The sequence below is a fragment of the Roseobacter sp. MH60115 genome (assembly GCF_015644665.1).
Classification (GTDB): Bacteria; Pseudomonadota; Alphaproteobacteria; order Rhodobacterales; family Rhodobacteraceae; genus Roseobacter.
The window spans coordinates 57,672-114,842 of record NZ_JADOBQ010000001.1 but is presented as its reverse complement, the minus strand read 5'-3'; the positions used below and the strand labels follow the sequence as shown (position 1 = coordinate 114,842).

General features: G+C 60.3%; 49 protein-coding genes and 1 pseudogene (2 of these 50 running past the window's edge). 21 read left to right on the top strand and 29 right to left on the bottom strand.

From position 1 onward, the window contains the following. Positions 1-970, bottom strand: the 5' portion of a protein-coding gene (locus tag ISX84_RS00460; RefSeq protein WP_195818358.1) for a mechanosensitive ion channel family protein. The gene continues 422 nt to the left of window position 1, outside the view; the window shows 970 of its 1,392 coding nt (coding positions 1-970); its start codon is at positions 968-970; its stop codon lies beyond the left edge, outside the window. A gap of 191 nt (positions 971-1,161) precedes the next feature. On the opposite strand from ISX84_RS00460, the gene ISX84_RS00455 reads away from it, so the two are divergent. Continuing rightward, a complete protein-coding gene (locus ISX84_RS00455) occupies positions 1,162-2,397 on the top strand; it encodes a putative DNA modification/repair radical SAM protein (protein ID WP_195818357.1) in 1,236 nt (411 codons plus the stop codon). Then, positions 2,397-3,212 (top strand): annotated as a pseudogene (locus ISX84_RS00450) (TIGR03915 family putative DNA repair protein); the annotation flags it as partial. The gene ISX84_RS00455 and the pseudogene ISX84_RS00450, both read left to right, overlap by 1 nt. A 147-nt stretch (positions 3,213-3,359) precedes the next feature. Here ISX84_RS00450 and ISX84_RS00445 read toward each other — a convergent pair. Beyond that, the gene (locus ISX84_RS00445; protein WP_195818355.1) at positions 3,360-4,151 is read right to left on the bottom strand and encodes a GNAT family N-acetyltransferase; all 792 of its coding nucleotides are present in this window, start codon (positions 4,149-4,151) and stop codon (positions 3,360-3,362) included. A 395-nt stretch (positions 4,152-4,546) separates the two neighbouring features. Between ISX84_RS00445 and ISX84_RS00440 the strand changes: the two genes are divergently transcribed. Next, a complete protein-coding gene (locus ISX84_RS00440; protein ID WP_195818354.1) occupies positions 4,547-4,945 on the top strand; it encodes a RidA family protein in 399 nt (132 codons plus the stop codon). A gap of 120 nt (positions 4,946-5,065) precedes the next feature. Here ISX84_RS00440 and ISX84_RS00435 read toward each other — a convergent pair whose 3' ends face one another. The 3 genes from ISX84_RS00435 to ISX84_RS00425 form a co-directional block, all read right to left on the bottom strand. Beyond that, a complete protein-coding gene (locus ISX84_RS00435) occupies positions 5,066-5,842 on the bottom strand; it encodes an ATP-binding cassette domain-containing protein (protein ID WP_195818353.1) in 777 nt (258 codons plus the stop codon). Next, complete coding sequence (locus tag ISX84_RS00430) at positions 5,842-6,867, bottom strand: ABC transporter permease (protein ID WP_229884085.1); 1,026 nt, start codon at positions 6,865-6,867, stop codon at positions 5,842-5,844. The genes ISX84_RS00435 and ISX84_RS00430 overlap by 1 nt, the downstream gene beginning before the upstream one ends. Before the next feature lie 92 nt (positions 6,868-6,959). Further along, complete coding sequence (locus ISX84_RS00425) at positions 6,960-7,979, bottom strand: sugar ABC transporter substrate-binding protein (protein WP_195818351.1); 1,020 nt, start codon at positions 7,977-7,979, stop codon at positions 6,960-6,962. Between the two features lie 150 nt (positions 7,980-8,129). Here ISX84_RS00425 and ISX84_RS00420 point away from each other — a divergent pair, with 150 nt between their 5' ends. The 4 genes from ISX84_RS00420 to ISX84_RS00405 all read left to right on the top strand — a co-directional run bounded on the left by ISX84_RS00420 (position 8,130) and on the right by ISX84_RS00405 (position 12,965). Then, the gene (locus tag ISX84_RS00420) at positions 8,130-9,320 is read left to right on the top strand and encodes an ROK family transcriptional regulator (RefSeq protein ID WP_195818350.1); all 1,191 of its coding nucleotides are present in this window, start codon (positions 8,130-8,132) and stop codon (positions 9,318-9,320) included. 471 nt (positions 9,321-9,791) lie between these two features. After that, on the top strand, positions 9,792-10,364 hold the full coding sequence (locus tag ISX84_RS00415) for an aspartyl/asparaginyl beta-hydroxylase domain-containing protein (protein ID WP_195818349.1): 573 nt from the start codon (positions 9,792-9,794) through the stop codon (positions 10,362-10,364). A 118-nt stretch (positions 10,365-10,482) separates the two neighbouring features. Continuing rightward, on the top strand, positions 10,483-11,319 hold the full coding sequence (locus ISX84_RS00410; protein ID WP_195818348.1) for an alpha/beta fold hydrolase: 837 nt from the start codon (positions 10,483-10,485) through the stop codon (positions 11,317-11,319). Beyond that, positions 11,316-12,965 (top strand): ATP-binding cassette domain-containing protein, encoded by a 1,650-nt coding sequence (locus ISX84_RS00405; protein ID WP_195818347.1) that lies wholly within the window; start codon positions 11,316-11,318, stop codon positions 12,963-12,965. The genes ISX84_RS00410 and ISX84_RS00405 overlap by 4 nt, the downstream gene beginning before the upstream one ends. A gap of 172 nt (positions 12,966-13,137) precedes the next feature. On the opposite strand, the gene ISX84_RS00400 is transcribed toward ISX84_RS00405, so the two are convergent. The 5 genes from ISX84_RS00400 to ISX84_RS00380 all read right to left on the bottom strand — a co-directional run bounded on the left by ISX84_RS00400 (position 13,138) and on the right by ISX84_RS00380 (position 18,278). Continuing rightward, the gene (locus tag ISX84_RS00400; RefSeq protein ID WP_195818346.1) at positions 13,138-13,809 is read right to left on the bottom strand and encodes a response regulator transcription factor; all 672 of its coding nucleotides are present in this window, start codon (positions 13,807-13,809) and stop codon (positions 13,138-13,140) included. Between the two features lie 120 nt (positions 13,810-13,929). Continuing rightward, on the bottom strand, positions 13,930-15,495 hold the full coding sequence (locus ISX84_RS00395) for a sensor histidine kinase (RefSeq protein ID WP_195818345.1): 1,566 nt from the start codon (positions 15,493-15,495) through the stop codon (positions 13,930-13,932). A 178-nt stretch (positions 15,496-15,673) separates the two neighbouring features. Then, positions 15,674-16,777 carry a DUF1611 domain-containing protein gene (locus ISX84_RS00390; protein WP_195818344.1) on the bottom strand — a complete coding sequence of 368 codons (1,104 nt, stop codon included), beginning with the start codon at positions 16,775-16,777 and terminating at the stop codon, positions 15,674-15,676. Positions 16,778-16,972: 195 nt separating this feature from the next. Continuing rightward, positions 16,973-17,743: an anti-sigma factor family protein gene (locus tag ISX84_RS00385; RefSeq protein WP_195818343.1), complete on the bottom strand. Its 771-nt coding sequence runs from the start codon at positions 17,741-17,743 to the stop codon at positions 16,973-16,975. A 1-nt stretch (position 17,744) separates the two neighbouring features. Further along, a complete protein-coding gene (locus ISX84_RS00380) occupies positions 17,745-18,278 on the bottom strand; it encodes an RNA polymerase sigma factor (RefSeq protein ID WP_195818342.1) in 534 nt (177 codons plus the stop codon). Positions 18,279-18,418: 140 nt separating this feature from the next. Here ISX84_RS00380 and ISX84_RS00375 point away from each other — a divergent pair, with 140 nt between their 5' ends. From ISX84_RS00375 to ISX84_RS00365, 3 genes are all read left to right on the top strand, one after another. After that, positions 18,419-19,873, top strand: a complete 1,455-nt coding sequence (locus ISX84_RS00375) for a S8 family serine peptidase (RefSeq protein ID WP_195818341.1) — start codon at positions 18,419-18,421, stop codon at positions 19,871-19,873. A 409-nt stretch (positions 19,874-20,282) separates the two neighbouring features. Continuing rightward, positions 20,283-21,974, top strand: a complete 1,692-nt coding sequence (locus ISX84_RS00370; RefSeq protein ID WP_195818340.1) for an SLC13 family permease — start codon at positions 20,283-20,285, stop codon at positions 21,972-21,974. A gap of 102 nt (positions 21,975-22,076) precedes the next feature. Continuing rightward, positions 22,077-23,279, top strand: a complete 1,203-nt coding sequence (locus ISX84_RS00365) for a glycerate kinase family protein (RefSeq protein ID WP_195818339.1) — start codon at positions 22,077-22,079, stop codon at positions 23,277-23,279. Between the two features lie 178 nt (positions 23,280-23,457). On the opposite strand, the gene ISX84_RS00360 is transcribed toward ISX84_RS00365, so the two are convergent. The 7 genes from ISX84_RS00360 to ISX84_RS00330 form a co-directional block, all read right to left on the bottom strand. After that, positions 23,458-23,877: a response regulator gene (locus tag ISX84_RS00360; protein WP_195818338.1), complete on the bottom strand. Its 420-nt coding sequence runs from the start codon at positions 23,875-23,877 to the stop codon at positions 23,458-23,460. Positions 23,878-23,976: 99 nt separating this feature from the next. Beyond that, complete coding sequence (locus tag ISX84_RS00355) at positions 23,977-26,211, bottom strand: PAS domain-containing hybrid sensor histidine kinase/response regulator (RefSeq protein ID WP_195818337.1); 2,235 nt, start codon at positions 26,209-26,211, stop codon at positions 23,977-23,979. A 75-nt stretch (positions 26,212-26,286) separates the two neighbouring features. After that, entirely contained in the window at positions 26,287-27,036 is a 750-nt protein-coding gene (locus ISX84_RS00350) for a substrate-binding periplasmic protein (protein ID WP_195818336.1), read from the bottom strand. Between the two features lie 205 nt (positions 27,037-27,241). Continuing rightward, positions 27,242-27,853: an endonuclease III domain-containing protein gene (locus ISX84_RS00345; RefSeq protein WP_195818335.1), complete on the bottom strand. Its 612-nt coding sequence runs from the start codon at positions 27,851-27,853 to the stop codon at positions 27,242-27,244. Positions 27,854-28,088: 235 nt separating this feature from the next. Beyond that, positions 28,089-29,327, bottom strand: a complete 1,239-nt coding sequence (locus tag ISX84_RS00340) for an NAD(P)/FAD-dependent oxidoreductase (RefSeq protein ID WP_195818334.1) — start codon at positions 29,325-29,327, stop codon at positions 28,089-28,091. After that, on the bottom strand, positions 29,328-31,541 hold the full coding sequence (locus tag ISX84_RS00335; RefSeq protein WP_195818333.1) for a TRAP transporter permease: 2,214 nt from the start codon (positions 31,539-31,541) through the stop codon (positions 29,328-29,330). It abuts the gene before it with no gap. Positions 31,542-31,638: 97 nt separating this feature from the next. After that, a complete protein-coding gene (locus ISX84_RS00330; RefSeq protein ID WP_195818332.1) occupies positions 31,639-32,649 on the bottom strand; it encodes a TAXI family TRAP transporter solute-binding subunit in 1,011 nt (336 codons plus the stop codon). 107 nt (positions 32,650-32,756) lie between these two features. Between ISX84_RS00330 and ISX84_RS00325 the strand changes: the two genes are divergently transcribed. Continuing rightward, entirely contained in the window at positions 32,757-33,710 is a 954-nt protein-coding gene (locus ISX84_RS00325) for a LysR substrate-binding domain-containing protein (RefSeq protein WP_326838679.1), read from the top strand. Positions 33,711-33,754: 44 nt separating this feature from the next. Here ISX84_RS00325 and ISX84_RS00320 read toward each other — a convergent pair whose 3' ends face one another. From ISX84_RS00320 to ISX84_RS00305, 4 genes are all read right to left on the bottom strand, one after another. Continuing rightward, positions 33,755-35,035 carry a TRAP transporter large permease gene (locus ISX84_RS00320; protein WP_195818330.1) on the bottom strand — a complete coding sequence of 427 codons (1,281 nt, stop codon included), beginning with the start codon at positions 35,033-35,035 and terminating at the stop codon, positions 33,755-33,757. An 8-nt stretch (positions 35,036-35,043) separates the two neighbouring features. Further along, the gene (locus ISX84_RS00315; RefSeq protein WP_195818329.1) at positions 35,044-35,556 is read right to left on the bottom strand and encodes a TRAP transporter small permease; all 513 of its coding nucleotides are present in this window, start codon (positions 35,554-35,556) and stop codon (positions 35,044-35,046) included. Between the two features lie 66 nt (positions 35,557-35,622). After that, positions 35,623-36,600, bottom strand: coding sequence for a TRAP transporter substrate-binding protein (locus tag ISX84_RS00310; protein WP_195818328.1), 978 nt, complete (start codon positions 36,598-36,600; stop codon positions 35,623-35,625). 87 nt (positions 36,601-36,687) lie between these two features. Continuing rightward, positions 36,688-37,470: an SDR family NAD(P)-dependent oxidoreductase gene (locus tag ISX84_RS00305; RefSeq protein ID WP_229884024.1), complete on the bottom strand. Its 783-nt coding sequence runs from the start codon at positions 37,468-37,470 to the stop codon at positions 36,688-36,690. 200 nt (positions 37,471-37,670) lie between these two features. On the opposite strand from ISX84_RS00305, the gene ISX84_RS00300 reads away from it, so the two are divergent. The 3 genes from ISX84_RS00300 (at position 37,671) to ISX84_RS00290 (ending at position 40,381) form a co-directional block, all read left to right on the top strand. Continuing rightward, positions 37,671-38,351 (top strand): GntR family transcriptional regulator, encoded by a 681-nt coding sequence (locus ISX84_RS00300; RefSeq protein WP_195818327.1) that lies wholly within the window; start codon positions 37,671-37,673, stop codon positions 38,349-38,351. 264 nt (positions 38,352-38,615) lie between these two features. Continuing rightward, positions 38,616-39,518 carry an NAD(P)-dependent oxidoreductase gene (locus tag ISX84_RS00295; protein ID WP_195818326.1) on the top strand — a complete coding sequence of 301 codons (903 nt, stop codon included), beginning with the start codon at positions 38,616-38,618 and terminating at the stop codon, positions 39,516-39,518. Next, complete coding sequence (locus tag ISX84_RS00290) at positions 39,515-40,381, top strand: sugar phosphate isomerase/epimerase family protein (protein WP_195818325.1); 867 nt, start codon at positions 39,515-39,517, stop codon at positions 40,379-40,381. The genes ISX84_RS00295 and ISX84_RS00290 overlap by 4 nt, the downstream gene beginning before the upstream one ends. Before the next feature lie 129 nt (positions 40,382-40,510). Here the strand turns inward: ISX84_RS00290 and katG are convergent, their stop codons facing one another. Then, on the bottom strand, positions 40,511-42,691 hold the full coding sequence (gene katG, locus ISX84_RS00285) for a catalase/peroxidase HPI (protein ID WP_195818324.1): 2,181 nt from the start codon (positions 42,689-42,691) through the stop codon (positions 40,511-40,513). Positions 42,692-42,819: 128 nt separating this feature from the next. Between katG and ISX84_RS00280 the strand changes: the two genes are divergently transcribed. Further along, positions 42,820-43,710 carry a hydrogen peroxide-inducible genes activator gene (locus ISX84_RS00280; RefSeq protein ID WP_195818323.1) on the top strand — a complete coding sequence of 297 codons (891 nt, stop codon included), beginning with the start codon at positions 42,820-42,822 and terminating at the stop codon, positions 43,708-43,710. On the opposite strand, the gene iolG is transcribed toward ISX84_RS00280, so the two are convergent. From iolG to iolD, 5 genes are all read right to left on the bottom strand, one after another. Beyond that, on the bottom strand, positions 43,707-44,693 hold the full coding sequence (gene iolG, locus ISX84_RS00275; RefSeq protein WP_195818322.1) for an inositol 2-dehydrogenase: 987 nt from the start codon (positions 44,691-44,693) through the stop codon (positions 43,707-43,709). The two genes, ISX84_RS00280 and iolG, sit on opposite strands and share 4 nt — an antisense overlap. Continuing rightward, the gene (locus ISX84_RS00270; RefSeq protein WP_195818321.1) at positions 44,687-45,526 is read right to left on the bottom strand and encodes a class II fructose-bisphosphate aldolase; all 840 of its coding nucleotides are present in this window, start codon (positions 45,524-45,526) and stop codon (positions 44,687-44,689) included. The genes iolG and ISX84_RS00270 overlap by 7 nt, the downstream gene beginning before the upstream one ends. 151 nt (positions 45,527-45,677) lie before the next feature. Next, a complete protein-coding gene (locus ISX84_RS00265) occupies positions 45,678-46,520 on the bottom strand; it encodes a 5-deoxy-glucuronate isomerase (protein WP_195818320.1) in 843 nt (280 codons plus the stop codon). A gap of 12 nt (positions 46,521-46,532) precedes the next feature. Next, positions 46,533-47,510 (bottom strand): 5-dehydro-2-deoxygluconokinase, encoded by a 978-nt coding sequence (iolC, locus tag ISX84_RS00260; protein WP_195818319.1) that lies wholly within the window; start codon positions 47,508-47,510, stop codon positions 46,533-46,535. Next, positions 47,510-49,372: a 3D-(3,5/4)-trihydroxycyclohexane-1,2-dione acylhydrolase (decyclizing) gene (gene iolD / locus ISX84_RS00255; RefSeq protein WP_195818318.1), complete on the bottom strand. Its 1,863-nt coding sequence runs from the start codon at positions 49,370-49,372 to the stop codon at positions 47,510-47,512. The genes iolC and iolD overlap by 1 nt, the downstream gene beginning before the upstream one ends. A 121-nt stretch (positions 49,373-49,493) precedes the next feature. Between iolD and ISX84_RS00250 the strand changes: the two genes are divergently transcribed. From ISX84_RS00250 to ISX84_RS00240, 3 genes are read left to right on the top strand one after another with little or no spacing between them, the layout of a single operon-like run. Then, complete coding sequence (locus ISX84_RS00250) at positions 49,494-50,597, top strand: Gfo/Idh/MocA family protein (protein ID WP_195818317.1); 1,104 nt, start codon at positions 49,494-49,496, stop codon at positions 50,595-50,597. Between the two features lie 18 nt (positions 50,598-50,615). After that, on the top strand, positions 50,616-51,509 hold the full coding sequence (locus ISX84_RS00245; RefSeq protein WP_195818316.1) for a sugar phosphate isomerase/epimerase family protein: 894 nt from the start codon (positions 50,616-50,618) through the stop codon (positions 51,507-51,509). Between the two features lie 12 nt (positions 51,510-51,521). Continuing rightward, entirely contained in the window at positions 51,522-52,655 is a 1,134-nt protein-coding gene (locus ISX84_RS00240) for a Gfo/Idh/MocA family protein (protein ID WP_195818315.1), read from the top strand. Between the two features lie 53 nt (positions 52,656-52,708). On the opposite strand, the gene ISX84_RS00235 is transcribed toward ISX84_RS00240, so the two are convergent. Together ISX84_RS00235 and ISX84_RS00230 are read right to left on the bottom strand one after the other, a co-directional pair. Continuing rightward, positions 52,709-53,104 (bottom strand): ACT domain-containing protein, encoded by a 396-nt coding sequence (locus ISX84_RS00235; protein WP_195818314.1) that lies wholly within the window; start codon positions 53,102-53,104, stop codon positions 52,709-52,711. A gap of 116 nt (positions 53,105-53,220) precedes the next feature. Then, positions 53,221-54,219 (bottom strand): LacI family DNA-binding transcriptional regulator, encoded by a 999-nt coding sequence (locus tag ISX84_RS00230; protein WP_195818313.1) that lies wholly within the window; start codon positions 54,217-54,219, stop codon positions 53,221-53,223. Between the two features lie 187 nt (positions 54,220-54,406). Here ISX84_RS00230 and ISX84_RS00225 point away from each other — a divergent pair, with 187 nt between their 5' ends. The 3 genes from ISX84_RS00225 to ISX84_RS00215 form a co-directional block, all read left to right on the top strand. Then, positions 54,407-55,357, top strand: a complete 951-nt coding sequence (locus tag ISX84_RS00225) for a sugar ABC transporter substrate-binding protein (RefSeq protein ID WP_195818312.1) — start codon at positions 54,407-54,409, stop codon at positions 55,355-55,357. 80 nt (positions 55,358-55,437) lie between these two features. Beyond that, complete coding sequence (locus ISX84_RS00220) at positions 55,438-56,550, top strand: ABC transporter permease (RefSeq protein ID WP_195818311.1); 1,113 nt, start codon at positions 55,438-55,440, stop codon at positions 56,548-56,550. Continuing rightward, positions 56,550-57,171 carry the 5' portion of an ATP-binding cassette domain-containing protein gene (locus tag ISX84_RS00215; RefSeq protein ID WP_195818310.1) on the top strand. The gene runs 176 nt beyond the window's last position, so the window shows 622 of its 798 coding nt (coding positions 1-622); it begins with the start codon at positions 56,550-56,552; its stop codon lies beyond the right edge, outside the window. The genes ISX84_RS00220 and ISX84_RS00215 overlap by 1 nt, the downstream gene beginning before the upstream one ends.

Below are 57,171 nucleotides of genomic sequence, written 5' to 3'. Positions count from 1 at the left end.
GCAAATCGGTGATGATCTGCTGCACCTGAACGACAGAGGCGTCATAGCCGATGCCCACATCAAAGGTGTCACGCCGTTTCGCCGCAGCGGAGAAGTTCTCGATGGTGTTCTTGAACACGGCCGAGTTGGGAATCTGGATGTGATTGCCTTCGCCGGAGATGAGGACCGTGCTGCGGGTGTTCATGCTCTGCACCAGCCCCTCCTGACCGTCGACGCGGATCCAGTCACCGCGCCTAAAAGGCTGCCGGATGCTGAGCAGCAGGCTGGCGAGGAAATTCTCCGCGATATCCCGAAAGGCGAAACCGATCACGATGCCCAGAACACCGGCGCCCCCCATGACCGACAGAGCCAGCTGGGTCAGTCCGGCCATCTGCAGCACCAGATAAAGTCCCAGCAGGAACACCGGGAAGGATATGGTGCGCGCAATGATGTCTTTCAGAAACGGCGACTGGATTCGGCTGCCCATCATCCATCTGGCAATGCGCGACACCAGCCGGGCCAGCATCCACGACAGCGGTAGAATGAACAGCGACAGCAGCACGAGCGGCATCGCGACAATTGTCTGCTGCATGAAGTTGCGCAATTCCCGCCGCGCCGGATTAAGGCTCCAGGAGACCTTTTGCTCCACCTCCAGCCGGTTGACGACGGCGACGACCCCATCGGTCTTTGCCGCCAGATCCCGCGCCCATTTGCGGTGGTCGGCCAGTGCCACAGTCCCGTCAAGGAATGCGACCCCCTCCTGAACGCGCACCACCGGATTGATGAACCAGCCCGTCGCCTCGAAAATGCTTTCGACACGCTCGGCAATTGTCACATCGCTGGCCGTGGGTTCGAGTGCGACGGTCTGCTCCGGCACGGAGATGTCGGCGTCCTGGCTCGCGTCCTGTGCAGCGACGGAAGTGGTCAGCAAACTGATCACGATCAAGCCGAGGAAACCCTGGCGCAGGGTCGTCAGATTCAAGCAAATCATAAAGGTGTCCCGGATACTTGCCGACCTTCGGCCGTTCTACTGAATACGCTGGTTCAAAGATTGCGCTGAAGTGGGCCGGGATGGAAAGCCCCCGCCGCCGATATCCTTGCGTGCAGGATGAAAATTGTCAGCGCGACGTCCCCGCACCTTTCTGTATTGCGCCTGTCGTATGTAGAACATAAAGTGAACATATGACCCGTATGACCGTCAAAAGAAAGCTCGAAATCTTAAGCGATGCCGCCAAATACGATGCCTCATGCGCCTCGTCAGGTTCCAACAAGCGCGACTCGCGGGATGGCAAGGGGCTCGGCTCGAACGAAGGCAGCGGCATCTGTCACGCCTATGCGCCGGACGGGCGGTGCATCAGCCTGCTCAAGATACTGATGACCAATTTCTGCATCTACGATTGCAGCTATTGCGTGAACAGGGTGTCGTCGAACGTGCCGCGCGCGCGCTTTACCGTTGACGAGGTGGTGGACCTGACGATCAACTTCTATCGGCGCAACTACATCGAAGGGCTGTTCCTCTCCTCGGGGATCATCCGCTCGCCGGACGCAACGATGGCAGATATGGTGCGGATCGCACGCAGGCTGCGCAAGGAGGAATCCTTCAGGGGATACATTCACCTGAAGACCATTCCGGACGCGGCGCCCGAACTGATTGCCCAGGCGGGGCTGCTGGCGGACCGGCTGTCGATCAACGTCGAACTGCCCACGGATGCCGCGGTCGAGGCCTACGCGCCGGAAAAAAGCCCCGAGCAGATCCGGGGCGCGATGGCCGATGTTAGACACCGCAAGGACGCGGCACAAGACAGGTCACACCGCGGTCGCCGTCCACCGCGGTTTGCGCCCGCCGGTCAGTCGACGCAGATGATCATTGGTGCGGATGGCGCGACGGACAAAACGATCCTGGGCCGCTCCACCCGGCTCTATGGCGACTACAAGCTCAAACGCGTGTATTACTCGGCGTTTTCGCCGATCCCGGACAGCTCTGCCAAACTGCCCCTGATCAGCCCGCCGCTGCAGAGAGAGCACCGGCTGTATCAGGCGGATTGGCTGCTGCGCTTTTACGGGTTCGAACTGGATGAAATCACCTCGACCACGCGGGACGGCAATCTCGACCTGGCGGTCGATCCGAAACTCGCCTGGGCGCTGGAGCATCGCGCATTGTTTCCGGTGGACGTGAACACGGCGCCGAAAGAGTTGTTGCTGCGGGTGCCCGGTTTTGGCGTGAAGACCGTCAAGCGGATCGTGAGCACCCGACGGCATTGTTACCTGCGCTATGACCATCTTCTGCGGATTGGTGGCGCGATGAAAAAGGCCCGGCCCTTTATCGTCGCGGGCGGGTGGAGTCCGGGCAGCCTGACCGACAGCGCCTGCTTGCGTGCGCGATTTGCGCCGCCGCCCGAACAGTTGACCCTCTTTTGATGTATCACGTCGTGATCCCCAAAATCGGAGCCGCCACTGCGTGGCGCACGGCAGCGCGGGGCTTTCTCGCGGCGCAGATCCCTCCTCATGAGATATGCTGGCAAGAACCTGGCGCCGCGCCAGAGCTTTTTGCGCGCACGCAGGCGCCTCCCCCCACGGGCGACATCAAGGTGTCCCGCCGCTTTGTCGCGATGGCCAACAGCGTTGTCTGGCATCGGGATCGCGACCGTTTCGCTTGCCTTTACGGTTTTCTGTGGCGGCTGCGGGATGCGCCACATTTGATCGGCGATCACGGTGACCCGCATCTCGCGCGCTTGCGGCGGATGGAAAAGAACGTGCACCGATGTCAGCACAAGATGAAGGCCTTCGTCCGCTTTCGAGAGATCGGCGACCGGGAGGCGCCACGCCGCTCTTTCGCCGCGTGGTTTGAGCCCACGCATCACACGGTCGAGCCAACAGCATCGTTTTTCGCGAGACGCTTTGGAGACATGGACTGGCGGATTATAACGCCCGACAAAACCGCCATATGCGTTGATGGGGTGGTGTCTTTTTCAGCGGGCCAACCGCGCCCGGATTTACCTGAGGATGCGCACGAAGACCTTTGGATCGCCTATTTTGAGAACATCTTTAACCCCGCCCGCCTGAAGGTGTCGGCGATGTGTTCCGAGATGCCCAAGAAATACTGGAAAAACCTGCCCGAGGCGGCCGCCATCGCAAATCTTGTGAAAACCGCACCCGAGCGGGCAGAAGAAATGGCCCGCGCCGCACCAACCCTGCCGCCGCTACGGGCGGAAAGGATGAAGGAGCGGCTTGCGCGGTTCGATGCATCGGACGTTTCAGGACCGCCCCAGTCTTCTGCTGCGCATCGGCAAAAGTGACCTGACTGCGGCCAAAGACTGCATTTTGTGAGATCATCCGCGGGGGTGGCGCGCGTGGCGTCCACCATAGCTTCTGCAAGATCCTTACAGGGACATCTTCAATTCGTATTGTCCAAGTGTCGGTTCCGCTCCGAAGGATGTCATAAAGGCGCGGAAGGTGCCCGACGCGTTGTCGGCGTTGATCACGCGCAGGCTCTGCAAATCCTGATAGCTGCTCAGCAGCGCGCCCGCGATCCCCATCCGTCGTCTGTCTTGTCTCACGGCAATCTGCGCCAGTGTCCCGGTGATTGGGATGACCGCCGCGTATCCTGCCATCCCTGCATCGTCGAAAACAGCGTGGCACTGCACGTCATCGGCAATCGCGTTCAAGGAAGCGGAATCGTTCTGCCAGGAGGGCGGAAAATCCTGCAGGGACGGTGCGGTCTGCGCCACCGACGGCCAGGAAACCTCTGAAACCTCATACCGTCGTACGGCACTCTTCGGGACAGAAAGTGAGTAGCAGTCGAGAACACGCGCAGTGGTCACCCCAAGCGAGAGATAGAGATTATGGGCTTGCGTGTTGTCGATCAGAACCTCTGTCTGGAAACTGGTTGCTCCGCTGCTTTTGAGCGCGGCGAGGCAGTCCAACGCCAGCGCACGCGACAGCCCACGCCGCCGATATGCCGGACGTGTCCCGCTGGAAATCAGATAGGCCGCCGCGCCCCGGACGGACACAAGCCAGATCGCGGCCATTTCACCGTCGATGATTGCGACCCTAGAGGCTGTGCGATCCAGCCCCCTTTGCCGCATCATTACGTCAAAGGCCTCGGCTGTCAGGTTGATCGGCAAAGCGTAGTCCGAAAAGGACTGGTTCATCGCAACACGCAGGGCGTCCATCTGGACCTCTGCAGCAGATCGGATTTCTACACGGCTGGTGATGGTCGAGGTTCCTTTGATCTGAGTGGTAACACGGCAGTCGACGCTTAACGGAAAGCAGTCGCAGTTTGTCGCTGTTGATACGCAACTGCAAACCGACAATTCTCTCTCTGGACAGATATGTATCGCCTGCGGGTCAGGGCACCCGTGAAAAACCACTGCGTGACACAAGCAGGCCTTGTTGCAGCCTGTCTCTGGGGTCAGAGCGCACATGTCTTCTGGGGTTCTGACCCGATTGTGTCCGCGCGACATAAACACAGCCAATACCGGGATGGTTCTTCTGATTGGTCCATCCTTCGTATCATCGGCAGGATGGCGATGAAAACGCATGCACTTTCCGAAGATTGGAGTTCCCGATGCTGAAACGGCTCTCGCCCAACACCCTCCGCGCCGTCCCGGAGCGATATCAGGGTATCTATGTGCACGGCACGCAGATCGCTAGCCCCAGCAGATTTGTCTTCCTCTCCGGGCAAATCGGTGTCGCACCAGACGGCACGACCCACGCAAGTTTCAAGGAACAGTGCAATCAGGCCATCGACAACGTCGAGGCACTGTTGGCGGATGCGGAGATGACAACCGCGGATATTCTGCGAGTCACCTATTTCGTGACCGATCCCGATCATCTGGCAAGTCTTTCGGAGGTGCGTCAGGCGCGTTGGAACCAAGGCACGGCCCCGGCTGTGACCACCTTGGTTGTCGCGGCTCTGGCTGCGCCCGACCTGCTGGTCGAAATCGAAGTCACTGCCGCGAAGTAGCCTGATCCGTCGGGTGCTTTCACGCCCATAGTTGTGCTCTGCCGCGCCAGACGCCATGAGTCGGCAGGTGGAAGACGACAGCGCCGAACCAAGCGCTCATTCCGCCGTCACAGTATATCCCTAGGCGTTGACAGCCTCCACAGGTGCGTCTTTTGCGCCGGTCATGAAGGCGACGGCGTCGGACATCGTATAGTCCTTGGGGTTGATCACGCAGAGCCGCTTTCCCAAACGGTGCACGTGAATTCGATCAGCGACTTCGAAGACATGCGGCATGTTGTGGCTGATCAGGATGATTGGAATGCCGCGGGACTTCACGTCCTGAATGAGTTCCAGAACCTTACGGGATTCCTTGACGCCAAGCGCCGCCGTAGGCTCATCGAGAATGATCACCTTGGACCCGAAAGCCGCTGCGCGTGCCACCGCCACCCCCTGACGTTGCCCACCGGACAGGGTTTCGACCGCCTGGTTGATGTTTTGAATGGTCATGAGCCCCAGTTCAGTGAGCTTTTCCCGCGCCAGGCGTTCCATCTTGGGGCGGTCCAGCTTGCGGAACCAATTGCCCATGATGCCCGGGCGACGGATCTCGCGGCCCATGAACATGTTGTCCGCAATAGAGAGCGCGGGCGACATCGCGAGCGTCTGGTAGACCGTCTCGATCCCCGCTTCCCGCGCCTGGATGGGAGACCGGAAACTGATTTCCTGCCCCTCCAGAAAGACCTGCCCTTCATCCGGGACAACTGCCCCCGATACCGCCTTGATCAGGGATGACTTCCCCGCACCGTTGTCGCCGATTACAGCCAGAATTTCACCGGGCATCAGGTCGAAATCGCAGTGGTCCAGTGCCGTCACCTTACCGTAACGCTTTACCAGACCACGTCCTTTGAGAATGGGTTCCATTACGCGGCCACCTTTCTGATCCACTGGTCCACGGCAACCGCCGCGATGATGAGCACGCCGATCAAAAGATAGGTCCATTGTGCGTCCGCCCCCATCAGGCGCAAGCCAAGGGTAAAGACTCCCACGATCAATGCGCCGAAGAAGGTGCCCAGAATCGAGCCACGCCCCCCGAAGAGCGAAATCCCTCCGATCACAACCGCCGTGATGCTTTCGATGTTCAGCAATTGCCCGGAGGTGGGCGACACCGACCCGATCCGCCCGATCAGGGCCCAGCCGGCAAAACCGCAGATCAGCCCGGCCACGGCGTAGACGGAGATAAGAGTGCCTTTGACGTTCACACCGGAAAGCTCTGCCGCTTCCGGATCATCCCCAACGGCGTAGACATGGCGCCCCCAGGCCGTATGCCGCAGCACATAGGCCAGCAGGATCACCAGCACGACCATGAAGAGCACGCCGACTGTGAAAACCGCGCCCCCCACTTTGAACTTGGCGCCCAGCAGCTGCAGCAAGGCGGCGTTGGCCGCAATTTCCTGACTGCGGATTGTTTCATTCGCGGAGTAAAGGAAGTTTGCCGCCAATACGATTTGCCACATCCCCAAGGTCACGATGAAGGGCGGGAGTTTCATCACCGCCACCAGCCAGCCATTGAGATACCCAATGGCAGTCCCGGCAATCAGGCCACAGGCGACGGCCACTTCGACCGGCAGCCCATAGCGAAAAGTGAACTGCCCCATGATGACGGATGAGATGACGGCAATCGCACCGACACTCAGATCAATACCCGCCGTCAGGATGACCAGCGACTGCGCTGCGGCGACGATGCCGACAATCTGCACCTGCTGTAAAATCAGCGTCAGGGCAAAGGGCGAGAAGAATTTAGATCCCAAAAGCAGACCGAAGACGACAACCGACGCCACCAGAACGATCAGCGGCACCAGAGCCGGATTGATGTGCAGCCAGTGTTGCAGTGTCCCGATAAGGCCGCGGTGCGGATCGTCGAACTTGGCGACCCCGTCGTCTGTCATCTCTGCGCGTGACATTTCTTCCCTCTCCCTTGGTAAAAAGGGGCGCGCCAAGCCGCCCCTCTTCCTAGTCTAGACATCTAAGCCGCTCGGCGTCAGCCCCAGCAGAGATTTGTGCCTTCGGTTGTGTCGATGCTTTCGACGCCGTCCACAGGCTCGTCAGTGACCAGGGCAACGCCCGTGTCAAAGAAGTCCTTGCCCGGTGTCAGAGCAGGCTTCGTGCCGTCTTTCGCCCAGGCCGCGATGGCTTCAACGCCCTTGGAGGCCATCAGCAGCGGGTACTGCTGGGATGTCGCACCGATCACACCGTCTTTGATGTTGGCCACGCCGGGGCAGCCGCCATCGACGGAAACGATCAGCACGTCGTTTTCACGACCGATGGATTTGAGCGCCTCATAGGCCCCCGCCGCGGCAGGCTCGTTGATGGTGTAGACGACATTGATTTCCGGGTCCTTCGCCAAAAGGTTTTCCATCGCCTTGCGGCCGCCCTCTTCATTCCCCGCCGTGACATCGTTGCCGACAATCCGGGGGTCAGTCTCGTCACCCCATTTGTTCGGGTCGCCTATGTCAATGCCGAAACCCTGCAGGAACCCCTGATCCCGCAACACGCCAACGGTTGGCTGCGATACCGCAAGATCAAGCATCCCGATCTTTGCATTTGCGGCCTCATCGCCAAGCTTGGCAGCGGCCCATTTGCCGATCAACTCGCCCGCCAAAAAGTTATCCGTGGCAAACGTTGCATCCGCTGCATCAATCGGAGAGAGGGGCGTGTCGAGCGCAATGACAACCAGACCAGCATCCCGCGCCTGCTGCACGGAAGAAACGATGGAGGAGGTGTCAGACGCCGTCAGCAAGATGCCTTTTGCGCCGTCGGCAATGCATGTCTCGATCGCAGCGACCTGCGTTTCGTGGTCACCGTCGACTTTACCGGCAAAGGATTTGAGCGTCATGCCCAGCTCTGCCGCCTTGGCTTCGGCACCTTCCTTCATTTTGACAAAGAATGGGTTGGTGTCTGTCTTTGTGATCAGGCACGCGGTCACGGCATGACCATCTGCAAATGCCGCGCCGGACAGCGCGGTCATGGCGACAGCAGTTGTTGCGAGTAGTTTTTTCATGATGTCCTCCCAGACGATAGATCCAATTAAGCGGAACCAATTTTTAACAAAACCGATTCTCAGAACAGCGTCAATAAATAAATAAACTTGATTTATTAATCGACCGCGACGTATCCTTGAGGCGTAACTTTGCGTTTAAGGCCTGTATCTATGGATGGGTCCAAGATCAGAACTCTCAGTGGTGGCGTGAACCAAAGCGGGTTGCGAAACCACAATGAACGTCTGCTTCTGTCGATGCTGCAGCGCAACGGCCCCCTGCCCGGCAGCGATCTCGCGCGGCTTGCCGGTCTATCCCCGCAGACCGTTTCTGTCATCCTGCGCAAGCTTGAAAAAGATGGCCTGCTCCAGCGCGGCAAGCCGGTACGTGGTAAGGTCGGAAAGCCCTCGGTTCCGATGAAATTGGCGCCCGATGGCGTGTTTTCGATCGGGGTCACGATCGGACGACGCAATGCCAAGATCATACTGATGGATTTCACCGGCGTCGTGCGCGCCGAACGCAGCATCGGGTTTCAATACCCCCTGCCGCATGAAATCTTCGCATTTCTCAGCGACGGCTGCGCTGACCTGGTTGGTGTTTTACCGCAGAAGCTTCAGGACAGGATTTGCGGCATTGGGATTGCCGCCCCATTCGAGCTGTGGAACTGGCACGAGATGGTGGGCGCCAGCGCAGAAGAGTTCGCGCTGTGGCAGGATGTCAACTTTCGCGAGGAAGTCGCCGAATTCTCGGATCTACCGGTTCATATCGTCAATGACGCAACCGCCGCCTGCCGTGCTGAACATGTCTACGGACGGGGCAAGGAGTTCCGCGACTACGCCTATTTCTTCGTCGGAGCCTTTGTGGGCGGCGGTGTCGTGCTGGATCACTCGGTGTTCGAAGGTCATCAGGGCAACGCAGGTGCGCTGGGGTCCTTGCGCAGTGTCGGCCCGAATGGGGAAAGCCGCCAATTGATCGACATCGCCTCGATCCACTTGCTAGAGGCGCGGCTGGCGGAGGTGGGGCTGGACCCCAGCGCCCTGTGGACCAGCGGCGACTGGAGCCCCTACGAACGCTATGTCGAACCCTGGATCAGGCAGACCGCGCAGGAGCTTGCCAAGGCTGCACTCTCGACCTGCGCCGTGATCGATTTCGAAGCCATTCTCATCGACGGCGGCCTACCTGCGGACGTCAAGCGCACACTGGTCGAACGGACCCGGCGCTACATTGCAAATCAGGACACGCGCGGGCTTATTCCGCCTCAGATCGAAGCGGGCGAGATCGGGCACAAAGCGCGCGAAATCGGCGCGGCATGCGGGCCGATCTGGTCGCAATTCCTGCTGAAATCAAATGCCGGGCTGACCTGATCCGCCTTCAAATCCACCCTGACTTTTCCCAGAGCGTTTTCGTCACGCCATCGGACGCGAGAGCGTTGCATTCGCGCCCGCACGATATTTGAGGAAAACCTGGCGTCGTCCACCCCACCCCTTCTCAACGGCTTTCCGACCAAGCCCAAATAGAATGGACCCCGGTCACTTGAACACCCTGTGGCGCCCTCCGTGCCCGCAGGAATCATAGCAATCGATTCGCGCAAGCAGCCACGCCGGAAAGCCCAAAACTGCAATCAACACCTGAAACACGCCTGTCCTGAAAGTCAGATGAAAATTCGATGAACTCGCAGTTAAGCGTTCATAAATTTATTATTAAAATCAATATCTTGATTGAAAATACAGGTCAAGCCTCTCATCCTCGACACATACCCGCCTAACAGCCTTCGGGTCAACAAGCGGGTGCGAACGTGAACCTGACCAGACAATCGACCCCAGAGAGGACATGAAATGCAATACTTCAAACGGCTCAAATCCGAGATTGACCCGACCCCGTTTCTTAACGAGATCAACGGCGTCGCAAATGCCTGGGACGCCTTCACCGGCCGGCAGGACAAGATCGCGGTCCAGCGCGAGGCCAAGGCTATCCCGCTACGCGGTTTGCGCAAATCGGCCATCGGTGATCGCAAACGGCGCGATGTGCATGAAAGCAGATGGACCACCGGATCACAGAACTACCCGCTGGCACGCGCGTTTCTGGAGGACTTCGCACAAGAGCAAGACAGCATCCTCGGCCGCGGAAAAATCGTCTGCCTGCCTGCAGGGAAACGTGTCTATCCACACATCGACCGCGGGCAGTATTACCGCGTCCGCAACCGCTACCATTTCGTGCTGAAATCAACGCTTGGGTCCTGGATGAAGGCCGGCGACGAGGAAGTACGCATGCAGCAGGGTGAGCTCTGGTGGTTCGATAACGATCAGATGCACGAAGCCAACAACGACGGGGATCAGGACCGTATCCACATGATCTTTGACATGTTGCCCCGTCACCTTGCCGAGGAAGTCCTGGGCACGGCCGCCTGAACCACCAGAAAATGGGAGCGTCACCATGTGCATCGATTTGAACACTCTTACCCCCAAAACCCCGTCCCACCGATTGGTTTTTCGGTCCGGGAAAGGCGTGGGCGCATTGGATTGCTGGATGGCGCTCCCCCACAAAATCGCGCCGGATGTCCCTCCGCTCATCGCGGTGCATGGCATCCGGCGCGGTGCCAGGCTTCAGGCCGCGCTCTTTGCAGAGCGGGCTGCGGCCGTGGGTCAAGTGGTGATTGCCCCGATTTTCGACAAAACCAGCTGGCTTGGGTATCAGCAGACGTTCCTTTGTGGACGCGCCGACCTGGCCTTGTTGGACCTGATGCTTGCACTGAGACGCGAGGGCACTGTAACAGCGGAGCAACTCGATCTTTTTGGCTTTTCAGGCGGCGCGCAATTCGCGCACCGGTTTGCCATGTTGCATCCCGACCGCGTCTCGCATCTCAGCACTGCCTCGCCGGGATGGTACACCTTCCCGGACAACGCCACCTATCCCTACGGTCTCTGGCCACGCCCCAATCATGCGGACGCATGGAGCTACCGCATGATTGCAAATCTTGACAGGTTTCTTGCTCTGCCCATGCGCGTGAGTGTGGGGGAAAACGACTGTCTGCGGGACAAGAACACCCGCAGCGGTGCCGCAATCGACGCGCAACAGGGTTTGACCCGTCTCGACCGCGCCCGAAAATGGACGGAGGCGATCCGCACCGTCGCGGCGGAGATGAGGATCGCGCCCAAGATCACGCTGCATGTGTTGGAGGGATGCGGACATGACTTCGAGACCTGCGTGACCAAAGGCGGGCTCGACCGCATCGTGATCCCTGATGCCCCGACGCACCTTCAGCCCGCGGCCCTGTGCCGGGGCACATGTAGCGCACGGCAACAGATGGCCTGCCAAGCCAGGCGTGCAGCCACGCCCCTTCAACAGATGGAGGCCACGCGATGAGCACCCTGCCGAAAATCATGGGCGAAAGACGCGGGCGCAGTATCCTGCTGCTCACCTGTCTGGCCCTGGGTCAGGCCACGGCGACAGGCATTGCCGCCTTTGCCACGCGGGATGTCTTTGCCGCATTCCGCGACACTTCCACGGCATTGCCTCTTCTGGCGCTGGCCTGCGTCGCCCTCAGCGGTCTTGCAATCGGGTTTTTCAGATTTCGCGAGCGACTGACCGCTGAGAAAGTCGGCCAGCACTATGCGGCTTCTCTGCGCATCAAACTCTTCAAGCACATGGCGCGGGTATCGGCCCGCGATGTCGCAGCCCGCCGCAATGGGTCACTGGCGCTGAGGTTCGTAGGCGATCTGACGGCTGTGCGGGCCTGGATCAGCATGGGATTGGCCCGGCTGATCTCGGCCCTGATCGTTCTGCCTGTCGCAGCCGGGGTTCTCTTTTACATGAATGTCGAGATTGGATTGGCGGCCACGGTGCCGATTGCCGTGGGATTACTGGTCTCCGCTGTTCTGGGGCCAAGGCTCGGGCCTGCGCACAAGCGTCTGCGCGCAAGACGCGCGCGGCTGGCCGCAGATATGAGCGAGCGTATTCCGCATGCCCCTGAATTGCGCTTGCTGGGGCGGATCCGCACCGAAACCCGGCAGATCGAGATCAAGACGGAGAAACTGGTGGACGCCGCGCTGGAGCGCGCGAAAGGCGCAGCACTGCTGCGGGCAATTCCGGACATCGTTTCGGGCATCGCAGCGGCGAGCGTCTTTGGCGTGGCCCTGCACCGGGGGTTGCCCGCCGCGGAAGCCGCCGGGTGCCTTGCCGCCGTTGGGCTGATGATCCAGCCCATGCGGGACCTCGCGGGCGTCTGGGACCGGCACCGGGCCTGGCAGAACGCACGGGAGAAGTGCCTCAAACTGCTGACGATGCCAAAGCTGGAGATCGACAGATCGACGGATGCGAGCCTGCCGGATGCGCCGCCCTGCCTGATCTTTTCCGACGTCTCTGCGGGAGCGCTATCAGACATAAACGTGACCGCATTGCCAGGGCAAAGGATCGGGGTGATCGGTGCAAATGGTGCCGGCAAATCCACGTTGCTCAGCCTGGCTGCGGGGCTCGAGCACCCAGGTTCCGGGACCGTGATGCTCGGGGATATCTCACCTGCGGCCCTGAACACCCGGGAACGCCGCCAGATGATCGCCCTGATTGGCACAAGGTCTCCGATCTTCAAGGGCTCGCTGCGCCGGGCGCTCACCATGGGGGTGCAGGGTCGCCCCCAGGACAAGGATATTCTGCGGCAGGCAAAGGCCTTCGGGCTCGATCATATCATCACGCGTCTGGGCGGGCTGGACGGCACCGTATCCGAAGGGGGGCGCAACCTCTCTGCGGGCGAGATCCGCCGGGTACTGCTCACCCGTGCGGCACTTTCCAAACCACGGCTCATGCTGCTGGATGAACCCGACGATGCCCTCGATCACGAAGGGCCGAAATTGGTGCGCGCCTTGGTGCAGGGGTGTGACGCGACCACAATTCTGATCACCCACAACATGGAAATTGCAAAAATGATGGACGCGCTGTGGGTCGTGGAAGACGGCCGCATCGTGCAGACGGGTACGCCGGACGACGTGTTGATAAACCTCGGCATCAACAGCTGACACCCGGCGACAGCGCGCCTTGAAGCCCCCCCCTCTTCAAGGCGCGCGCTTTTGCGTCTTGGGACACACAATCGCCTCATGGAGCGGCGCGGTGTGCCAGGCACCCGGTTAGTCATTCAAGGACAAATGTGAGGGACACCGCAAGGGGCCGCTCAAAGCGCGGGACGCCGGTTTATCCGAACCGGTAGCCCGCGCCGCGCACCGTCGCGATGAGCTGGCCATACGGGCCAAGCTTCTTGCGCAGACGACCAATGTAAACATCGACAACATTGGTCATGGGATCTTCATGGGTCCCCCAGACGGAATTCAGAATACGCTCCCGGCTGAGAGCCTTGTTCTTGCTGGCCATCAAAATGGCGATCAACTCCCGTTCCTTCGCGGAGAGATCGACCACGATGCCATCCACGGTCAGCACCATGGCCTCGCTGTCGTAAATCAATCCCTGATGTTGCAGCTTGCCCTCGTCACCATCGCTGGCGTAGCCGGTGGCGCGACGGTGCAGCGCGGACACCCGCGCGATCAGCTCATCGAAGTCAAACGGTTTGGGCAGATAGTCGTCAGCGCCAAGGCGCAGGCCTGCCACGCGCTCATCCGTGCTGTCCAGTGCCGTGAGCATGAGCACCGGCGTCTTGATCAACCGCGCCCGCAGCCTTTGGCACACCTGCTGGCCGCTAATGCCAGGCAACATCAGGTCGAGGATGATCACGTCGAAGTCCCGGTCCCGGATGATCTCCAACCCGGACTCGCCATCGCTCGCATGTTCGACAACCCATCCTTCGGCTTTCAATCCACGCCGAACGAAATCAGCCACCCGCATTTCATCTTCGATCAACAGGATATTCATAATTGGAGCGCCTTCTTGCTGTCTTTCGGGCGCGTTGCTCTCGCCCAGTAAAAGACAAACGGGTCAGGCAGAGAGTTATTCCCAAATAAATTCACTGACAGCGCGCGTCGGTAAAATCCTTCAGGATTGCGAGACAACCCGCAAGGGCGTGGACGCCGGCAGTTCCATGATGCTCGAAAGTCCGCCGCCTGCCCGGTCCTGCAAAAGCGCGTTTCCGCCATGGGCGCGGGCGATGGAGCGTACCACCGGCAGACCAAGACCCGCCCCGTCTTCGTATTGGTCCGCGGCATTGGACCCACGAAAGAAACGCTCGAAAGCGCGCTCTTTCTCATCATCCGGCAGCCCTGGTCCGTTGTCTTCCACGCAGATGCGATAGCCCGTCGACGTCCGCAGCAAACGAACGACAATTTCCGGCCCGCCATACCGCCGGGCGTTCTGGATCATTGCCGCAACACACTGGCGAATGCGCGAGACATCCAGCGAGATCTCGGCACGGTCCAGATCTGTGATGATCGGAATGTCCGGACCAAAGACACCGATCGTTTCGGACAGCAAATGCTTGAGATCGATCCGTTCCAGTTTGAGCCGGGTTTGTCCGGATTCCTCGCGGGAAATGAACAGCAGGTCATTGACCAAGAGGTTCGTGTGCTTGGCGGTTTCGCGTGTGCGCCGCAACGCCTCACGGTATTCCTCAACCGTCTTGTCCGCACCACGCAGCGCCACATCGCTTTCACCCTGAATAATGGTCAGCGGCGTGCGTAGCTCGTGGCTGACATCGGCGAGCATCTGTCGCCGTGTCTCTTCGGCGAGACGGGATTTTTCGAGCAGGCTTTCCAGCTCAGCAGTCCGGCTCCGCACCGCTTCTTCCAACTCGGTATTCTGCGAGGTCAGGGATTCCGTGCGGGCTTCGACCATGGCGGCCATCGTGTCCATCACGCCCCCGATCTCGGAAATTTCGGTGCGTCCTTTGAGATTGATGCGCTTCGAGAATTTGCCCTCCGCCAAAGCGCTTACGCCCTGCATCAGACGGCGCATGGGCTGCACGATCTGGCGTGTGTAAATCCAAAGGGCACCGGAGGAGACACTCACCGCCAGTAACACCAGAAAAAAGGCCACCGAATTAGCCAGTTGCAAATGGCGCGCCGCTGCTGTGCGGGTTGCTTCGACCTCTTCCAGTTCCTCGTCGAGAGCTGCGTTGATCATCTTGTGGAACTCACGATCAATCTCATCATCCAACATGACCGAAAGACCGGTCCAATTGCGTTCAAACTGATCCAGCGCTGTATCTTTGCGGACGACCTCAAACCGCGCGATAAGGTCTTCGATCTTACGCTCAATCTGGGCGAGGAGTTCCAGTTCCTCGACCTCCTCATCTCCGACCAAATCGATCTCCTGACCAATCAGGTAGCGGATCGAGCGGATGTTCTGCCGGATCAACCGGATCAGCTCTGCCTCTCCGCGCCCCTCGTCGCGGTCCCCGATCAGCATGGCATCGCCATATTGCTTGAAGAGCTGGTAGGTATTGCCGCTGAGCTGAAGATGAACCTCGTAGGATTCATGCGCCAGGTTGATCCGTTCGTTAAAAAACGCGGCCCGCTGCGTGGTCCAATAGGCAAGAACGGAGCCACTGAGAGCCACGATCAGCATGATCGCCGCAAGAATGCGCAGCAGATTGGCGATGGTCATGTGGTGTTCTCCAGCGATGTGAACAGAAGCATCTCCGGCTCCTTTTTCGCGTGTTTCGACTGTTTCCACCAGCCTATCAACCCTGCATTGCATGCAACAGGCTGTGTAGCTGCAATGTCATGTACAACAAGGGCCGCATGAAACATGCGACCCTTCCCGGAACAAATGGAGCTATCGTTCATGCTGCCGTCATCTGTTCAATCTCAAGCGGTTCTGCCGCCTTGTGGGGTTTCGAGACCCGCAGGACGTCGCGGGCAACGGCCATCACCGCGGAAGGGGTGCAGAGATCCAGACGCGACAGTTGCGGAATACCTGTTGCGCGCTTGGCTTCCATCATGGCGAGAGGTGACTGCGTGAGCTTGCCGGACATCGCAAAGGGCTGCAGACCGTAGTCGGCCAGAACGCGCGCTCCGCCCACGGCGCCCAATGCGTCCGGCGTGGCAAAGAGAATGCCGTCCAGCCGATCACAGATAGACGAACCCGCGAGAACCTCCTGAGTTTCCTGCTGGAAGACACCGTCCGCGATTTCGACCACGACGATATCCGCACCGTTTGCTGCCGCCGTGCCCACCAGTGTCTCGAACCCCTGTTCGACGCGGTCCATCGGCATCCGGTACGTTGTGGGCATGCCCGCATCCGTGAAGTCCATGGCGCTGACCCCCGCGTCCTCAAAGGCGTTGAAATCGCTGAATGCGCCGGTGCCCGTCGCCTTCACACCTGCTACACTGAAGCCGGCCCGCGAAAGACCATGCGCCAGGCTGACCGCCGCGGTGGTCTTGCCCGCATTCATCGACGCCCCGAAGACCCCGATGACGGTCACATGGTCAGGGATTTGCACCGACGGCAGACCGTAGCGTGCGATATTGATCACCTCCTCCGTGCGGTCGGTCAGCAGACCGATGGGGCGCAGTTTGGTGGGCTCCGCCATCCGATCATGCGCGTGTTCCATGGTGCCGACCACGCCGCCACCGGCAAGCAAATCAGCGCCATTTGCCGTGATGCGGGCTGCCCCCTCGAATTGATCCGGCGCATAGCGATCACCGATGCACAGGACGACCTTGTCGCCGACATAGCTGGTGGAGGCACGGCCGCTGGCAAGCTGGATTTTCTGGTGCTGATTGATTTCGGTGATATCGCAGAGCACAAGGTCGCCCGCGACGCCAAGGGCCACAGCCGGATCAAGCCCGGTCACATCGTCACGATTGACGCGGCGTGTCGTGAAGGCCCATTTCGCGTTCAGGTGCAACATCGTCAGGTCGAAGTCAAAGGTGTGAATGGTCATGTCTGATATCCTCTTGGGTTGGTGTGTCTGAGGATTAATTTAGGCAGCAAGACTGTTCGTATCCTGTCGTCGGAATGAATGGTTAGACAATAGAAAATGAACAGAAAATGAAAGATTAGTATATTGTTTTTAAAAGTAAAAACCGCCTCATAGGAGACGGTTTTCGCTTGTTGATCGGATGTCGGAAGGGCCGGTTCAGCGCAGCGCCTGCAAGGCCGCAGCTTCTGCATCCAGATCCAAAGGCGGACCGGCGTTGTTGGCTGTCAGATAGGCGTCCAACGTATCCAGGGAGGACGCGGGCGCATAGCCGGTGTCGGTTGCAGCTGCTGCGGCGACGGCCATCTGAACATCCCATTCCCCCTCTCTCTGGCAGGCGACCGAGACAATTGTCATACCGTCCGCGCGGTCGAACTCAAATTCCCGACACAAAGTCTGCGCCCCATCGAAGAACGTCGCAATCGGCGCAATCCGCGCGCCATTGTCCAACAACCTGTCCTCTCCCGACGGCACCGTATCCAAGGCGGCGATGACCTGGCGATCCGTCAGGGCAGCAATCTCGATGCTGCCAAAACCGCTGCCGCTATCCTGAGACAGCATCAATCCGGCGCCAAGACCGACCGCAAGCGCCAGACCTGCCGCCAGCGGCAATTTCCAAACGGGTGTTGCCGTCTCGGGCCGTGCGCTTTGCGGGAAGGCCACGACGGTGTCATCAGCACCCTCCCGTGTGCGCTCATCAGCGGCTGCGAGGTCGCGAACACGTTGTACAAGGTGCTCCGGGACAGGTTCCTGCAGCACCGGCTCCCAGGCGTCTTTCGCGACCATCTTGGTATCGACGAACAGCGCGAGGCGATCTGCCAGATCAACGCTCTCAGCCAACGCGAGATCCAGCGCCGAGGCCCGTTCCTCTGCCAATTCGCCGTCAGCGTAGGCCATCAATTCCTCATCTGTAAATTCAGGCTTTTGCATCTCAGCTGTCTCCTTGACTGCCAGAAGAACGCGCGGCGTCGGTGTTTATTCCCAACTTTCTTGCAACCGCCAGCCGCGCACGGGCAAGACGGCTCATAACAGTGCCAACCGGCGTGTCCAGAACCTCTGCGGCCTCTTTGTAACTCATCTCTTCAACGCAGATCAGCATCATGACATCGCGTTGGGCTTCGGGCAGCGTTTCAATTGCCGCCTTGGCGGATTTCAACATCAACGCGGTTTCTGTTACCTTGGTGCCGTCCACCGTGCTGGCATCAGGCGCGTCCTCTATGTCAATCTGTGTGCCCCGTGTCTTGGTGCGGCGCGTCATGTCGATCCAGGCATTGCGCAGAATCCGAAACAGCCATGCCTCAAGCCGGGTGTCCGGATCGAACTGATGCCGCGCAGCAAAGGCGCGTTCGACAGTGATCTGGACAAGATCATCCGCCGTGTCCGGCGATCTGCACAGCGAGATCGCAAAACGCCTGAGGTTGGGGAGAAATGCGATGATGTCATCTGCAAAGGTATCTGACACCATTGTTATTTTCTCTCTCGTTAAAGAATGGAATATTCCGCTGGGTGTGCCGTTACCTTTATTGCAATCTGGAAGCGCGGCGCAATAACTTGCGGTCTTTGGCTGTCCAAACATGCAAATTGCGGCTCACAAGGAGGCCCCGAATGCCAAAGTCACTATTTCGGTTCGCATTGACCCTTCTGCTTATGTCGGCTCTGCCGATTGTCTCACCATATGGCCCCTATTATTCAATCGCCCTCGCCGACGACGATGATGGCGATAGTGATAGTGACGGTGACAACGGGGACAGCGACAATGGTGGCGATAGCGATGATGACGACGATGATGATGATGACGACAGGGACCGGGGAAGCCGTTCGGGACAGGGAAACGACAGACCGCCGAGACAGGCCAACCCGGGCGGAAATCTGCTCGACCGGATTTTTGGCCGCGCCCCTCAGCCCCCCGCAGCCCAGAGACCGGCGCCGCAACCCCTGCCAGACCGCGCCACTGACGAGATCGTTGTTCTTGATCTGGCGCAGAGCGACCTCGATGCGTTGATTGCACTTGGATATCAGGTGCTGCAGGTTGCGGAGATCGGCACCCTGGACAGCACCATCCGACGGTTGCGCGTGCCGCCCGGGACATCGTTGGAGGCCGCGTTGGACGCGATACGCCTGCTTCCGACCGGTCAGGCGGCGGACTTCAATCATTTCTACCGGATGAGCGAGGGGATCACGCCGCAATGCGAAGGTCTGCACTGTGCCACCTTCGACCTGATCAGTTGGAAACCACCTACGTCGTCTCTGGCCTCCTGTAGTCAGGCGGTCGTGCCCATCGGCCTGATCGACACCGACATTAACCCGGACCACGAGGCCTTTGTCGGCAGCCAGCTGTCGGTACTGGACTTTGACACCGGCCAGAATGCGGGATCGGGTGCGCAACATGGCACCGCCGTAGCCGCCATCCTTGTTGCTTCCCGCCAGGGACGCGCGCATGGGCTACTGCCCGAAGCAAAGCTGATTGCCATCGATGCCTTCTATTCAGCCGGGCGCGACGAACGCAGCGACGTCTTCAATCTCGTGCAGGCCATGGACAAATTGGCGGCAGCAGAGGTCAGGATCATCAACATGAGCCTCGCGGGTCCGCACAACGCGCTGCTGGAGCAGATGGTGGCGCGGCTGAGTGACGCGCAGATCCTGATCGTGTCAGCAGCAGGCAATGACGGCCCGCGCGCCGCGCCGGTTTTCCCCGGCGCCTATGATCCCGTCCTGACCGTCACGGCCGTGGATGCCTCGGGCCGGGTGTATCGGCGCGCCGGGCGTGGACCCCACGTCGATCTTGCGGCCCCCGGCGTCGAGGTCTGGACCGCGGCCTCGATCAGAGGAGTTCGCACGAAAACGGGCACCTCCTTTGCCGCCCCCTTTGCCACGGCAGCGGCGGCGATCCTGATGTCAGAGCAACCCGACATGGTGGTGGCGGAGGTCAAATCATTCCTGCGCGACACCGCATTGGATCTTGGCGATGAAGGGCCGGACGAGGTTTTTGGGGCAGGACTTGTCCAATTCGCGCCGATTTGCGCAAGCCCGCCGGGTGTGCAACCGCTCCTGTTGGAATAAGGGGCTTTTCACCGCCCCCCGGATCATCGTTTCAAGACGCAGACGTATGGCGCCCCCAAGGTGCTGCGTAGGCAATCCATTGGCCATTCTGCAGACGATGGCGGCGAGACTGCAGCTCCTCCATTAACGTTGGCGGCATATCCGCTTTTTTCGCTCAGTGAACGGAGCGGTTATGGCCGGATACCCGGTAGTGCACTCTTTCAGGCAAACCCCGCAGGTTCCTGGGACGGGCTTCGTCCCATCCTCTCTTTGCAAGCGGACGTGTCCCTTGATGAGAACCCGTACGGCTACAAGAATTACCTCATCACATCGGCGACCAGACGCCCATGTTACGATTTTATGACATCCGCTGGAATAAGCGCTGCGCCGCGACGTTTCCTTCTCAAACACGCACACGGAAGGACGCCCGATGACCAGCCTCTCACTGTCGCCACCTCTATTTCGGAACTGGCCTCTGCAACAGACCGAGATGATGGCCCTCCCGCTGGCGCTCATTGCCGTTGCGCTGTTCTGGACACTCCCTGAAACGCTCAGCCCCGGTGGCCGCAGCGCGCTGACAATCACCGCCTTCGCCGTGATCGGCTGGATCATGACGCGCCTACCGGATTCGCTAGTGGCCATTGCCGCTGCCCTTGCACTCGTCTTAACCGGGACGCTGCCCGAAGACCGTCTCTTTGCCTCGCTGGGCCGCGACCTCGTGTGGTTGCTGGTGACCGCCTTTGTCATCGCGTCCGTCCTTAAATCCAGTGGGCTGATGGAGCTTCTGGTGGAGCGTGCCCTTCTCCCGTTTCGCACCTTTGTCTCCGTCGCCTATGTGCTGACCCTGCTGATCGCCTGCACCGCGTTTTTCATCCCATCGACCTCAGGGCGCGCGGCATTGCTTTTGCCGGTCTTTCTTGCCCTTGCGGCACAACTGCCCGACCCCAGATTGATACGGCCCCTGGCACTCCTGTTTCCCACGGTGATCCTGATTTCGGCAGGCGGTTCCCTGCTGGGTGCCGGCGCGCATCTGATTGCCGTCGATGCCATTTCACAATCCGGCGGCGCCACCATCGGGTACCTGGAATGGATAACTCTGGGTCTTCCGGCATCCCTGCTCTCCTGCCTTCTGGCAACGGCTTTGATCCTTTGGCTTTTTGTCCCACCGGAGCTGCAGAATGCCCCGCTTGTGTTGCAACGGCCCACCGGCAGGCTGACCGCGCACCAGAAACGGCTAGCCGCCGTCCTTGTCATGCTTCTGGGTCTGTGGACCACAGCGGGGTTGCACAATGTCTCCATCGTGCTGATCGCCCTGGCAGGCGCGCTTGTCCTGCTCAGCAGGCCCTTCACGGACAGGAAGACCAAAGAGATTTTCCGCGACGTCGATATGGAGCTCATCCTTTATTTGACGGCCACCATCGTCATCGCAGACGCCATCATCGTGACCGGCGCGGATCGCTGGCTGGCAGATGGCATGCTGTCGGTGCTGCCGGAAACGCTGGCGAGAAACCGCGCGGTTGCCATTGGCTTCATGACACTGACGGCGGTGCTGTCCCATCTGGTGATCACCTCCCGAAGTGCGCGCGCCGCCGTTCTCATACCCGCGGTCGCCTTGCCGATTGCCGCCTTCGGTCATGATCCGGCGCTCATCGTGATGGTCGCCGTTCTCGGAACCGGGTTCTGCCAGACGATGATGGCCAGCGCAAAACCGGTGGCGATCTATGGCGGTTTGGAGCAGCCAACCTTTGACCAGAGAGATCTGTTCCGGCTTGCCGTGCCCCTGATGCCTGCTGTTGCCATGCCACTTGTCCTCGTCGCCGTGATCCTCTGGCCCTGGCAGCTTGATCTGAACACGCCCGCGAAAGATCACATGGCGGCGATTGTGCCTCTCCACCCGGCGGCGGCCTCTACACCCTATGCAACCTCCGACCTTGTGCCCTCCTCCAGCTCGCGCCCCGTTTTGCGTCCGGACAGAGTGCTGGCAACGACGGCCCCCAGACCGAAGCCGCAGCGATCTGCGCCGTCACGACGCGTCACCCGGCTGGAGGCCGAGCTGACAACAGCAGCGCGCGAGGTGCGGCAGTCCGTCCGCATTCTGGGACAAAAACTGGGCCTGCGCTGACTGCGCGGCGTTCTGCCCAAGACGCGCAAAAAAGGGACCTACAGGGAATAATTCTTCTCCCGCACCGTTCTCCTTTCATGAATAAATTCAAGGAGATAAGATATGTCTTTCACCATTCTCGTTGCCCCGTCCGGGTTCAAGGAATCCCTGTCGGTCAATGATGTCACCCGCGCGATTAGCGCTGGCGTTCGCAGCGCCCTGCCAGCAGCACGCGTGCTGGAAGCCCCGATGGTCGACGGCGGCGAAGGCTTCACCAAAGCCCTCGTCAACGCCACCAAGGGGACATTACACAAAGCCATCGTGACCGGCCCGGTCGGCTGCCCCGTCACCGCCTTCTTTGGCATGATGGGAGGCGGCGGCCCCCGAACCGCTGTGCTGGAAATGGCCGCTGCCGCTGGTCTGAGCCTTGTCCCGAAGGACAGACGCAATCCGGGCCGCACCACCAGTTACGGCGTTGGCGAATTGATTTTGCGCGCGCTGGATCACGGCGCGGACAGGATTCTGATCGGCTGTGGGGACAGCGGCATCAATGACGGCGGCGCTGGCATGGCACAGGCCCTTGGTGCCCGTCTGCTGGATGTGGATGGGCAGGAGATCGGGTTTGGTGGCTACGAATTGTCGCGCATTGCCGAAATCGACCCAAGTGAGATCGACACGCGACTGGCCGATGTGTCGATTGATGTCGCCGTGAACTGGCACAATGTCTTGCTCGGGCCCAACGGCGTTGCGCGTGTTTTCGGACCGCAGAAAGGCGCAACGCCGGATCAGGTCGACGCCCTTGAAACCGGACTTGAGCGATACGCCGATCTGATCCATCAAACCACCGGGCTGGACCTCGGCCAATCAAATGGGTCAGGTGCTTCGGGCGGCCTTGGCACCGGGCTGGTCGCTTTTGCCGGTGCCACGCTGCATCCACGCTTTGACATCGTGATGCAATATCTGCGGTTTGACGACATGCTGGACAAGGCGGATCTGGTGATCACCGCCGAAGGCTCTCTGGACGGGCAATCGCCCTATGGCAAGGTGCCCTGTGAGGTCGCCAGACGGGCGCGTGATCAGGGCATTCAGACAATCGCTCTGGCCGGAACCATCGGCAAAGGGGTGCACGAAACGCTGGACAACGGCATTGACGCCTTCGCCTCGATCATCAAACGCCCCTGTTCGCTGGATGAAGCCATCCACAAGGGCGAGAAACTGCTCCGCCGTGCGGCAGAAGACGCGATGCGCATGATGATCGTGGGCATTCGTTTGACAGACCGTCCTGTCCCCGTTCCGGCCCAAAAGCCTCTTCACGCGCTCGGATAGTGAGAGCATCGAGGGACAGTTTCACGAGAACCCCACCAGCGTCTGCACCAGGCGCTGGTGGGTGATTTTTGACCGAGCCCGTGGATCAGGCAATTATACCTCCAAACGGATGCTCTCGAAGATCATCCGTGACTCCAAACCAGTTTTCGGCGCCCGAAAAGCCGTCTGGCAAAGCAGGTCAGCCCGAACGTTTGGTCAACAGATTGATCGCCTGCAGCAGGTCGTCGGTGTCCATCGGTTTGCCGAAAGCCATATCCGCCCCGAGATCCCGTGATATTTTCAAAAGCTCCGACATGCCCTGATTGTGAATCGCACCCGAGATGGCGATGATCGGCATCTTTTTCATCCACGGCTCCAGATTCCAGCTCAGCGCGCCGCGCAACCGGGAGATCAAGGAAATACCACCGTCCGGCACCGGGGTGTCATCTTTCAGAACAATGATGTCGGTGATCAGCAGATCGTATCGGTTTTTGGCAATCAGGTTGAAAGCCTCGGACGCGGATTGGGAGGTCGTGACAACATGCCCATTGGAGGAGAGCACCTCGTCCAGGACTGTGCTCAGATCAACATCATCTTCCATCAACAGAATACGGGCCATGCGCTACTCCACCAAATTTGTCGGCACTACGTGTTGCCCGGCGTTCGCGGACGCGATTTTTGAAGCGGAGAGCAGCAGGCAGGCATCAGGCAGCATTCGTCATCCCAGTCTCTCGGACGGTTTACCCGCCAGCGTATCGGCCAATATCTCTGCCAGCTCACCGGGCGGGCAGGGTTTCTGGACCATCGGTGCCACAACCTCTCCCATTTCGGAAGAGGTAAATCCGGTGTAGCCGGACATATAGACAACAGGCAGGTCGGGACGCAGCTTTCTGACCCGCGTTGCCAGTTCAAACCCGCCAATACCACCGGGCATGACGATATCCGTCAACAACAGATCAACCGCATCTCCCATCTCGATCAGCTCCAGCGCCTCGGCACCCGACCGTGCGGCGATGAATTCGAAACCGAGCTCACCGATCAGATCTTCCATCACCATCAGCAGGCTGACTTCGTCTTCAACGACAAGGATTTTTTCACCCTTCCCGCGTCGCGGCGGCAGACGGGTCATAGGCTCTTCTCTTTCATTCTCCAGTGTCCCTCGCGGTAGGATCAGTCTGATCGTCGTGCCAAATTCCAGTTCGGAGTAGATGCGCAATTCGCCGTCGGAATTCTGGATGAACCCGTACACCATCGACAGGCCCAGACCGGTACCGGAATTCGTATCCTTGGTGGTAAAGAACGGGTCAATCGCACGCCTTTTCACCTCATTCGTCATGCCGGGACCATCGTCTGTCACCGACAGTTCGACATAGCGATACGCGCGTTCATCCTTGCGTGCCACATCTGCGGCATGCTCCTCCCGCATGCCTTGGGTGATATAGGCATGCAGGTCCTCGCGCCGGAGCGCCAGATCGACATCCACCTCGTCAATCGCACGTGCCTTGACGATGATCTTGCTGCCCTTGCCACTGCGCATGATGGCATCCCGGCTGTTGAGCACCAGGTTCAACAGCGCATTGTCGAGTTGGCCATGGTCACAATAGACCAGAAGTTCAGGGTTCGGCGCCAGGAAGGAAATGTCGACCGTCTCTTCGATCGCAGGTCGCGCAAGCGCTTCGAATTCGGCAAAGGTCTCGGCGAGCGGGCGCGACTTTGCCAATCCCGGTTGCCGCTTGGCAAAGGCCAGCAGCCGGTTGGTGAGCGCGCGCCCCCGCTCGACCGCATTCAGCGCCGTCAACAGAACCCGGTCAGACCGCTCCGAAATATTGTCTGTCCGCGTCAATTGCATCGCGTAGAGGATGGTGGCGAGCAGATTGTTGAAATCATGCGCGATACCGCCAGTCAGCTGACCAAGGGCATCCAACCGTCCCTTGCGCTCGACCTGCTGCCGGTTCTTTTCCAGAAGGGAGACATCATCCAGGACAATCACACATCTCAGACTGTTCGTGCCATCGGCGACCAAAGCGCTGGACACGCGGACGTAGCGGTTCTCCGGGCTGCCACTGCGGGTCATCAAATGCGTTTCACCGGTCAGGACCTGCCCGGCAAGCGCGCGATTGATCGGATCGGAGGACGCATCCAGCGGATGCATGTCCGCCACATCCAGAAACTTGATCTCGTCCGGCCATGCAAAGGGCGTCATCTCCGACTTGCCACCAAGCATATGACGCGCCGCTGGATTGATGACATCCACCACCCCGTTCTCATCAAGCCCGATGATGCCGTTTACGGTGGTGTCCAGCACGACACGCAACTGTTCGGATGTTGCCCGCAGGTCGCTTTCGAAATCAAGGAACCGTTCCCGTGTCTTGTTGATTTCGGTTGCAATCGCATCAAGGTCATCCCCGCTGTGGACATGTTTTCGGTCCAGGGTCAGCGGCACATCGACCGTGAACCATTCCGGCTTTGAAACAAAGTCTGAGATGTGCCGTAAATGGCGGCTGACCAGACGACGAAAGATCACCAGAATTGCAATCGCCGCAAAGCCGGTCTTGGCCATGTTCGACAGGAACACCACCAGCACCTGTGCGTAGATGTTGGACCAGATCCGCGCACGGCTCAGGCCCAGTTCCAGCGTTCCAACCGATGCCGTGCCGCGTACCGGATCGAGATATTCGAGGTCGAAACGTTCCACATCCAGTTGCTCGTCAGGATTGGACGGCAGACGTTCCCAGATCTGCCCATTGCTCCCGGAGAGCGTGAGCGAGGCGATGTCGCGATTGGCGTGGATACCATCCAGAATATCGTCGACCTGCTGCGTATCAAAGGACCACAACGCCGAACTCAGGCTTTGCCCGAAGCCCCGTTCGACCTGTAGCACAGTGTCGCGAAGCGCGTCTTCCTGCCTCTGAAAGGTGACGTAGAGTTGCACGGAGGTTGCCAGGACAGACAACAACGCACTGCACAGCAAGACCCACAATAGCAGCGAGAATGCGAGCCGATTGTTCCATCTTTCGGACATGTGAGGCTAGTCCGCGCTATGCTTTTTCAGCAGCGCGTCCAGCGACCCATCGGCGCGCATATCGGCCAGCGCCGCGTTGAAATCCGTTACGATATTTGCGTGATCCGGTCGCAGCCGGGACACAGCCATGTGAATTTGTTGTTTGGTCAGGGCCGGTTCGAGAAACTCAAGCTGGTCCTCAAGGGCGTCGTCCGTGAGCTGCATGGAATGCCGCACGACATGTGCGCTATCCAGGGTCAAATCGACACGCCCCGCGGCCACCATCTGCAGGCCCTGCAGGGTCGTGGTCACTTCGAACTTGTTGAGGTAGTCCGCATTGTCGAAGGCGGCTTCGTACAGAAATCCGGCCCCGACCGCGATGACATAGGATTGCAGGGACTCCAACCCGTCATACGCGATGTCACTGCCTTTTTGCCGCACAAACTGAACCTGCGTTTCAAAGAACGGCTCGGAATAGAACACGGATTTTTGCATTTCCGCGTCGAGAAACAGGCTGGTAACGATATCGTACTCGCCGGATTTTGCGCCGCTGACCACGCGAGACCACGGCAGGATCGCCGTATCCACCTCATAGCCGGCCCGCTCGAGCACGGCACGGGTCACATCGATGGAAATCCCACGCCCCGGCAACCCCTCCCCGGAAAAAGGCGGCCACTCATCCGCGACGACAAGGAGACGTTCCTCGGCAACTACAACGCCATTGCATAAGACGAAAATTGCGATCAACCAGGCGCAGACGCCTTTTCCAATGGACACGAAATCTCACCTCTATCACCTGCAGGAGACCATGCACGTGATGGTCGGAAAATTCAAGTTGAGGTAGAAAGCCCCTCGAAGCCTTTTCGCGGGTTGAGCTTTTGTGACAACTCTTTGAAACCTGATCTCATCAGCCTGTCCGGCGTTTTCCCTTCCCACCGCCCTACCGGTGAACACCTCACAGCGGGCTGATCCGACCAAACGCTTAGACCCGCCGGGTCGCGCGGTAGGTATCGCATAGGTCTGCAAGACAGCAGCCGTGACACGTCGGCCATCTTGTCGGACATTGACGTTGCCCATGACGCTTTATCAATTGGTGATGGCTGTCTACGTTCGGCGCGCCCCATTGTTGCGGCAACAAGGGCGACAGCTGCTCGAACGCCTCAACCGTCCCCGCACGCTGACGGATCAAACCAAGGCGACGGGCAACCCGCAGGTGATGCGTGTCAATCACAAGGGCCGGTTTGCGAAGGGTGCTGAAGTTCAACACCGTCGCCGCCGTTTTCCGACCAACGCCGGGCAGTTTTTCCAGCCAGTTCAGCGACGCGCTCACCGACATTGGTTTGAGCAGATCAAGCGTCAGGGCGCCTTGGCTGGCGGTCACCATCTGAAGGGCTGACTTGAGCCTGCGCGCCTTCACCTCCGCAAAGGTCACAGGCGCAATCAGATGCCTGATCTCCTGCACCGGGGCATCCCGCAGGCTTTCCCAATCACGAAACCGTCCTTTGAGCGCGCGAAAGACGGATGTCGAAATATCTCCCCGCGTCTTGCCCCCGATAAGCCCCATGACAAGCTGTGAGACCGGGTCCAGCAACACGTGAGGGCCTTGAGGACCGTACTGCGTGCGCAGGCGTCGATGGATGGACAGCAGGCGGTCTTCTCGATCATCTGGAATCAAGGATAGCTGCATGTTCTGCAGTTTACCAAAGATAGAACAAAGCATGAACTAAATTCTTGCCTGACGAGAAGTCCTGCCTATTGCCTGCGACCAAATCAGTGGGTTAGAAACATGAAAAGAAAGGTTGAATTCGCCTTGTCCACGCAGGGCAACGTCACAAGAAGCGTTCAGCCCCCAATGCCGTGACATCTGCATTTGACGCCCGACCGATCACCATATCCGCCAGCAAATCACCCGATTTCGGCGCCATCATCAAGCCGTAGTGCGAATGTCCAAAATTCAGAAACAACCCTTGTTTCTCCGGCGCTTCGCCCAACACCGGCAGGCTGTCGGGAAAGGACGGACGGCGCCCCATCCAGAAGCTTTCCACACCCGTGTTCAGGTCTGGAAAGGCGGCTTTCGCCAGCTTGCGCAACTGCCCGCGTTTTCGGTCATCAGGTGGGGCGTCAACCGGTGCGAATTCGGCTTGCCCTGCGATCCGGACACCTGCCTCCATACTGCTGGCAACCAGTTTCGCATCGACATCCATCACCGAGTTCCGGATCTCGATCCCCGGCTGCGCGAATTCCAGATGGTAGCCGCGCTCGGCCATCAGCGGCATCCGAAGACCGAGGGGTGCCAAGAGGTTGGCACTCCACGCGCCCATTGCCACGACGACCCGAGCGGCAGCATGTGTGCCGCCATCACAGACAATCTGCCAGGCACCGTCCGTCCTGTTCAGTTTGCGAATGTTGTCCGTAATGAAATCAACCCCAAGGCCCCGGGTCTTTTCTGCAAGCACACGCCCGATACGTCCGGGAGAGAGCGCGCGCGCCTGATCGTGGATCAAAACCGCCGCGTTGAAGGCAGGCCCGAGCGCCGGTTCGGTGGCCTGCAGCGCCTCCAATCCCACCAATTCAAGGTTGGCCCCTTTCTCCTGCCGGATCGCGTAGTCGAGAGACGTGAGGGTGGCCCGGCTCCCGTCTCTGAACGCATGTACGTAAATGCTGTCCTTGATGAGGCTTTCCGCGCCCGTCCCCTGCAGGTGCCGTCGGTAGAGATCAATAGAGGGCGCGCAGAGCACCTCCATGACATCCGCCGTTGCCCGCGCCCGGGCTTCGCTGGCCTGCCGCAGGAACCGCAAGCCCCAAGGGATCATTTTCGGCCATGCAGCAGCCCGGATCGAGAGCGGTGCCGCCTGCCCGAACATCAACTGCGGAATTTGCCGCCACACCCCGGGCATGGATTGCGGAATGACCGACCAGGGCGAGATAATGCCAGCGTTGCCAAAAGAGGTCTCCTGCCCAGGCTCCCCGCGATCAATGATGCGCACCGCGACGCCGCGCTCCGCGAGAGAGAGCGCCGTGCAGATACCGATGATACCTGCACCCAGAATGATGACCGGTTGATCCATTCAGCTTGCCGCTTTCACTCCACGCCGCGCCATCAGTTGCGTGACGATGACAGGCGAGGCGACCACCAGCGCCACCAAATCGGCCTGCAACGACGGTGCGATGAAAATCAGCCCGGCAATGGCCAGCAACCAGCGAAACGCGATGTTCACCGGGGCCAGCCAGTAGCCCACGACGGCGGAAGACAAGGCGATCACCCCCGCAATGCAACTGGCCGCCGTATAGGTGAACTCCCAAAGGTCGAAACCGGTCGACGAGACAAAGAGCAGCACCGGCGCATAGACGAATGCCATGGGCGCCACCACCTTGCCCAACCCAAGGGTGAAGGCGGAAATCCCCGTGCGGAACGGGTTGGAATTCGCGATGGCTGCGGCGGCGTAGGCCGAGGTGCAGACCGGCGGCGTGATTTCAGCGACAACGCCGTAGTAGAGCACGAACATATGGCTCGCGATGGGAGGAACGCCCAGTTGCGCCAGCGCAGGCTGCGCCACGGACACAAGCATGATGTAGAGCGCGGTTGTCGGCACCCCTGCCCCCATCAGGATGCAGGCCAGTGCGATAAAGACCAGGCTGATGAAGAGCGTCAGGTCTTCGACGGAGAACAATTCATAGGCCCCAAAGGTAAAGAGCCACGCGATGTCATTGCCCAGATTTGAAGCGGCCTGCGTCACCATGAAGCCAATGCGGAACCCCACGCCGGTGGTGTTGATCACACCGATCACGATCCCAACGGCGGCCGAGGCCGCACCCACGGCCAGCGCGTATTTCACGCCCGTCTCGAAGGTGTCGCCCATCTCCTGCAGGGAAATGCGACACTGGGGATTGAGCGTGGCCACGACTGCACCGAGAATGAGGATGGCGGACATGGGGATATCAAAGCCACCGCCGCCCTGTTTCCAGAGGACGAAGCCGATGAAAGCTGCGGCGTAGATCAGCGTCACTGGCTCCTTCACACGGCTCATGCCCGCGATGATCGCCAGCGAGATGCCGCAGAAGGCCGACATATAGGGCGTATAGCCGGAAAACAGCACCACCAGCAGGCCGACCAGCGGCACGATATTTGCCCAGCCGTCGCGCCAGACCGCGCGCAGGTTCGGCAGCGCGTCTTTGGTCAGCCCCTGCAGGCCCAACTTGCGCGCCATCAGATGCACAACGGTGAACACGCCGACGTAGTGCAACAGCGCCGGGAAGATCGCGGCAATAACGATGGTGGTGTAGGGAAGCTCCAGGAACTCCGCCATAATGAAGGCCGCAGCACCCATGATCGGCGGGGTGATCTGGCCACCGGCGGAGGCGGCGGCCTCGACGCCGCCAGCAAAGTGCCCGGGATAGCCCAGCCGTTTCATGTTCGGGATCGTCAGCGCGCCCGTTGAAACCGTATTGGCCACCGATGAGCCGGAAATCGTCCCAAAGAAGGCCGATGACACAACGGACACTTTGGCGGGCCCGCCCGTGTAGCGGCCCGCGAGGATGGTCGCATTGTCGATGAAAAGCTGCCCCAGCCCGGTGCGCTGCGCGATCACGCCGAACAGCACGAAGTGAAAGACGATTGTAGAGACAACCCAGAGCGTAACACCAAAGATGCCTTCCTGCGGGAAGTACATCGAGGAAACGAAGGTGTTGAACTTGACGCCCGGGTGTTGGAGCAGGCCGGGAAAATACGGGCCAAGCAGCGCGTAGGAAATGAAGATGCTGATGATGAAGGGCAGTATCCACCCCAGCGTCCGCCGCGCGATATCGAGGACCAGCACGATCAGGATGCAGCCAAACAGCAGGTCGTAACCGTTTGGATTGCCCATGCGAAAGGTCATTTCCTCCACGCCCAGCACCCCGATCCCGCGCCAGGCCAACCCCAGATACAGGGCAGAGGCGACGCCCAGAACCATCAGAATGATGTCGAGATAGGGCACCCCCCCAAGGCGCAGCGCGCCGGTGTTGAGGTCAAAGGAGGTTGGGGTTTTGACCATCGGATAGAGCGCATAGGTCAGGATGAAGAGCCCCGACAGATGCCAGCCCATGTGCCAGTAGTCCGGTGGCAGGGCGAAACCGGCCGTCAGATAGTGATAGACCGCAAAGGTCAGCGCCACATAGCGCAGGACCTTGCCAAAGGCCGGTGTGACCGAGCGCGTGGCGGCGCCCTCATCGTATTTCTCTTCAATGGCGGCCAGTTCTGCTTGGGAAAGGTCGCGCACGGCTTCGGACTGCTGATCGCTCATCTGGCGTCCCCTGTCGTCATGTGGTGCAGGTCATCCATCGGGCGGCGGACAGGTGTCGCCCGCCGCCCGTGCTCTGGTAAGGCTGGAAGAGGAGACCTTACTTCAGAAGTCCGGCTTCCCGGTAGAACTTCTCGGCGCCTGCGTGCAGCGGCACACCAAGTGCGGCGATGCCATCAAGCGCCGTATCCGGCGTGATCTGCTTGCCCTTGGCATGACCATTGTCGAGAAGTTTGCGCGTGTTGTCGTTCCACATCGCCTTGGTGATGCCATAGACCAGTTCTTCCGAAAGATCCGAGGACACGATCAGCAAGGCGGAGACCGCCGGCGTTTTCACGTCGTAATCCACGCCCTCATAGACACCAGCGGGGATTTTCGACGGGATGTAGGCCGGAATGATCTCGTTGATCTTGGCCAGATCTTCGTCGCTGAAGCTGTGCAGCTCCATGCCCTTGGTCGTGGAGAGCTGCACCATCGCGGAGACCGGCCAGCCTGCGGCGTAGAAATAGGCGTCAAGCTGCCCGTCCGCCAGACGTTCGGCGGACTGGCTGTTGTTCAGTTCTGCCTCGTCCATGTTGTCGCGGGTCACGCCCCATTCTGCCAGCATCTGCTCCACGGCAACCTGGGTGCCGGATCCGGCCTGAGCAATACCAACCCGTTTGCCCGCCAGATCAGCCAGCCCGCCTAGCGAGGCGCCTTTTGGCATCACAAGATGCAGGTCTTCGGGGAAGAGGTTGGCGACGATCCGCAGTTTCGGATGCGGTTTGCCGTCGAACTTGCCTTCACCCAGATACATCGACCGGGTAACATCCGCGGCGGCAAGACCGGCTTCCAACTCGCCATTTTCCACCGCCGTGTTGTTGAACACGGATGCTGTCGTCGATTGCGCAATTGCGATCAGACCGGGCACGCCGCATTGGCCACCCTCATCGCAGGCGCGCGATCCCGGAGGCGCGGAAATGCCGTTGGCGATTGTGCCCCCGATGGGGAAATAGGTGCCCCCCGCACTGCCGGTCCCGATCCGAAAGAACGTCGGATCCTGGGCGACCGCCGTTCCGGCTGCCAGGGTCGTTGCGAGGGCAACGCCCGTAAGCTTTGAAAATACCTTCATTACATTCTCCCATGTAGCTGACTTCTAAAACGAGTCATGCAGGGCAGCGTAGCCAATCCAAAAATAAAGGCAAATTTGAATATCTTTTCTTTCCATAGATTTTGATTATGTATTTCCTCATGAATATTTCACAGATCTCAGCCTTTCAGGCAGTCATGACATCGGCCTCACTCTCGGATGCGGCCAAGAAACTCGGTCGGACGCAGCCCGCCGTCAGCGCCGCCATCAAGACGCTGGAAGACCAGCTGGGCCTGCAGCTCTTTGATCGGCAGGGGCGCAAGCTGGTCCCGGTGCCGGAGGCGCACTACCTGCTGACCGAAACCGATGCGATCCTGAGCCAGTTGTCCCGCGTCCGCCAGACCATGCGCAGCCTTGTGGACGGGCAAACCGGCAATCTGAGCGTCGCCGCCATGCCGGGGCCTGTCTCTGTCCTGTTTCCCCGGTTTATTGCCACCCAGATCAAAGGGGATGCGGGCATCACCGTGTCGATCCTTGCGCGCAGTTCGAACCAGATCGCCGAGCTTGCCCGCGCGCAGAATATCGACTTTGGATTTGCCGATGCGCCGCAAAACACCGAAGCACAAACACTCTACGACGCCGAGTTCATCGCGGCGGATTGTTTTCTGGCCACGCCCGCAGATCACCCGCTGGCGGCGCGGGATGTCGTCTCGCTGTCAGATCTTGATGACGAACCAATGGGCTGTCTACAGGCCAATCACGCCCACCAGCAGGACCTGCAAGACATGTTCAGGGCACGTGATCTGACCTTTCGAACCATGGTGGAGAGCCAGACCTTCCTGCCCATCCTTCAATTTGTCTCCGCCGGGCAATGCTGTTCAATTCTGGACCCGCTCACCGTGGTACATGTGAAAACCGCAGGGGCGATGACAGAGCACATTCAGGTGCGCCCGCTCGCTGAAAAAATCCGCTATCGCTATGCCATTATCGCGCCGCGCTACCGGCCTGCATCCGTGCTGGCAAATAAGATGCGCGATGCCTGGCGTCAGGAAGTCATGACACTGCTGAGCGACGTCGGATCAGACCCGTGCATGGAGATATAGCGCTAACCCTGACAAGAGCAGCCCCCGATCGCCACTGACAAACGTCACCCCAGGATGGATGGCAGGGTCATCGACACCGCCGGAAAGAATGTCGTCAGCATCAGCGCCACGAGGATCGCAAAGTAGAAGGGCCAGATCGTACGCACGGCCACCTCCATCGGCAGCTTGCCGACGGCGCAGCCGACAAAAAGGCAGGACCCGACAGGCGGGGTACACAGACCAAGCCCGAGGTTCATCATCAGGATCATGCCAAACTGCAGCGGGTCAATCCCTAGGCTGTGGGCCACCGGCAGGAAAATAGGTGTGCAGATCAGGATCAGCGCCGCCATATCCATGATCATGCCCAGCACAAGCAGGGACAGGTTGACCAGCAACAGGATGATGATCGGGTTGTCGGTCAGTGCCGTCAGGAAATCCACCGTCTGCGTCGGCACGCGGAAGAAGGTCAGCATATAAGCGAAAGCGCCCGCGCAGGCGATCAGGATCATCACCATCGCCGTGGTGCGTACCGCCTGCAAGACGGCGATGCAGAAGTTGTCCCATGTGATCGTGCGGTAGACCAGCAAGGTGATGACAAAGGCGTAGATCGCGCCGAAGGCACCGGATTCGGTCACCGTGAAGACGCCTGACAAAACGCCACCGACGATGATCACGGCGGTGAACAGACCGGGCAGCGCAAAGATGAAACTCAACGCCAGGGCGGTCCAGCCGGGAAAGGTTTCCGCCGCATATCCGCGCCGCACGGCGACCACATAGGCGGCCAGGGCAAGGCAGATACACATCAGGATGCCCGGCACCACACCTGCCAGAAACAGTTTGGAGATCGAAATGCCGCCGCCCGCCGCCACGGCGAAAATGATCATATTGTGGCTGGGCGGGATCATGATGCCCGCGATGGAGGAGGTGACCGTAACGTTCACCGCGTAATCCGTGTCGTAGCCCTTTTCCTTCATCACCGGGATCAGGATTGAGCCCAAGGCGGAGATATCGGCCACGGCAGAGCCGGAAATGCCGCCGAAAAGCATGGAACTGAAGACATTCACAATGCCCAGCCCTCCTCTGACGGCGCCAACTGCGGCGGAGGCGAACCGCACCAGTCGGATGGCGATGCCCCCATGGAACATCAATTCGCCCGCGAAGATGAAAAACGGGATGGCCAGCAGGGAAAAGACATTGATGCCGGAGACAATGCGCTGAAACCCGATCATCAGCGGCAGACCCTCCCACCAGAAGGCGGCGATGGCCGAAATGCCCAGAGCAAAGGCGACAGGCGCGCCGATGAGAACACAGAAGGCAAAGATGCCAAGCAGAATGGTAAGTCCCATCAACGCGCCTATTCAATCGTGTCTTTGCGGAGATCTGCGCCGCGCAGGATGCGCGTCAGATGTCCCAGAGAGAAGAGAAAAATCAAACCGCCCGACAGGGTCAGCGGCAAGGACCGTAAGCCTTCTGGCAATTGCAGCATCGGGATCAATGACCCCCACTTGAAGAGGGTAAGCTGCGCGCCATACCACGCCATCAGCAGACCAAACCCGCCCATGATGCAATCCGTCATCACGGCCAGCACCTGCCGGATTTTGCGCGGCACAGAGGTGCGCAGAATGGTGACGGAGAGATGTGTATTCTCATGGATGCCGACGGCAGCGCCCAGAAAGGCGATGATCATAACCAGCAGAAACGCCACCTGCTCGACCCAGGTCGGCGTGGCGTTCAGCACGTAGCGGCCAAAAACCAGCCAGCCGAAGATCACGGTCAGCGTCACAAGCGCGATGCCAGTGACGAGTTTGCAGGCGTGGCTCAAACGATCCAGGGCCGCGTCAAACTGGGCCCATTTTTGGCGCGACATCTCGATGATCCCCCCCGTGCTTTCCCCGCCCGGCAGCAATGCGCCGGGCGGGGAAGTCTGTTTCTCTTATTCGGTGGTCTGGATCAGTTCGACCAGGCCGCGCAGGTCGGGATTGGCCTCGAGATAGGCTTCATAGACCGACGCCATGGCTTCCTGAAAGGGAACCTTGTTCGAGATTTCGTTGAACTTGACCCCGGCTGCCATGACCTTTTCCTGGCTGGCGGCTTCGCGTTCCTTCCAAAGCTGACGCTGAAGCAAGGCAGCTTCTTGTGCAGCGTCCTTGACCGCCGCCTTCATGTCGTCGGACAGGCCATCGTACACGGCCGTGTTGATGCACAGACACTCGGGAATGATCAGGTGCTGGCTGAGCGAATAGTAGCCCGCCACCTCGAAATGCCCCGTGGCCTCATAGGACGGCCAGTTATTTTCGGCGCCATCAACAACCCCGGTTTTCAGCGCCTGATACACCTCACCAAAGGCCATCGGCGACGGGTTACCGCCAAGTGCCGAAATCATGCCCGTGAAGAGATCATTGTTCATCACACGAACCTTGAGGCCGGTCACATCCGCCGGTGTCTGGATCGGTTTCTGGCTGTAGAAGGACCGTGCGCCCGCATCGAACCACGACAGCGGTACGAGACCTTTTTCGGCCATGCCTGCCGCAATCGCTTCGCCGCCCTCGCTTTCAAGAACGCGGAACATGTGGTCCACGTCCTTGAAGATGAACGGCAGGGAGACGACATTGGCGGACGGCGCAATCGGGCCGATCGGACCAAGGTTGAAGTTGCCGATTTCCAGCCCGCCGATGCGCACCTGCTCGATCCCGTCAGGTTGGTTGCCCAGCGTGCCGCCGTGGAACATCTGCAGCGTGATCTCGCCGCCGGTCTTCTCCTCCAGAAGTTCCGCGAATTTATCCATCGCGACGGTGTTCGGATAGCCATCCGTGTGGATGTTCCAGCCCCGCCAGTTCTCTGCCTGTGCGGCAGTGGCCATCAGGCCGATAAGGCCCAGCGTGCCCATGGTTTTGGTCAAGCGCGTAAACATATATCTTTTCCTCCCTATTGCGCGTGATCGGTCTTTGGTCGTTTGCGGCGCCCCTCCCGGGCGGACGCGGCCTCTGCCGCGCCTGCGTTATGAGAACAGCGTTCCGCCGTTGATGTCGATGTTCGCGCCGGTGATGAAGGCCGCCTCTTCCGAGGCCAGATAGGCCACGAGGTTGGCCACATCCTCCGGCGCACCCTCGCGTTTCAGGGGCGTTACGTTGGCCACGTGGCTGCGCACCTCGGGCTTGGTAAAAACATTGTGGAAATCGGTGTCGATCATGCCAGGGCAAATGGAGTTTACCCGGATGTCGGGTCCAAGCTCCTTTGCCAGCCCGCGGGTCATTGTCATCACGGCGCCTTTGGCCGCGCCATAAGCAACAGCGCCCGGACCACCCCCGTCGCGTCCGGCCTGACTGGCCAGCCCGATGATCGAGCCGCCGCGCCCCATGTGGGGCAGCACCGCCTTGACCGCATGAAAGAAGGAGGTGGCATTCAGGTTCATCACCCGGTGCCAGTGGTCGATATCCATTTCCGGAATCGCCTTGCGGGCAACCAGGCCGCCGGTCACATGCACAAGGATATCGATACCATCCCCAAAGGCCTCCCGGGTCTCGGCGACCAGCGCGCTGACGTCTTCTTCCCGCGTCATATCTCCTTGCAGCGCGATGGCTTTGCCACCCGTGGCTTTGATGTCCCGGGCTGCGCTATCTGCCCCTTCGGACGAGCTGTGGTAGTTGATGGCAACGGACGCCCCCGCCGCAGCAAGACGCAGCACACATGCCCGACCAATATCCCGCCCACCACCCGTGACGATGGCCGTTTTGCCAGTCAAATTCCGGGAGCTGGTGGGGGATGTCTCGGGCATATTCATTGCAGTTTTCCAACATACACAGGATCTATATGCAGACTAGTATACCAGTTTTTCAAACCGGTCAAACACGAATTCTTTCGCATCTGCAGCATAAAACTATGTAAATATGCTGAATTTCACCTAAATCAGTCATAGTATATGCCTTTTATCTCCGAAACTGGTATGGTAAATAGTTGTTCAGACGACAAAGGAACAACGGTTTGCAAAATCCAACAACCGCGGAACGGCGGACCAGCGCAGATGAGGTCTTTGATTTTCTATACGGTCAGATTTCCGCGCTGAAGCTCATGCCCGGCACACGTATCTCGGAAGTTGAAATTGCCAAACGCTTTGACATGTCACGGCAGCCGGTCCGCGAAGCCTTTATCCGCCTGGCAAATCAGAACCTGATCCAGATCCGCCCGCAGAAAGCGACGATTGTCAGAGGCTTCTCTTACGAGGCGATCCAGCGGTCGCGCTTCATTCGCCTCGCCGTGGAATGCGAAATCATCCGCCGCGCCTGTGCCGACGCGGATGACGCGGACCTCAAGCGCCTGCACCGGAGCCTGGAGCAGCAGGCAGACGCCGTTGCGCGGAATGACATCGAGCGCTTCCACGCGTTGGACTACGAGTTTCACAAGATGCTCTGCGCCGCTGCACGGTGCACCTTTGCCTTCAAGACCATCACGGAAAACAAATCCATGGTGGACCGTCTCTGCCTGTTGAGCCTGACGCAGGCGACGGAAATGGACAAGCTGCTGGCCGACCACCGCGAGATTATCGACCATCTGGAGGCCCGTGATGAGGATGGTGCCGTGACGTCGATACGGATGCATCTGTCCCGGCTGGACGATGTGATCACCAGCATCCGGAAATCGCATGCCGCCTATTTTGAAGATTGAGCGCAAACCGCCAAATGCCTGCCCCACATGTTGCGACAGAGCTCCCAGCAGGATTTCGCCACCCAGCGGACGGGCGCAGCGCTTGCTTGCAAAATCAGGGCTTCCGAGGCTAGCTCTAAGAACCTAACCGGGCAACGGGGTGTCTTCCGGACTCGCCCGACGTCACTATGACGCGTGAAATCCCCGTGAAACCGGCCCCTCTGCAGGGGGCTTTTTCGAACGCCGCATCAGTATTTGGACGCGGAAAAAACGGGAGTTTTTCGCATGAAAACCACGGGCGTCATCGGCATTGGCGACATGGGCAGCGGGCTTGCAAAGAACCTGCTGAAGAATGGATTTTCGGTCACGGGGATCGACCCGGTCAAAGATCGGATGAACGCCTTCACCGATATGGGCGGGGTCGCTGCGGCATCGGTTGCGGAGGTGGCCCGGGCTGCGGAGGCGGTTTTTGTCATGGTCATGAGCGGCAATCAGGCCAAGTCGGTCATCCTGGGGGCGGACGGTCTGGCGGCCCATCTCAGGCCTGGCAGCGCCATTCTGCTCAGCGCCACGATCAAGCCGCATGAGGCGCGCGAGATCGGGCAGGAAATGTCGGGATCGGGCGTGCATCTGATAGATACGCCGGTCTCCGGGGGATTTCCGGGTGCGCAAGGCGGCACGCTGACGATGATGGCTGCAGCGCCTGATGCGGTGCTGGAGGAGTTTGCCCCGGTCATGCAGGCGGTCTCGGCCAACATACACCGCGTCGGCACCCGACCTGGGGACGGCCAGACAATCAAGGCCTGCCTGCAATCCCTGATCGGCGCACAGTTTGCGGCAACCTTCGAAGCGGCAGCACTGGCGGCCAAGGCGGGCGTGCCGGGTCAAGTGCTGTTGGATGTCTTCTCGACCTCCTCGGCGGGCTGCGGCGTCGTGAACAACGCGCTGGAAAAGATCATTGATCGTCAGTTCGAAGGCACCGGCAGCCACATCAACACGATGCACAAGGATCTGACCATCTCGATGGGCTTGGGAGAGGAACTGGGCGTGCCGCTGCACACGGCAAGTGCCGCCATGCAGATTTTCCATGCAGGGCGCACCCGGTATCCCGATGGCGACAACTGGGTCTGCACGCGCGTGATCGAAGAGATCGTTGGCGCCGAACTTCACCGACAGGCCAAACCATGAAGCTTGGGGTGATCTGCGACGGCATCAGCAGGGATCTACGCCATGCGGTGAATGTCATGGATGAGTTTGGGCTCGACTATGCGGAACTGCAATTTGTCGGTGACACGGAAGTGGGCGATCACACCGCTGCCGAGGTGCGCGATATTGATGCCCTGCTGCGGGATCGCGGCAAACCGGTCTCCTGCCTATCGCGGCATATCTTTGCGGGCATGTCGGCCGAGAACCGCGCCGGAGACGCGCTTCACACCCGGCATATGGACGCGCTGAAGCGGGTGATCGAGATGGCCCATGTGGTCGGCGCCCCGCTGGTGCGGATCATGACCCAGCGCAAGGAGCAGATCCTCTGGGGCCACAATGGCGCGGAGAAATGGAATGTGGCGCATGGCGTCTGGGACAGCATGCCCCCGTTGATCGCGCCCGCGGTGGAGCTGGCGCGTGCGGAAGGGGTGACGCTGGTGGTCGAGACCGGCAACGGCACGCTGGTCAATTCAAATTACACCGCGCGCAAATTGATCGACGCACTCGACGCCAGAGACGCGCTCAAGGTGCTTTGGGATCCCGGCAACAACTGCTGGTGCCATGAGGTCGCCTATCCCGATGGCTATGCGGAGGTGAAAGACGGCTATCTGGGGCATGTGCATATCAAGGACGTGCTGGTCGATACCCCGCGTGCAACCCTTGAAGTACGCAAGATGGGCGAAGGTCAGCTTGGCCCGCTCTTTCCACAGATCGCCGCCGCGCTCCGGGCGGACGGGTATGAGGGTGTGGTCTCATTTGAGAGCGTGTTTCATCCCGGCAACGGGGATTTCGAGGCGGGCTTTCGACAATGCATCGCGCATTTCAAAGAGGTATTCGGCGACTGATCCGCGCCGCAGGCAGGTGATCGCACCCACACGTGCCCTCTGCTGGCGCTGACGCATGCCTGACGTGTCAGCGCCCAACAAGATGCACCGCCTCACAGAGACGGCGCATCACGGTTTTCACATCGTCGATCAGTTCAGATCGAAGCGGTCCAGGTTCATCACCTTGGTCCAGGCGGACACGAAGTTTTCGACAAAGGCGTCTTTCGCATCATCCTGCGCATAGGCTTCGGCCAGGGCCCGCAATTGCGAGTTGGACCCGAACACCAGATCGACACGGGTGCCGGTCCATTTCACATCACCGCTGGCCAAATCGCGTGCTTCGTAGAGGCCCGGCGATCCCTCAACAGGCGCCCACGCGAGGTTCATGTCCAACAGATTGGTGAAGAAGTCCTGGGTCAACTGGCCGACGCGGTCGGTGAACACACCATGCGTGGCGCTATCCGCATTTGCCCCCAGAACACGCAGACCGCCCACCAGAACCGTCATCTCCGGCGCTGTCAGGGTCAGAAGCTGCGCGCGATCCACCAGCATTTCTTCGGCAGAGACCGAATACTCCTGCGGCTGATAATTGCGGAACCCATCAACGCGCGGCTCCAGCACAGCGAAGCCTTCCGGGTCTGTCTGTTCCTGCGTGGCGTCCACACGGCCCGGGGTGAAGGGCACGTCGATGTCGTGACCTGCCTCCTTGGCCGCCTTCTCGACCGCAGCGGAGCCCGCCAGCACGATCAGGTCAGCCATGGAAACAGATGCGGCAGACGCCGACTGAATGCCTTCGAGCACGGACAGCACCTTGGCCAACTGGTCAGGCTGGTTCACCTCCCAGTCTTTCTGCGGCGCAAGCCGGATGCGGGCACCGTTTGCGCCCCCGCGGAAGTCCGATCCGCGGTAGGTCGAGGCCGACGCCCAGGCCGTGGAGACCATTTCCGGGATCGTCAGATCGGACGCCAGAATTTGCGCCTTGAGGTCTGCGATATCCGCCGCCGTCAGAGGCCCGCCCGTCGCTTCGGGCAGCGGGTCCTGCCACAAGAACTCTTCTTGCGGCACTTCTTCACCGAGATACCGGGATTTCGGCCCCATATCGCGGTGAATGAGCTTGAACCACGCCTTGGCAAAGGCGTCGGCGAACTCTTGAGGATTGGCCATGAAGTGGCGCGAGATTTTCTCGTAGGCCGGGTCCACGCGCATCGCCATGTCTGCGGTGGTCATCATGATATGCGTCTTGCCCGCATTGTCGGCGGTCGGCGCCATATCCTCTTCCTTGAGGTTCTTGGCTTGCCACTGGTGCGCGCCTGCCGGGCTCTTGGTCAGCTCCCAGTCATACCCGAAAAGCACATCAAAGTAGGACATGTCCCAGGTTGTCGGTGTCGGCGTCCAGGCCCCTTCGATGCCACTGACGGTCGCATCGACGCCAAAGCCGCTGCCATGCGTGTTTTTCCAGCCCAGCCCCATCTGTTCGATGGGCGCGCCCTCTGGCTCTGCACCCACCAGACCGGCGTCACCTGCACCATGTGCCTTGCCGAAGGTATGACCGCCTGCTGTCAGCGCCACGGTTTCGTAGTCGTCCATCCCCATGCGGGCGAAGGTTTCACGAATATCGCGACCGGATGCGACCGGATCAGGATTGCCGTCCGGACCTTCCGGATTGACGTAAATCAGACCCATCTGCACCGCAGCCAGCGGGTTCTCCAGTTCCCGATCACCGGTGTAGCGCTTGTTGCCGAGCCACTCGTCTTCCGCACCCCAATAGATGTCCTCTTCGGGCTCCCAGACGTCTTCGCGGCCACCGCCGAACCCGAATGTTTTGAAGCCCATGGATTCCATCGCCACATTGCCGGTCAACACCAGCAGATCCGCCCAAGAAATCTGGTTGCCGTATTTCTGCTTGATCGGCCAGAGCAGGCGCCGCGCCTTGTCCAGACCACCGTTGTCCGGCCAGCTGTTCAGGGGCGCATAACGCTGCGACCCGGTGGAGGCGCCGCCCCGACCATCGCCGGTCCGGTAGGTGCCCGCCGCGTGCCAGGACATGCGCACGAACATGGGACCGTAATGCCCATAGTCCGCCGGCCACCACGGCTTGCTGTCCGTCATCAGCGCGGTCAGGTCTTTCTTGAGCGCCTGGTAGTCGAGGGATTTGAATTCTTCCGCGTAATCGACCGTGCCGCCAAAGGGGTCCGTTTGCGGGCTGCTTTGGTTCAGGATCTTGAGGTTCAACTGGTTTGGCCACCATTGCCGGTTGCCCTGCACTTCGTTCGTTGCATGAATGCTTGTGCCATGCATCACGGGGCATTTGCCTATATCGTTGCCGTCCATTGTATCTCCGATCGGGGTTGATGTGGGTTGAATTCCGGGTGCCACAGCGCGTGCGGTCGAGCAAAGGATAACAGAGTCGATTCATACATTGAATTTGAAAATTTTTATGACAGTAATAACTTTATCCTATGGAAAATTTTACGATCAAACAACTGCGATACTTTGAAGCCGTCGCCCTGCATGGGCATTTTGGGCGCGCGGCAGAAGCGTCTTCGATCTCCCAGCCTGCCATTTCCGTGCAAATCAAGGAGTTGGAGGAAACCCTTGGCCAACTGCTCTTTGAGCGGCATGCGCGTCACATCCGCCTGACCTCTTTCGGAGAGGAATTCGCCCAGCGGGTCCGGCCTATTCTACGCTCCATTGATGACCTTTCGGACCTCGCGCGCGCGTCCCACGACGGGCTGGTGGGCAAACTGCGGTTGGGCATCATCCCCACCATCGGACCCTACCTGTTGCCCCGGCTTGTTGCCGATCTGAATGGCGCCTATCCCAGACTTGATCTGCGCATTCGGGAGACGCAGACCGAAAACCTGATCTTCGATCTTCTCGGCGGTCAGCTGGATGTGGCACTCGTCGCCCTGCCGATCTCGGAGCCCGGCCTGACCGAGGTACCCTTGTTTGACGAAAGCTTTGTTCTGGTGCGCAGCCTGTCAGACGCAGAAAAGCCTGTGCCCAGCGGTGAAACCCTTAGCAGAATGCGCCTTTTGCTGCTGGAAGAAGGCCATTGCTTTCGCGATCAGGCGCTGGCCTTTTGTGGCACCCCATCAAACCTGCCGCGTGAGAGCATGGAGGGCAGTTCACTGTCGACACTGGTGCAGATGGTGGCCAGCGGCCTCGGTGTGACACTGATCCCCGAGATGGCGGTCGCGCTGGAGACCCGCTCGGCGGATGTCTCCGTTGCACATTTCAAGCGACCCGAGCCGACCCGCACCATTGGCATGGTCTGGCGCAAATCGACCCCGCTGGCCGATCAGTTGACCGATCTGGCAGGCCGGGTGAAGCAGACGGTCGTCAGTTAGACCTGCACGGGCTGGCCGGTCTCCCAGGAGTGGGTGGCGGCATCGGCCAGCATCTGGGCCCGCAACCCGTCGGTGATGCCGGGCGACAGGGCTTTGCCGTCACGAACGGCGGTCACGAAATGCTGCATCTCGGCAAGATAGGCGGCCTGGTAACGTTCGAGAAAGAAGTGCTTGGCCGGTGCGGTCGCAAAGCCCTGTGCCGTGGCAAGTTCGACCGTATGCTCCTGCACATTGGCGGCCCGCAACATGCCCGCAGCCCCATGCACTTCGATGCGTTGGTCATAGCCGTAGGTGGCGCGGCGGGAGTTGCTGATCTGGCAGATCTTGCCGCTTGGCGTCGTCAGCGTGACAGCGGCGGTGTCTGCGTCCCCGGCCTTGCCGATCTCCGGATCGACCAGTGCCGCCCCCACGGCGAAGACCGTTGTGGGTTCCTCGCCCAGCAGGAAGCGCGCCATGTCGAGATCGTGGATCATCATGTCCCGGAAAATGCCGCCGGAACTTTGTATATAGCTGACGGGCGGCGGCGACGGGTCACGCGAGAGGATCGTGATGATCTCGGCGTCCCCGATGTCCCCTGCGGCGAGACGCGCCTGCAGATGCGCGAAGTTCGGATCGAAACGACGGTTGAAGGCGGTCATAAAGGGCACCCCTGCCGCCTCTACCGCTGTAATGCAGTCGCGGATGCGGTCAGCGGACATGTCGATGGGCTTTTCGCAGAAGATCGCCTTGCCCGCTTTTGCCGCCGCGTGGATCAGGTCGTAATGCGTGTCCGTCGGGGTACCGATGACCACGGCGTCCACATCCGCGCTGGCAATGAGCGCGGCGCCGTCCAACACCTGTGCGCCGGTCTTTGCGGCAAGCGCTTCCGCGGCGGCGGGCACCGCGTCCGAGACAGCGCTGACCCGCACGCCATCGAGCCGGTCGATGGAGCCCGCGTGCACAACGCCGATGCGTCCGCAGCCCAGAAGCCCGATGTTCAGCATGGGTCATCTCCCTTGAAACCTTGAAGCACGGTGCGGGTAGCCGCGACCAGCGGATCGTGCGTGTCCTTGAGGATCTGTACGCGGTCAAAGCGGCTTGGATCGCTGTTCACCGCCGCCCGCAGAGCCTGTCCGAAGGCCATGCGCAATTCGGTCCCGATGTTGTATTTGCAGATCTTCGACGTTCGCGCGAGGTGCTGGCGCTGCGCCATGGGCACGCCGGAGCCGCCGTGAATGACGAGTGGCACCGGCGTGAGGGCTTCAATGGCGCGGATGCGCGGCTCATCGAGACCGCCCTCCTTGTTTTCCTGCAGATGTACGTTGCCGACGGAGATGGCCATGGCATCGACTTTCGTGTCACGCGCGAATTGCGCCGCTTCGTCAGGATCGGTGCCTGCGGAGCTTTCACCGTCGGCATATCCGACAAAGCCGATCTCGCCCTCGCAGGAGATGCCTGCGGCATGCGCCATCTCGGCGATGGCGGCGGTTTCATCGATGTTCTGTTGCAGCGGCAGACGGGAGCCGTCGAACATCAGTGAAGTGAAACCCGACTCCAGAGCCTCGCGGCACTCGTCTGCCGTATAGCCGTGGTCGAGGTGGGCCACGACGGGCACGCTGGAGCCTTCGGCAAGATACCGGAACATCTTCCCGAGCACCGGCAGAGGCGTGTGGTCTCGGCAGGAGGGGCCTGCTTGCAGGATCACAGGCACGTTTTCGGCTTCGGCGGCGGCAACATAGGCCCGCATATCCTCCCAGCCGAGGGTGACGAGGCCTGCGACGGCATGGCCCCGTTTCAGCGCGGGTTGCAGGACATCGGAGAGGGTGACGAGGGGCATGGCTAGACCTTGGAATGACGGGCTGAGCTGCGCGCCACCGCCCGGCGGCACCGCCGGGCAGCGCCCGTCCGCCCCCCCGGGCGGGCGCTTTCAGCGCGACGCCCGCGGACGGACGCTGCCCTCAGCGCTTTTTGCAACATTGCGAACAACCTCACTTGAACTTCGCCACCATGTCCTTGATGCCGGGGATCGTCTCGATCTGATAGGCGTGGGTCGGCTGGAAGAACTGCACGAGGCTGCGCTGGCTGAGCCCGCCAAGAATGGTGAAGTAATACATCTCATAGCCCGGCATCACCGCGCAGGGATGATAGCCTTTGTCGATGCAGATGGTGGAGCCGTCCATCAGCTGGTAAGCATCGCCAGGCTTGCCCTCCTCGCGCTGCAGGATTTGCACGCCCGAACCGTGGTTGGGCTTGAACCGGAAATTGTAGGTCTCATCATGCCGCGTCTCATGCGGCAGGTTGTCGGTGTCATGCTTATGCGCGGGAAAGCCCGACCAGCCACCCTGCCCCACGGTGAAAAGCTCCGACACCAGAAGGCGACCGACCTTGCCATGCTGTTTCTGGCCGAGGATGTGCTTGATCTTGCGGTGGGTCTTAGTGTCGTCCGAGCCGTATTGTACCTTGTCGAGCTCGGGCACGCGCACATCAAACGGCTCCAGCACCCCATCGTATTTGGCCCCGGCGATGAAGGTCTCGGTGGCCTCGGAGGTGCAGGTCATGCGGACCTTTGCGCCGACGGGCACATAGACCCCTTCGGGCTCGCCGTCCCAAACATCGGCGCCGCGATTGCCAAGTGCCTTGAAATCGACGCCTTCGACCTCGACGTCCACGGTCCCAGTGGCCGGCACGATGCAGGTCTCGTAACCCGGCACCTGATACTCAAAGCTCTGGCCCTGGGTCAGCTTGACGATGTTGAAGTAGTTCAGCGGGACGGTGGGGTCCTCCGCGTCCACGATCGGTGTGTTCTGATTGTCGTGCGGGGCTATGTGCATGGAGTATCCTTCCTAGGCCTGCGTGGGGCCGGGGTGAGCGGCGAGAAACGCCTCAAGTTCATTGGTGTCCGGCATGGCGGGGGAGCAGCCGGGCTTGGCCACGACAACAGAGGCGCAGGCCGAGCCGCGCAGCACCGCCTCCTCCAGCGGGCGGCCTTCAGAGAGGCTGGCCAGCAGCCCGGCCATGAAGCTGTCGCCCGCGCCAGTGGGTTTGACCGCCTCGACGGGGTAGATGCCGGTGCGGGTCTCATACCCGTCTGCGAAGGTGATCGCGCCATCGGGGCCCATCTTGTAAATCACGATCTGGGCGGAGGTTTCAGCCAAAGCGCGGGCCTTGGCCAAGCCATTGTTGATGTGCCCGGCCATGAAGCCGAATTCCTCGTCGTTACCAACAATCACTTCCGCCATGTCACCTGCACGGGTCAGCACCTCGGCGGCTTCTTCCACCGAGGGCCAGCTGTAGGGGCGATAATCGATGTCAAAGAGGATCGGCAGGCCCGCCGCTTGCGCCTTTTCAAAGGCGCGAAACGCAGCCGCGCGCGACGGTTCAGCGGCGAAGACCGTCCCTGCGGTCAGCACCGCGTCGTAGGCGGAGAAGTCGATGACCTCGATATCATCGACTTCCATCTGAAAATCTGCCGCATTGTTGCGGTAGATGACGGATTGGTGCTCCTCAATCCGCGTTTCATAGACAGCAAGCGAGGTGCGATATTCGCCGCGCACACGCTTCACATGGGTGCGGTCGACCCCGTAGTGATCCAGCTGCCCTTCGCAGTACCAGCCCACCGCATCATCCGAGACCGCCGTGACCAGCGCCGCCTTGCAGCCCAATTTCACCAGACCGGCAGCGGTATTGGCGGCAGAACCGCCCATGCTGACTTGCATTGTCGTCGCGTCGCGGGTGCGCGTACCGGGCGGATCCGGGAAGAAATCCATCCCCACCCGACCGATCACCAAAAAATTGCCTGTGGCCAGTGCGTCTTGCAGCATCAGACGCCCTTCCGCTGCCGGGGCCGCGCGCTTTCCCAATCCGCATGCGCCGCGCGGACCTTTTCCGAAGTCGAGACGTGCGGCGTGCCGCATTCCCACCAGGTGTGACCCTGCGTGGTCCAGCCTTCGTAGGCGTCGACCTTCATGACAATCACGCTGGTCTTCTCTGCGGCCTGCGCCCGCTTGAAGGCCTCGACCAACTCGGCCGGGCTTTGCACGGTTTCGGCGTTGGCACCCATGGACGCGGCGTGCGCCTCGAAATCCACCGCGAAGGGTTCCGGCACTGTCGGGCAGTCGGCAATCAGGTTGTTGAAGCTCTCGTTGCCGGTGTTGTTCTGCAGCTTGTTGATCACCGCAAAGCCGCCGTTGTCGAGCAACAGCACGATCAGCTTCTTACCTGTAAGCACAGATGAATAGATGTCGGAGTTCAGCATCAGGTAAGAGCCGTCGCCACAGAAGGTGATCGTGTCCCGCTCGGGCTCGCGCTGGGATTGGGCAATGCGCGCACCCCAAGCCCCTGCGATCTCGTACCCCATGCAGGAGAAGCCGAATTCGACATCCACCGTGCCGGGATCCAGCGTGCGCCAGTTGGCCGTCACCTCCGCAGGAAGCCCCCCCGCGGCGGCCACAACCCGGTCGCGCGGATCGCAGAGCGCGTTCACCACACCGATGGCCTGCGCGTAGGAGTTCGGACGGTTGTCGCCGCAAGAGACGTTCTCGGCCACGTAAGACACCCATTTGGCGCGCTCCGCCTGTGCGTGTTCGAGCCATGCGCCGGGTGCTGTATAACCGTCGAGCGCGCTGCCCAGCGCTGTTAGACCCAGTTTCGCGTCGCCCACAACCGGCAGCGACCGGTGCTTGCCTGCATCGTGACGGCCTGCGTTGAGCGAGATGAACCGCGCATCCTTCGCAAAAGCGGTCCAGGAGCCGGTGGTGAAATCCTGCAATCGGGTGCCGACGGCGAGGATCACGTCAGCCTCTTCGGCAATGGCGTTGGCGCTGTCAGAGCCGGTCACGCCGATCGGGCCGATATTCAGCGGGTGGGTGTCGGTGAGATTGGCACGGCCCGCGATGGTCTCGACCACGGGGATCTGGTGCGTCTCGGCAAACGCCGTCAGTTCCGCCACCGCGCGGGAGTATTGCACTCCACCACCCGCAATGATCATCGGACGCTTGGCGGTCTTGAGCAGAGCCGCCGCATCGGCAATCTCGGCCGCGTCAGGTGTCTGCCGCCGGATGCGATGTACACGTTTCTCAAGGAATTCATCCGGGTAGTCATAGGCCCAGCCCTGCACATCCTGAGGCAAGCCTATGAAGGCCGGACCACAATCCGCCGGGTCGAGCAAAGTGGCAAGCGCGGCAGGCAATGACTGGATGATCTGTGCAGGGTGCGTGATCCGGTCCCAATAACGGCTCACCGGGCGAAACGCGTCATTCACCCCGAGGGTCGGATCGTGGAAATGCTCCATCTGCTGCAGCACCGGGTCCGGCAGGCGGGTGACATAGGCATCTCCGCACAAAAGCAGCATGGGCAGGCGGTTGGCGTGCGCAAGCGCTGCGGAGGTGAGCAGGTTGGAGGTGCCCGGCCCCGCGGAGGCGGTGCAGAACATGAACCGTTGGCGCAGCCATTGCTTGGCATAGCCCGCGGCGGCGAAGCCCATGCTCTGCTCATTTTGCCCGCGATAAAGCGGCAACGTCTCCTGCACACCATAAAGCGCTTCGCCCAGACAGGGCACATTGCCATGGCCGAAAATGCCGAAGCCGCCACCGCAGACCCGCAATTCGACACCATCGATCTCGATGAACTGATTGTCGAGCCATTGGACGATAGCCTGTGCAGTGGTCAGGGTCTGAGAGGTCATGGGTACAGAGGTCCTTCGGGCGATTATTGCAACCGGATCATTTCGCGACTTGAACAGGTTCGACTCTCACGATACTAATTTTGCAACCGGTTGCAAACGGATTCTCGAAAAAGAGGCGCCCATGGCTGAGATAGGGATAGGCATCGTCGGTGGCGGGTATATGGGCAAGGCCCACGCGGTCGCCATGTCAGCCGTTGGCGCCGTTTTCGACACGAAGCTCAGGCCACGGTTGGAGATGGTCTGCGCCAGCTCGACCCCCAGCGCAGAGCGATACCGGGCGGCTTTCGGTTTCGCTCGTGCGACAAGTGACTGGCGCTCGCTGGTTACCGATCCAGCCATCGAGGCTATTGTGATCGCCAGCCCTCAGGAGACCCATCGAGCCATCGCCGAAGCCTCCTTCGCGCTTGGGAAGCCGGTATTCTGTGAAAAACCGCTGGGCGCCTCGCTGGAGGACAGCCGCGCGATGGTGGCGGCAGCGGAGGCGGCAGGCGTGGCGAATATGACCGGATTCAACTACATCCGCACTCCCGCCAGCCAATTCGCACGGCAGCTGATTGCCGAAGGCGCGATTGGCAATGTTACTTGGTTTCGCGGCGAACACACCGAGGACTTCCTGGCTGACCCGGAGACGCCCGCCTCCTGGCGGACGCAAGGCGATGCCAACGGCACCATGGGCGATCTGGCACCGCATATGATCAACGCGTCCCTGGCCCTGCTTGGCCCCATCGACCGGCTGATCGCCGAAGTTGAGACGGTGCATGAGGCACGCCCGGGCGGCACAGTGACAAACGACGATCACGGCCAGATGATGTGCCGCTTTGCGCGCGGGACCATGGGGCAGCTCTATTTTTCGCGGATCTCAACAGGGCGCAAGATGGGCTACGCCTATGAAGTCACGGGGACAAAGGGCGCCGTTCGCTTTGATCAGGAAGATCAGAACGCGCTTTGGCTCTACCGTTCCGAGGGGCCCGAGGCGAAACGTGGCTTCACCAAAATCCTGACAGGCCCGGCGCACCCGGACTACGCGCCCTTCTGCCAGGGCCCGGGGCATGGCACCGGCTATCAGGACCAGATCATCATCGAGGCGCGCGATTTCCTGCAGGCCATCGAGACCGGCCAGCCGGTCTGGCCCACCTTCCGCGACGGCATGGAGGTCAACCGCGTGATCGCGGCGGCCATGGCGTCATCGGCTGATAAAACCTGGAAAGAGATTTCCGACTTCTGACCCAAGAAAGGGCTTCCCATGACGATCCGAATTGGCAATGCGCCCTGCTCCTGGGGTGTGGAATTCGCGGATGACGCGCGCAACCCCACATGGCGGTCGGTGCTGAAGGACTGCGCGGATGCGGGGTACAAGGGCATTGAGCTGGGCCCGGTTGGCTTCATGCCGGAGGACCCTGCGCAGCTGGGCCACGCCTTGGCTGAGCACGATCTGGAACTGATCGGCGGCGTGGTCTTCCGCCCGTTTCACGACCCTGAGGCCTGGGACAACGTGATGGACGGATCGGTGCGCACCTGCAAGGCGCTGGCGGCGCATGGGGCCAAGCATCTGGTGCTGATCGATTCCATTTCGCCGCGCCGGGCGCCGACGGCTGGCCGCGCGGCGGAAGCAGAGCAGATGGACAGCGCCGAGTGGACCGCTTATCGCGACCGGATCGCCACCATCGCCAAGATGGGTGCCGAAGAGTATGACCTGACGGTTGGCATCCATGCCCATGCGGCCGGGTTCATGGACTTCGAGCCGGAACTGGAACGCTTGCTGGACGAGGTCGACGAAAAAATCCTGAAAATCTGCTTTGATACCGGGCATCACTCTTATGCGGGCTTCGATCCGGTGGCGTTCATGCAGCGGCACATCGGGCGCATTTCCTACATGCACTTCAAGGACATCGACCCGGCGGTGAAGGCCGATGTGATCGCCAAGCGCACCGGGTTCTATGACGCCTGCGGGCAGGGGATTTTCTGCAACCTCGGGCAAGGGGACGTGGACTTTCCGGCGGTGCGGCAGGTGCTGCTGAACGCTGGCTTTGAAGGCTGGTGCACGGTGGAGCAGGATTGCGACCCGCTGCTGGACCCCGACCCTTTGGGCGACGCGCGGGCGAACCGCGAATATCTTGAATCCATTGGGTTTCGGTAAGGGGCACGGGACATGAAAAAACTCAACTGGGGCATGATCGGCGGCGGTGAAAGCAGCCAGATCGGGCCAGCGCACCGGCTGGGCGCGCAGGCCGATGGCAACTTTGTGCTGGCGGCGGGTGCACTCGACGTCAACGCCGAGAAAGGCCGCGCCTATGCGCAGTCGCTTGGGGTCGCGGTAGATCGCGCTTATGCGAATTGGCAAGAGATGCTGGAAGGGGAGCGTGCGCGCGAAGACCGCGTTGATCTGGTCACAGTAGCAACGCCGAACAGCACCCATTTCGAGATCACCAAGGCGTTCCTTGAGGCTGGGTTCAACGTGCTCTGCGAAAAGCCGATGACCATGACCGTGGAAGAAGGCGAAGAGATCGTGCGCGTGGCCGAAGCCTCAGGCACGATCTGCGCGGTGAACTACTGCTATTCCGCCTACCCGATGGTGCGCGAGATGCGGCAGATGGTGAAGACCGGACAGATCGGCAAGGTGCGGCTGGTGGTCGCCAACTTCAGCCACGGGCACCACGGCGATGCGAGCGACGCGGACAATCCGCGCGTGCGCTGGCGATATGATCCGGCGATGGCGGGGGTGTCGGGGCAGTTCGCCGACTGCGGTATCCACGCACTGCATATGGCGGGTTTCATTGCGGGCGACGAGGTGCGCAGCCTCTCTGCCGATTTCGCCTCGACCATACCGTCTCGTACGCTGGAGGACGATGCGATGGTGAACTTCCGCATGGAAGGCGGCACGGTTGGGCGCCTCTGGACCTCCTCGGTGGCCATCGGGCGGCAGCACGGGTTCGACATTCAGGTCTTTGGCGAGACAGGGGGCATGCGGTGGTCTTCTGAGCAGCCCAATCAGGTGTTCTACACGCCGGTCGGCGGACGCACACAGATCATAGAGAAGGGTGAGTCCGGACTATCGGATGAAGCAGCGCGGCTGTCCCGCGTAGCGATTGCCCACCCGGAGGGCTTTCCGTTGGCGGTGGCGAATATCTACGTGGATCTCGCAGCCGCGATCCGAGGCGAGACCCGCGACGCCCTGCCCTCTGCCACGGATGGCCTCCGGTCCATGGCGGCGGTTTATGCGGCGGTGGAGTCGGCCAAGGCGGACGGGACCTGGGTCGATGCGCGCCCGCCGATGCTGCGCTGATCGGCTCGAACGAGGCGGCAGCACAGCAGATGAAGCTGCCGTTGACTGGACGGTTATGCCTTAGACAACTCGTTGAGGATGTTCATTGCGTCATCTTCGCGACCGTCTGGAACAAACAAGTGATCATGAAAGAAAGCAGAAACAGGATTCACCCCCATGTTGTGCTTTGCAAGCTCTGTCGCAATGCGTGCCATGAAGCCGACAGCTTCAAGGGACGAATGAATGTTGAGGGTTATCATCCTGCAAGGGAATTCATACGTTAATCCCAATTCTTCTGCCTCGGATTTCAAGAGGATGTAAGTCGTCCCTTCGGCCTCTTTAAATAACATACGCGGTGCAACGCCTGAGAGATCGTGATCCCCTTCAACGGTTGCAAAAACGTACAGGCCTTCGACGAGATCAGCCGACATCGCGGCAATCAATCTGTCTAAATTTGTCTCGCCACTCACGTTTGCAACTCCAACGACGCCCTACCAAGATACAGGCTTACAATGAGCGCCTGCGGATGGAAACGGCTGTTGTGGGATACAGAGATTTTGGGCCAAAACGGCGCCGCTGAAACCAGCTAGCTTAGCGACCTCAACGTCCCCCGTTCAACAATCGAACATGGAAAAATCCGCGCCTCGGGGTAGCGGTCGGGTTCGTCGAGCATGGCGACCATCAGTTCAATCGACGAGGTCACGATCTGGCGGATCGGTTGGTGGATCGTCGTGAGGTTGATGTTCTCCCACCGCGCCATCTCCATGTCATTGAGACCTATGATCCCGATGTCCTCGGGCACGCGCAACCCGCTGTCGGCGATGGCGGAGAGCACGCCGATGGAGAGCACGTCGTCGCCGCAGAAATAGGCCTCTGCCGGGTCGGACTTCAACAGGCGCAGCATCTCACGACGGCCCGCGTCGAAGGAATAGGCGTCGGCGAAGCTGTAGCTTGTCTTGACGTCCCGGTGGGCGCCGAGTTCGGAGAAGAAGCCAGAGTAGCGGTCTTGCGTGGAGGTGGCGCCTTCAGGGCCGCCGAGGAAAGCGATCTTGCGATACCCACGCGCCACCAGCGTACGTGCGGCCATGCGCCCGCATTCCACGTTGTCGATGCCCACCACATGTACCTGCGGCGCGCTTGAGTAGCGCCCGAAGCTGTGCACCACTGGTACACCCGCGTCGCGGAAGGCCTTGGAGAACCCAGGCGGCAGGGTGGACGAAGCCACCACCGCGCCGTCCACGGAGTATTGCCGCAGCATGCGCACAGAGGCCTGTGGGTCTGTTTCATCCGTGAGATTCACCAGCAGCGGGCGCAGGCCCCTGTCCTGCAGACCCCGCGTAAAAAGATCGAAGACTTCGAGGAAAATCGGATTGTGAAAGTTGTTGGAAATCAAGCCGACCAGCTTTGTGCGCCCGGTCGTCAGCGACGACGCCAGCGCATTCGGGCTATAACCCAGATCACGCGCGGCCTTCTCGACCTTGCGACGCATTTTTTCGGAAACCGATGCGCCATCGGTGAAAGTGCGTGACACAGCCGACCGAGACACTCCCGCGCGCTCTGCAACCTCTTTCAATGTGATGGCCATGTCAAATCTGTCCGTTGGTCTTGTATCTACGCTCTTTTATCTGACGGTCCCGCGACTTGCAGCATGAATCAATGTGCCGTCTTTTGCAACCGGTTGCAAAATTAACGACCTCGTGCTTTAGTTGGAATCGGAGAGGTGACAAAGTCACTCTTTTGCCACGAGAACGGTGAATCCTTGGGAGGAAAACATGACGTCCTTGATGAAGAAACTTGTGCTGGCGACCGCAGTTGTCGCCGCCCCTTTCATGACTGCGCAAACCGCAGCAGCGGAAGGTGAAAAATATATTCTGGTCAGCCACGCGCCCGATAGCGACAGCTGGTGGAACACGATCAAAAACGGCATTGCACTTGCCGGTGAACAGGTCGGCGCAGAGGTTGAATACCGCAACCCGCCCACCGGCGATATTGCCGACATGGCGCGGATCATCGAACAGGCCGCTGCCAGCCAGCCAGACGGGATCATTACAACGCTCGCCGATTTTGACGTTCTGAAAGGACCAATCAGTGCGGCTGTGGATCAGGGCATTGATGTCATCATCATGAACACCGGCACACCGGATCAGGCCCGTGAACTCGGCGCACTGATGTATGTGGGTCAACCGGAGTATGATGCAGGCTTCGCCGCAGGACAACGCGCTGCCAGCGAGGGGGTTACGAACTTTTTGTGCGTCAACCATGCGATCCAGCAGCCGACCGTTGGTGAACGCTGCCGCGGTTATGCCGATGGATTGGGCATCGACCTGGGCAGCGCGATGATGGACAGCGGCACCGACCCGTCCGAGATCAAGAACAAGGTTCTGGCCTATCTGTCGGCAAACCCTGATGTGGACGGCATCCTGACACTGGGTCCTGTCTCCGCCGACCCGACCATCGCCGCGCTGAAAGAGAACGGCATGGCCGGTGCGATCCACTTCGGCACCTTTGACCTTGGCGAAGAGATCGTGAAAGGCATCAAGGACGGCACCATCAATTGGGGCATCGACCAGCAGCCCTTCCTGCAGGCCTATATGCCGGTTGTGATCCTGGCCAACTGGGACCGCTATGGCGTGCTGCCCGGCAACAACATCAACTCCGGTCCGGGCTTCGTCACCAAGGACGGCCTGACCAAGGTTGAAGAGTTCGCGGGCGAATTCCGCTGATCCTACTCAACAGATCCCGGGCGGCCTTCACATCATGACGGCCGCCCTTTCTTTAAACGCTTCAAGCCGAGGGACAGGCGATGGCGGACACCCCGCAGATAGATGAACGCATCAAAGAAATCTCACCGTTACGCCGGGCCCTGATCCGCCCTGAACTTGGCGGGATTGTCGGCACTTTCGCGGTCTTCACCCTGTTCGCGCTATTCGCTTTTGACAGCGGCATGTTCAACAGCCAGGGCGTGATGAACTGGTCCATTGTCTCGGCGCAATTCATGATCATCGCGGTGGGCGCCTGCCTGCTGATGATCGCGGGGGAGTTCGACCTCTCCGTCGGCTCGATGATCGGCTTTGCGGGCATGATGATCGCCGTTTTCGGCGTCGTGCTGGCCTGGCCGATGTGGATGGCCATCATCATCACTTTTGTGATCTGCTGCGCGCTTGGGGCGCTCAATGGCTGGATTGTGGTACGCACTGGCCTGCCGAGTTTCATCGTCACGCTGGCGTTTCTCTTTATCCTGCGTGGCTTCACCATCTACATCCCGCAGACCATCGAACGTAAAACCATCATTGGCGGCATTCGTGATGCGGCCGAAGGCGACTGGCTCGCCCCGATCTTTGGCGGCAAGATTGGTCAGCCCATCTTTCAATGGCTCGGCGATATCGGCGTCATCGGTGTGTTCGAGCGCGGCACGCGCGCAGGAGAGCCCGTGGTCGATGGCATCCCGATGCTGATCATCTGGGCCATTGTCCTGATCATCTTCGGGCACATCCTGCTTACCCGCACCCGGTTCGGGAACTGGATTTTCGCCTCGGGCGGGGATGCCGAGGCCGCACGGAACTCCGGCGTGCCCGTCAACAAAGTCAAAATCCTGATGTTCATGTTCACCGCCTTCTGCGCCACCGTTCTGGCCGTCTGTCAGGTGATGGAGTTCGGCTCCGCCGGGGCAGACCGCGGTTTGCTGAAGGAGTTCGAAGCAATCATCGCCGTGGTCATCGGCGGCGCCCTGCTGACCGGCGGCTATGGCTCGGTCATCGGGGCCGCCCTGGGCGCGCTGATCTTCGGGGTCGTGCAGCAGGGTCTGTTCTTTGCCGGTGTTGAATCCAGCCTGTTCCGGGTTTTCCTGGGCGTCATCCTGCTCTTTGCGGTGATCCTGAACACCTACATCCGCCGCATCATCACGGGAGAACGCTAATGTCTGCTTCTCAAAACGCGACCCCGCCCATCATCCAGATGAAAGGCATTGAAAAACACTTTGGCAGCGTGATTGCCCTTGCCGGCGTCTCTGTCGATGTCTTTGCCGGTGAATGTCATTGCCTGCTGGGCGACAATGGTGCGGGCAAATCCACCTTCATCAAGACCATGTCAGGTGTGCACAAACCCACGGCAGGCGAGATCATCTTTGAAGGCAAGCCGCTCGATTTCGCCGACCCGCGCGATGCGATCACCGCCGGGATTGCGACGGTGCACCAGCATCTTGCAATGATCCCGCTGATGTCGGTGAGCCGCAATTTCTTCATGGGCAACGAACCCGTCAAGAAGGTCGCGGGGCTCACGTTTTTTGATCACGACTATGCCAACCGCGTCACCATGGAAGAGATGCGCAAGATGGGCATCAACCTGCGCGGGCCCGATCAGGCGGTAGGCACCCTCTCGGGGGGCGAACGGCAGACCGTGGCGATTGCCCGCGCGGTGCACTTCGGCGCAAAGGTGCTAATCTTGGACGAGCCGACCTCGGCATTGGGGGTGCGGCAAACCTCCAACGTGCTGGCGACCATCGACAAGGTGCGCAAACAGGGTATCGCGGTTGTATTCA

Excerpts from the sequence above, each read along its gene's own strand:
- iolC (WP_195818319.1), bottom strand. The coding sequence starts at position 47,510 with ATGCTGCAAGACGCACTGGCCACAGGCAATTTTTTGGTGATCGGTCGG.
- ISX84_RS00380 (WP_195818342.1), bottom strand. The coding sequence starts at position 18,278 with ATGGTGTCAGATACCTTTGCAGATGACATCATCGCATTTCTCCCCAAC.
- ISX84_RS00435 (WP_195818353.1), bottom strand. The coding sequence starts at position 5,842 with ATGGAACCCATTCTCAAAGGACGTGGTCTGGTAAAGCGTTACGGTAAG.
- ISX84_RS00385 (WP_195818343.1), bottom strand. The coding sequence starts at position 17,743 with ATGCAAAAGCCTGAATTTACAGATGAGGAATTGATGGCCTACGCTGAC.
- ISX84_RS00420 (WP_195818350.1), top strand. The coding sequence starts at position 8,130 with ATGGATGGGTCCAAGATCAGAACTCTCAGTGGTGGCGTGAACCAAAGC.
- ISX84_RS00430 (WP_229884085.1), bottom strand. The coding sequence starts at position 6,867 with ATGACAGACGACGGGGTCGCCAAGTTCGACGATCCGCACCGCGGCCTT.
- ISX84_RS00400 (WP_195818346.1), bottom strand. The coding sequence starts at position 13,809 with ATGAATATCCTGTTGATCGAAGATGAAATGCGGGTGGCTGATTTCGTT.
- ISX84_RS00325 (WP_326838679.1), top strand. The coding sequence starts at position 32,757 with ATGTATTTCCTCATGAATATTTCACAGATCTCAGCCTTTCAGGCAGTC.
- ISX84_RS00270 (WP_195818321.1), bottom strand. The coding sequence starts at position 45,526 with ATGCCCCTCGTCACCCTCTCCGATGTCCTGCAACCCGCGCTGAAACGG.
- ISX84_RS00340 (WP_195818334.1), bottom strand. The coding sequence starts at position 29,327 with ATGGATCAACCGGTCATCATTCTGGGTGCAGGTATCATCGGTATCTGC.
- ISX84_RS00290 (WP_195818325.1), top strand. The coding sequence starts at position 39,515 with ATGAAGCTTGGGGTGATCTGCGACGGCATCAGCAGGGATCTACGCCAT.
- ISX84_RS00245 (WP_195818316.1), top strand. The coding sequence starts at position 50,616 with ATGACGATCCGAATTGGCAATGCGCCCTGCTCCTGGGGTGTGGAATTC.
- ISX84_RS00330 (WP_195818332.1), bottom strand. The coding sequence starts at position 32,649 with ATGAAGGTATTTTCAAAGCTTACGGGCGTTGCCCTCGCAACGACCCTG.
- ISX84_RS00295 (WP_195818326.1), top strand. The coding sequence starts at position 38,616 with ATGAAAACCACGGGCGTCATCGGCATTGGCGACATGGGCAGCGGGCTT.
- ISX84_RS00305 (WP_229884024.1), bottom strand. The coding sequence starts at position 37,470 with ATGAATATGCCCGAGACATCCCCCACCAGCTCCCGGAATTTGACTGGC.
- ISX84_RS00265 (WP_195818320.1), bottom strand. The coding sequence starts at position 46,520 with ATGCACATAGCCCCGCACGACAATCAGAACACACCGATCGTGGACGCG.
- ISX84_RS00390 (WP_195818344.1), bottom strand. The coding sequence starts at position 16,777 with ATGACCATTCACACCTTTGACTTCGACCTGACGATGTTGCACCTGAAC.
- ISX84_RS00395 (WP_195818345.1), bottom strand. The coding sequence starts at position 15,495 with ATGACCATCGCCAATCTGCTGCGCATTCTTGCGGCGATCATGCTGATC.
- ISX84_RS00360 (WP_195818338.1), bottom strand. The coding sequence starts at position 23,877 with ATGGCCCGTATTCTGTTGATGGAAGATGATGTTGATCTGAGCACAGTC.
- ISX84_RS00370 (WP_195818340.1), top strand. The coding sequence starts at position 20,283 with ATGACCAGCCTCTCACTGTCGCCACCTCTATTTCGGAACTGGCCTCTG.
- ISX84_RS00335 (WP_195818333.1), bottom strand. The coding sequence starts at position 31,541 with ATGAGCGATCAGCAGTCCGAAGCCGTGCGCGACCTTTCCCAAGCAGAA.
- katG (WP_195818324.1), bottom strand. The coding sequence starts at position 42,691 with ATGGACGGCAACGATATAGGCAAATGCCCCGTGATGCATGGCACAAGC.
- ISX84_RS00320 (WP_195818330.1), bottom strand. The coding sequence starts at position 35,035 with ATGGGACTTACCATTCTGCTTGGCATCTTTGCCTTCTGTGTTCTCATC.
- ISX84_RS00405 (WP_195818347.1), top strand. The coding sequence starts at position 11,316 with ATGAGCACCCTGCCGAAAATCATGGGCGAAAGACGCGGGCGCAGTATC.
- ISX84_RS00410 (WP_195818348.1), top strand. The coding sequence starts at position 10,483 with ATGGCGCTCCCCCACAAAATCGCGCCGGATGTCCCTCCGCTCATCGCG.
- ISX84_RS00240 (WP_195818315.1), top strand. The coding sequence starts at position 51,522 with ATGAAAAAACTCAACTGGGGCATGATCGGCGGCGGTGAAAGCAGCCAG.
- ISX84_RS00250 (WP_195818317.1), top strand. The coding sequence starts at position 49,494 with ATGGCTGAGATAGGGATAGGCATCGTCGGTGGCGGGTATATGGGCAAG.
- ISX84_RS00375 (WP_195818341.1), top strand. The coding sequence starts at position 18,419 with ATGCCAAAGTCACTATTTCGGTTCGCATTGACCCTTCTGCTTATGTCG.
- ISX84_RS00365 (WP_195818339.1), top strand. The coding sequence starts at position 22,077 with ATGTCTTTCACCATTCTCGTTGCCCCGTCCGGGTTCAAGGAATCCCTG.
- ISX84_RS00220 (WP_195818311.1), top strand. The coding sequence starts at position 55,438 with ATGGCGGACACCCCGCAGATAGATGAACGCATCAAAGAAATCTCACCG.
- ISX84_RS00415 (WP_195818349.1), top strand. The coding sequence starts at position 9,792 with ATGCAATACTTCAAACGGCTCAAATCCGAGATTGACCCGACCCCGTTT.
- ISX84_RS00310 (WP_195818328.1), bottom strand. The coding sequence starts at position 36,600 with ATGTTTACGCGCTTGACCAAAACCATGGGCACGCTGGGCCTTATCGGC.
- ISX84_RS00230 (WP_195818313.1), bottom strand. The coding sequence starts at position 54,219 with ATGGCCATCACATTGAAAGAGGTTGCAGAGCGCGCGGGAGTGTCTCGG.
- ISX84_RS00280 (WP_195818323.1), top strand. The coding sequence starts at position 42,820 with ATGGAAAATTTTACGATCAAACAACTGCGATACTTTGAAGCCGTCGCC.
- ISX84_RS00425 (WP_195818351.1), bottom strand. The coding sequence starts at position 7,979 with ATGAAAAAACTACTCGCAACAACTGCTGTCGCCATGACCGCGCTGTCC.
- ISX84_RS00315 (WP_195818329.1), bottom strand. The coding sequence starts at position 35,556 with ATGTCGCGCCAAAAATGGGCCCAGTTTGACGCGGCCCTGGATCGTTTG.
- iolD (WP_195818318.1), bottom strand. The coding sequence starts at position 49,372 with ATGACCTCTCAGACCCTGACCACTGCACAGGCTATCGTCCAATGGCTC.
- ISX84_RS00225 (WP_195818312.1), top strand. The coding sequence starts at position 54,407 with ATGACGTCCTTGATGAAGAAACTTGTGCTGGCGACCGCAGTTGTCGCC.
- ISX84_RS00445 (WP_195818355.1), bottom strand. The coding sequence starts at position 4,151 with ATGGACGCCCTGCGTGTTGCGATGAACCAGTCCTTTTCGGACTACGCT.
- ISX84_RS00455 (WP_195818357.1), top strand. The coding sequence starts at position 1,162 with ATGACCCGTATGACCGTCAAAAGAAAGCTCGAAATCTTAAGCGATGCC.
- ISX84_RS00440 (WP_195818354.1), top strand. The coding sequence starts at position 4,547 with ATGCTGAAACGGCTCTCGCCCAACACCCTCCGCGCCGTCCCGGAGCGA.
- iolG (WP_195818322.1), bottom strand. The coding sequence starts at position 44,693 with ATGCTGAACATCGGGCTTCTGGGCTGCGGACGCATCGGCGTTGTGCAC.